The sequence below is a fragment of the Thermomonas sp. genome (genome assembly GCF_029945965.1).
In the GTDB taxonomy this organism is placed as follows: Bacteria; Pseudomonadota; Gammaproteobacteria; order Xanthomonadales; family Xanthomonadaceae; genus Thermomonas.
This window is the reverse complement of record NZ_JAQSDO010000012.1, coordinates 56,729-99,252: the sequence shown is the minus strand read 5'-3', so window position 1 is coordinate 99,252 and position 42,524 is coordinate 56,729. Positions and strand designations below refer to the sequence as shown.

37 protein-coding genes and 1 tRNA gene (1 of these 38 cut by a window edge) are annotated in these 42,524 nt (G+C 63.6%); 17 read left to right on the top strand and 21 right to left on the bottom strand.

Going from position 1 to position 42,524, the window contains the following annotated elements:
- The first annotated feature begins 127 nt into the window (after window positions 1-127).
- Window positions 128-1,297: an efflux RND transporter periplasmic adaptor subunit gene (locus tag PSV05_RS05535; protein WP_300062699.1), complete on the top strand. Its 1,170-nt coding sequence runs from the start codon at window positions 128-130 to the stop codon at window positions 1,295-1,297.
- A 3-nt stretch (window positions 1,298-1,300) separates the two neighbouring features.
- Window positions 1,301-4,435 (top strand): multidrug efflux RND transporter permease subunit, encoded by a 3,135-nt coding sequence (locus PSV05_RS05530; RefSeq protein ID WP_300062696.1) that lies wholly within the window; start codon window positions 1,301-1,303, stop codon window positions 4,433-4,435.
- A gap of 163 nt (window positions 4,436-4,598) precedes the next feature.
- Here PSV05_RS05530 and PSV05_RS05525 read toward each other — a convergent pair whose 3' ends face one another.
- Both PSV05_RS05525 and PSV05_RS05520 read right to left on the bottom strand, forming a co-directional pair.
- Entirely contained in the window at window positions 4,599-4,994 is a 396-nt protein-coding gene (locus PSV05_RS05525; protein WP_300062693.1) for a phasin family protein, read from the bottom strand.
- 155 nt (window positions 4,995-5,149) lie between these two features.
- Window positions 5,150-5,710: an RNA pyrophosphohydrolase gene (locus tag PSV05_RS05520; protein ID WP_345782239.1), complete on the bottom strand. Its 561-nt coding sequence runs from the start codon at window positions 5,708-5,710 to the stop codon at window positions 5,150-5,152.
- A gap of 135 nt (window positions 5,711-5,845) precedes the next feature.
- Between PSV05_RS05520 and PSV05_RS05515 the strand changes: the two genes are divergently transcribed.
- Together PSV05_RS05515 and queD are read left to right on the top strand one after the other, a co-directional pair.
- A tRNA-Met gene (locus tag PSV05_RS05515) sits at window positions 5,846-5,922 on the top strand.
- Between the two features lie 80 nt (window positions 5,923-6,002).
- Window positions 6,003-6,356: a 6-carboxytetrahydropterin synthase QueD gene (gene queD / locus PSV05_RS05510; RefSeq protein ID WP_300062690.1), complete on the top strand. Its 354-nt coding sequence runs from the start codon at window positions 6,003-6,005 to the stop codon at window positions 6,354-6,356.
- A gap of 35 nt (window positions 6,357-6,391) precedes the next feature.
- Here the strand turns inward: queD and PSV05_RS05505 are convergent, their stop codons facing one another.
- The 4 genes from PSV05_RS05505 to PSV05_RS05490 all read right to left on the bottom strand — a co-directional run bounded on the left by PSV05_RS05505 (window position 6,392) and on the right by PSV05_RS05490 (window position 11,373).
- Window positions 6,392-8,668: an ATP-binding protein gene (locus PSV05_RS05505; RefSeq protein ID WP_300062687.1), complete on the bottom strand. Its 2,277-nt coding sequence runs from the start codon at window positions 8,666-8,668 to the stop codon at window positions 6,392-6,394.
- On the bottom strand, window positions 8,665-10,362 hold the full coding sequence (locus PSV05_RS05500) for an EAL domain-containing response regulator (protein WP_300062684.1): 1,698 nt from the start codon (window positions 10,360-10,362) through the stop codon (window positions 8,665-8,667). The genes PSV05_RS05505 and PSV05_RS05500 overlap by 4 nt, the downstream gene beginning before the upstream one ends.
- A gap of 50 nt (window positions 10,363-10,412) precedes the next feature.
- Complete coding sequence (locus PSV05_RS05495) at window positions 10,413-10,709, bottom strand: hypothetical protein (RefSeq protein ID WP_300062681.1); 297 nt, start codon at window positions 10,707-10,709, stop codon at window positions 10,413-10,415.
- Window positions 10,710-10,791: 82 nt separating this feature from the next.
- The gene (locus tag PSV05_RS05490) at window positions 10,792-11,373 is read right to left on the bottom strand and encodes a DUF4126 domain-containing protein (RefSeq protein ID WP_300062679.1); all 582 of its coding nucleotides are present in this window, start codon (window positions 11,371-11,373) and stop codon (window positions 10,792-10,794) included.
- Between the two features lie 96 nt (window positions 11,374-11,469).
- Between PSV05_RS05490 and PSV05_RS05485 the strand changes: the two genes are divergently transcribed.
- The 4 genes from PSV05_RS05485 (at window position 11,470) to PSV05_RS05470 (ending at window position 14,569) form a co-directional block, all read left to right on the top strand.
- A complete protein-coding gene (locus tag PSV05_RS05485) occupies window positions 11,470-12,201 on the top strand; it encodes a DUF6776 family protein (RefSeq protein ID WP_300062676.1) in 732 nt (243 codons plus the stop codon).
- Window positions 12,202-12,270: 69 nt separating this feature from the next.
- Window positions 12,271-12,660, top strand: a complete 390-nt coding sequence (gene erpA, locus PSV05_RS05480) for an iron-sulfur cluster insertion protein ErpA (protein WP_300062673.1) — start codon at window positions 12,271-12,273, stop codon at window positions 12,658-12,660.
- 16 nt (window positions 12,661-12,676) lie between these two features.
- Window positions 12,677-13,651: an NAD(+) diphosphatase gene (gene nudC, locus PSV05_RS05475; RefSeq protein ID WP_300062670.1), complete on the top strand. Its 975-nt coding sequence runs from the start codon at window positions 12,677-12,679 to the stop codon at window positions 13,649-13,651.
- A 9-nt stretch (window positions 13,652-13,660) separates the two neighbouring features.
- Window positions 13,661-14,569 carry a hypothetical protein gene (locus tag PSV05_RS05470; protein WP_300062667.1) on the top strand — a complete coding sequence of 303 codons (909 nt, stop codon included), beginning with the start codon at window positions 13,661-13,663 and terminating at the stop codon, window positions 14,567-14,569.
- Between the two features lie 23 nt (window positions 14,570-14,592).
- On the opposite strand, the gene PSV05_RS05465 is transcribed toward PSV05_RS05470, so the two are convergent.
- On the bottom strand, window positions 14,593-16,497 hold the full coding sequence (locus PSV05_RS05465) for an MFS transporter (protein ID WP_300062664.1): 1,905 nt from the start codon (window positions 16,495-16,497) through the stop codon (window positions 14,593-14,595).
- Between the two features lie 100 nt (window positions 16,498-16,597).
- Between PSV05_RS05465 and PSV05_RS05460 the strand changes: the two genes are divergently transcribed.
- Window positions 16,598-17,479, top strand: coding sequence for a pseudouridine synthase (locus tag PSV05_RS05460; protein ID WP_300062661.1), 882 nt, complete (start codon window positions 16,598-16,600; stop codon window positions 17,477-17,479).
- A gap of 120 nt (window positions 17,480-17,599) precedes the next feature.
- Here the strand turns inward: PSV05_RS05460 and PSV05_RS05455 are convergent, their stop codons facing one another.
- From PSV05_RS05455 to PSV05_RS05445, 3 genes are read right to left on the bottom strand one after another with little or no spacing between them, the layout of a single operon-like run.
- Window positions 17,600-18,985 carry a M28 family metallopeptidase gene (locus PSV05_RS05455; protein ID WP_300062658.1) on the bottom strand — a complete coding sequence of 462 codons (1,386 nt, stop codon included), beginning with the start codon at window positions 18,983-18,985 and terminating at the stop codon, window positions 17,600-17,602.
- 51 nt (window positions 18,986-19,036) lie between these two features.
- On the bottom strand, window positions 19,037-19,465 hold the full coding sequence (locus PSV05_RS05450; RefSeq protein ID WP_300062655.1) for a type II toxin-antitoxin system death-on-curing family toxin: 429 nt from the start codon (window positions 19,463-19,465) through the stop codon (window positions 19,037-19,039).
- A 7-nt stretch (window positions 19,466-19,472) separates the two neighbouring features.
- Entirely contained in the window at window positions 19,473-19,694 is a 222-nt protein-coding gene (locus PSV05_RS05445; RefSeq protein WP_300062652.1) for an AbrB/MazE/SpoVT family DNA-binding domain-containing protein, read from the bottom strand.
- A gap of 173 nt (window positions 19,695-19,867) precedes the next feature.
- Here PSV05_RS05445 and ygiD point away from each other — a divergent pair, with 173 nt between their 5' ends.
- The 3 genes from ygiD (at window position 19,868) to PSV05_RS05430 (ending at window position 23,022) form a co-directional block, all read left to right on the top strand.
- Window positions 19,868-20,734, top strand: a complete 867-nt coding sequence (gene ygiD / locus PSV05_RS05440) for a 4,5-DOPA dioxygenase extradiol (RefSeq protein WP_300062649.1) — start codon at window positions 19,868-19,870, stop codon at window positions 20,732-20,734.
- A gap of 37 nt (window positions 20,735-20,771) precedes the next feature.
- Window positions 20,772-21,890 carry an NADH:flavin oxidoreductase/NADH oxidase gene (locus tag PSV05_RS05435; protein ID WP_300062646.1) on the top strand — a complete coding sequence of 373 codons (1,119 nt, stop codon included), beginning with the start codon at window positions 20,772-20,774 and terminating at the stop codon, window positions 21,888-21,890.
- A gap of 79 nt (window positions 21,891-21,969) precedes the next feature.
- A complete protein-coding gene (locus PSV05_RS05430; protein WP_300062643.1) occupies window positions 21,970-23,022 on the top strand; it encodes an NAD(P)-dependent alcohol dehydrogenase in 1,053 nt (350 codons plus the stop codon).
- 23 nt (window positions 23,023-23,045) lie between these two features.
- Here PSV05_RS05430 and purD read toward each other — a convergent pair whose 3' ends face one another.
- The 11 genes from purD to PSV05_RS05375 form a co-directional block, all read right to left on the bottom strand.
- A complete protein-coding gene (purD, locus tag PSV05_RS05425) occupies window positions 23,046-24,356 on the bottom strand; it encodes a phosphoribosylamine--glycine ligase (protein WP_300062640.1) in 1,311 nt (436 codons plus the stop codon).
- Between the two features lie 5 nt (window positions 24,357-24,361).
- On the bottom strand, window positions 24,362-25,948 hold the full coding sequence (purH, locus tag PSV05_RS05420) for a bifunctional phosphoribosylaminoimidazolecarboxamide formyltransferase/IMP cyclohydrolase (RefSeq protein ID WP_300062637.1): 1,587 nt from the start codon (window positions 25,946-25,948) through the stop codon (window positions 24,362-24,364).
- A gap of 49 nt (window positions 25,949-25,997) precedes the next feature.
- A complete protein-coding gene (gene fis, locus PSV05_RS05415; RefSeq protein WP_300062634.1) occupies window positions 25,998-26,258 on the bottom strand; it encodes a DNA-binding transcriptional regulator Fis in 261 nt (86 codons plus the stop codon).
- Between the two features lie 194 nt (window positions 26,259-26,452).
- A complete protein-coding gene (locus tag PSV05_RS05410; RefSeq protein WP_300062631.1) occupies window positions 26,453-26,959 on the bottom strand; it encodes a DUF3426 domain-containing protein in 507 nt (168 codons plus the stop codon).
- Window positions 26,956-27,870, bottom strand: coding sequence for a 50S ribosomal protein L11 methyltransferase (prmA, locus tag PSV05_RS05405; RefSeq protein ID WP_300062628.1), 915 nt, complete (start codon window positions 27,868-27,870; stop codon window positions 26,956-26,958). The genes PSV05_RS05410 and prmA overlap by 4 nt, the downstream gene beginning before the upstream one ends.
- 79 nt (window positions 27,871-27,949) lie before the next feature.
- Window positions 27,950-29,269, bottom strand: a complete 1,320-nt coding sequence (locus PSV05_RS05400) for a hypothetical protein (RefSeq protein ID WP_300062626.1) — start codon at window positions 29,267-29,269, stop codon at window positions 27,950-27,952.
- A 72-nt stretch (window positions 29,270-29,341) separates the two neighbouring features.
- Window positions 29,342-30,709, bottom strand: coding sequence for an acetyl-CoA carboxylase biotin carboxylase subunit (accC, locus tag PSV05_RS05395; RefSeq protein WP_300062623.1), 1,368 nt, complete (start codon window positions 30,707-30,709; stop codon window positions 29,342-29,344).
- Window positions 30,710-30,715: 6 nt separating this feature from the next.
- On the bottom strand, window positions 30,716-31,216 hold the full coding sequence (accB, locus tag PSV05_RS05390) for an acetyl-CoA carboxylase biotin carboxyl carrier protein (RefSeq protein ID WP_300062620.1): 501 nt from the start codon (window positions 31,214-31,216) through the stop codon (window positions 30,716-30,718).
- 16 nt (window positions 31,217-31,232) lie between these two features.
- Window positions 31,233-31,673, bottom strand: a complete 441-nt coding sequence (aroQ, locus tag PSV05_RS05385) for a type II 3-dehydroquinate dehydratase (protein ID WP_300062617.1) — start codon at window positions 31,671-31,673, stop codon at window positions 31,233-31,235.
- A gap of 125 nt (window positions 31,674-31,798) precedes the next feature.
- Window positions 31,799-32,443, bottom strand: coding sequence for a TlpA disulfide reductase family protein (locus PSV05_RS05380; RefSeq protein WP_300062614.1), 645 nt, complete (start codon window positions 32,441-32,443; stop codon window positions 31,799-31,801).
- A complete protein-coding gene (locus PSV05_RS05375; protein ID WP_300062611.1) occupies window positions 32,440-34,797 on the bottom strand; it encodes a protein-disulfide reductase DsbD in 2,358 nt (785 codons plus the stop codon). Before PSV05_RS05375 ends, PSV05_RS05380 begins: the two co-directional genes overlap by 4 nt.
- Before the next feature lie 265 nt (window positions 34,798-35,062).
- On the opposite strand from PSV05_RS05375, the gene groES reads away from it, so the two are divergent.
- The 5 genes from groES to PSV05_RS05350 all read left to right on the top strand — a co-directional run.
- The gene (gene groES, locus PSV05_RS05370; protein WP_300062608.1) at window positions 35,063-35,350 is read left to right on the top strand and encodes a co-chaperone GroES; all 288 of its coding nucleotides are present in this window, start codon (window positions 35,063-35,065) and stop codon (window positions 35,348-35,350) included.
- A 113-nt stretch (window positions 35,351-35,463) separates the two neighbouring features.
- Window positions 35,464-37,107 carry a chaperonin GroEL gene (gene groL, locus PSV05_RS05365; RefSeq protein WP_300062606.1) on the top strand — a complete coding sequence of 548 codons (1,644 nt, stop codon included), beginning with the start codon at window positions 35,464-35,466 and terminating at the stop codon, window positions 37,105-37,107.
- A 250-nt stretch (window positions 37,108-37,357) separates the two neighbouring features.
- Window positions 37,358-40,801 (top strand): EAL domain-containing protein, encoded by a 3,444-nt coding sequence (locus tag PSV05_RS05360; protein WP_300062603.1) that lies wholly within the window; start codon window positions 37,358-37,360, stop codon window positions 40,799-40,801.
- A 301-nt stretch (window positions 40,802-41,102) separates the two neighbouring features.
- Entirely contained in the window at window positions 41,103-41,801 is a 699-nt protein-coding gene (locus PSV05_RS05355) for an EAL domain-containing protein (protein WP_300063147.1), read from the top strand.
- A 413-nt stretch (window positions 41,802-42,214) separates the two neighbouring features.
- Window positions 42,215-42,524, top strand: partial view of an NAD(P)/FAD-dependent oxidoreductase gene (locus tag PSV05_RS05350; protein ID WP_300062600.1) — the start only. 1,319 nt of this gene lie beyond the right edge of the window; the window shows 310 of its 1,629 coding nt (coding positions 1-310); the start codon lies at window positions 42,215-42,217; its stop codon lies beyond the right edge, outside the window.

Here is a 42,524-nt window from a genome sequence, read left to right as displayed (position 1 = left end):
GGAAAGGCGACTCTGACCCCACTTTTTGGAAGCACTGTTTCATGCCGCACACGACTTCCGGCACACAAGTTATGGGCGGCAATTAAGCTAAACTCGCCAGTCCAGAAATTGCCCTGAAGATATCGCCATGAACAGATTGCGCATGCGCGTGTCACTCGCATTTGTCGTTGTCGCAGCCGCCAGCCTGGCGGTGTCCGGGTGCCAAAAAGAGACCGGACAGGCCGGCGCCAACACGCCCACGCCCGAAGTTGGCGTGGTCACCCTGCAGCCCGCCACCATTACGCTGCAGCAGGAACTGTCCGGGCGGCTGTCGCCGTTCCGCAGCGCCGACGTGCGTGCCCGCGTGGCCGGCATCGTGCAGCGCCGGCTGTATGAAGAGGGTAGCGACGTCGGCCAGGGCCAAGCCTTGTTCCAGATCGATCCGGCGCAGCTGCAGGCCTCGCTCAGCGCCGCCCAGGCTGGCCTGGCGAGTGCCCAGGCCAATGCCGCCAATGCCCATTCCAGCGCGGCGCGCGCGCGCCAGCTGGCGCCGGCAAAGTTCATCTCCGCGACCGACCTGGACAATGCGTTGGCCACCGAGCGCACCGCCACCGCAGCGGTGCAGCAGGCGCTAGCCGCGGTGCAGGCTGCCCGCATCAACCTGGGTTACGCCACCGTGCGCGCGCCGATCGCCGGCCGCGCAGGCCAGCAGCAGGTCACCGAGGGTGCGCTGGTCGGCGAGGGTGGTGCCACCTTGCTGACCACGGTCGACCAGATCGATCCGCTGTACGTGGAATTCTCGATTGGCGTTGACGACCTTGCCAAACTGCGTGCGCTGGCCGAAGGCAGTGGTGCGCGCGAGGTCAAGGTCAAACTGGCCGATGGCAGCTTCTATCCGCAGCCGGGCAGCCTGGATTTCGCAGGCGATGTGGTTGATCCGACGACCGGTGCAGTCGCCATGCGTGCGCGCCTGCCAAACCCCAACCACCGGCTGCTGCCGGGTACATTTGTCACCGTGCAAGCCTCGCTGGGCGAGCAACACGATGCATTCCGGGTGCCGCAGGTTGCGGTGCAACGCGATGGACAAGGTGCCTATGTGCTGGTGATCGGCCAGGATGGAAAAGTCGCGCGCAAGGGCATCACCGCCAACTTGATGCAGGGCAGTGACTGGATCGTCAGTGGCGGCGTCGCGCCCGGCGACCAGGTGATCGTCTCCGGCCTGCAGCGCGTGCAGCCCGGGCAGGCCGCGAAGATCGCGGCATCGCCTGATGCGTCGCAGCCTGCGCCGGCGGCGCCCAGCAATGCGCCGAAGGGCTGAGCCGTGTCGAAATATTTCATCGAACATCCGGTCTTCGCCTGGGTCATCGCAATCTTGATCGTGATCGCCGGCACACTGGCGATCGGCGGTCTTGGCGTCGAGTCGTATCCGAACATCGCGCCGACCCAGGTCAACGTCAACGCGACCTATCCGGGCGCCAGCGCGCAGACCACCGAGAGCGCGGTCACCCAGATCATCGAGCAGCAGCTGACCGGCATCGACAACCTGGACTACTTCAGTTCCTCGTCGAGTTCCAATGGCGGTTCGTCGATCAACCTGACCTTCAAGCCAGGCACCAGTCCCGACATCGCCCAGATGCAGGTGCAGAACAAGGTCGGCCAGGCGACGCCGCGCCTGCCTGGCGACGTGGTCCAGCAGGGCGTGACCGTGTCCAAGGCCAATGCCGGCTTCCTGCTGGTGGTGGCGCTCAAGTCCAGCAATCCATCGATCGGCAAGGACGAGCTGGCCGACCTGAACGCCTCACGCGTGCTCGACCAGGTCTCGCGTGTGCCCGGCGTCGGCAGCACCCAGCTGTTCGGCGGCCAGTATTCGATGAATATCTGGTTGAACCCTGACAAGTTGCGCGCGTATGGCCTGTCGGCCTCGCAGGTGCTGGCCGCGGTGCGTGGACAAAACGTGCAGTTCTCCGCAGGTTCGGTCGGTGGCGAGCCCTCGCCGGATTCGCAGATGTTCACCGCATCGGTCGCTGCCGAGGGCCGCTTCAGCGAACCGCAACAGTTCGAATCGATACTGCTGCGCACCGACGCCAGTGGCGCCGCGGTGCGGCTGAAGGATGTGGCGCGAGTGGAATTGTCTGGCTCCGCGCATGCCTTCGACCTGCGCTGGAACGGCCAGCCGGCTTCGGGTTTTGCCGTGCAATTGGCGCCCGGTGCCAATGCGCTGGAGGTGGCCGCGGCAGTGAAGGCCAAGATGGCCGACCTGCAGTCCAGTTTCCCGAGCGGAGTAACCTGGTTCACGCCGTACGACAGCTCCGATTTCGTCCGGGTCTCGGTGCAGGAAGTGGTCAAGACTTTGGCGGAAGCCATGGTGCTGGTATTCCTGGTGATCCTGCTGTTCCTGCAGAACCTGCGCGCCACCCTGATTCCGACCCTGGTGATCCCGGTGGCGTTGCTCGGTACGTTCCTGGGCATGTACCTGATCGGCTTCACCATCAACCAGCTCAGCCTGTTCGGCATGGTGCTTGCGATCGGAATCGTGGTCGATGATGCGATCGTGGTGATCGAGAACGTCGAACGCATCATGACCGAGGAAGGCCTGTCGCCGTACGAGGCCACCCGCAAGGCGATGGGCCAGATCAGCGGCGCGGTGATTGCGATCACCATTGTGCTGGCGGCAGTGTTCATTCCCAGCGCATTGCAGGCCGGCAGCGCCGGCGCGGTCTATAAGCAGTTCGCGTTGACCATCGCGATGGCGATGGTGTTCTCCGCGTTCCTCGCGCTCGGCTTCACGCCTGCGCTGTGCGCCAGCCTGCTCAAGCCCAGCGTTCACCACGAAAGCCGCAATCCGATTTTCCGTGGCTTCAACCGCGCATACGAGCGGGTATCGAAGACGTACGTTGGCCACATCGGAGGCGCGATTCGGCATGCACCACGCTGGATGGCCGTCTTCGCCGGGCTGGTGGTGCTGCTCGGCTTCCTGTTCTGGCGCATGCCCGGCAGCTTCCTGCCCGAGGAAGACCAGGGCAATGCGCTGGTGATCGTGCAACTGCCGCCAGGCGCCACCTTGCGCCGTACCAACGAGGTGTTCGAGCAAGTGCGCGCGGTGGTCGACAAGCAGGAAGGCGTCACCGGCATGATGCAGGTGGCCGGCTTCAGCTTCGTTGGCCAGGGCGAGAATGTCGGAATGGCCTTCATCAAGCTGAAACCCTGGAACGAACGCAAGATCACCGCCACCGAGTTCATCCAGAACACCAACAAGGCGGTGTCGGGCATCCGCGACGCACAGATTTTCGCGCTCAACCTGCCGACGGTGAATGGCCTTGGCCAGTTCGGTGGCTTCGACATGTACCTGCAGGACCGCAGCGGGCAGGGCCGCGAAGCACTCGGTGCCGCGTTGGGCACGTTGATGGCCAAGGCCAGCCAGGACAAGACCTTGGTCGGCGTGCGCCCGAACAGCCTGGCTGATGCGCCACAGCTCAAGCTAGACGTGGACCGTGTGCAGGCGCAGGCGATGGGCTTGTCGGTCGGCGATATCTACAGCGCGATCCAGCTGATGCTGGCGCCGGTGTACGTCAATGACTTCATCCAGGCCGGCCGGGTGAAACGGGTCACCATGCAGGCCGACGGGCCATTCCGCACCGGTGCCGAATCACTGTCGCATTTCTACACACCGTCGAAAATGCTGGACGCGCAGGGCGTACCGGCGATGATTCCGTTGTCAAACGTGGTGCACTCGAAATGGCAGGTCGCCTCGCCCTCGTTGACCCGCTACAACGGCTTCGCCGCGGTCGAAATCGTCGGCTCGCAGGCGCCCGGCAAGAGTTCGGGGCAGGCGATGGACGCGATGCAGAAAATCGTGGATCAGGACCTGCCGCAAGGCTTCGGCTACGACTGGGCCGGGCAGTCGCACCAGGAAATCCTGTCCGGCAGCCAAACCACGATGCTGATGATCCTGTCGATTATTGTCGTGTTTTTGTGCCTGGCCGCGCTATACGAAAGCTGGTCGGTGCCGGTGGCGGTATTGCTGGTGGTGCCGGTGGGGATTCTCGGTGCGGTGACGTTTTCGATGCTGCGCGGTCTGCCCAACGACATCTATTTCAAGATCGGCATGATCACGGTGATTGGTTTGGCTGCGAAGAACGCGATCCTGATCGTCGAGTTCGCGATCCAGGAACGTGCAACCGGCAAACCTCTCGGTGCCGCGATCATCGAAGCGGCCAAGTTGCGCCTGCGACCGATCCTGATGACATCGCTCGCCTTCATCATGGGCGTGCTGCCGCTGGCGATCTCCACCGGCGCCGGCGCGAACGCACGCCATGCGATCGGCACAGGTGTGATCGGCGGCATGTTGTTCGCTACCTTCCTCGGTCTGTTGTTCATCCCGGTGTTCTACACAGTGGTCAGGCGCGTGCTGGGCGACAAGATGGACGAGGCGCCGAAGCTTGAAAAGCGCAGCTGACCATTACCCGATGTGGCCTTCGGGCGCCGTCATCGGTCGGTATTGATCGGTCGTTTCTAATCGATGCTGGCCAAGCAAGCGGACAACAAAAACCCCGGCAGCTTGCGCTGCCGGGGTTTGTCTTGCGAACCGCGTCTGGCTGACCGACGCGATGAACTGTTTCTTACTTGGCAGCCTTGGAAGCAGCCTTGGTCACATTCTCAACCTGGGCCTTGGCCTGGGCGGTAGCGGACTCGAACTGGCCCTTGGCCAGCGAGCCGATGGCTTCGTTGGTCTTGACCGTGTTGGCGATCACTTCTTGCATCGTGCCCATGCTGCGCTCGGTGCTGGCGCGGGCGATCTGCGCACCCTTCGGCATCACTTCCTTCAGGCCGTCGAGATCACGCACGTTGGTCAGCTCGCCCCAGAAGGCGAACGCAGCGGTGGTGTTCTCTTCGATAGCGGCCAGCTGCAGGCCAAAAGCCTTCTGGGCGTTCTCGAGGGCCAGACGGTTGACGTTGGCGGCAACATCGGCGAACTGGGCAGTGGTCTTGGTGAATTGGTCGTTGAACTGGTTCATGGCGGGTCTCCTGCGACTTCCGGCAGGGAATGCCGGTATTTGTGCGATGCAGCATAACCCCAAAAATGTTGCGATGCAACATCGAACAGACAAGCGACTTCTATTCGTTCAGGTTCAATGGAATCAGGAGCTTAGGGTTTCGTCGGCACGGAATGTCAGCCGCGGCGCCCGGTCTCGCGATAAGCCGGATGCCTCACCAGCACAAGCTCATCTGCAGGCGCTGGTACCGCCATGATGCCTGCCACCGCACGCGCGAACGGCGCCAGATGTCCCAATGCGCTGGCATAGACGCTGCGCTTGAAGGTCACCACGTGCTGCATCGGATACCAGAAATCGACCCAGCGCCAGCCGTCGAATTCGGGTTTGTCGGTCAGGTCCAGGCGCAGATCGGCGTCCTGGCCGCGGAAGCGCAGCAGGAACCACACCTGTTTCTGGCCGACGCAAAGCAAGCGCTCGTGGCGGCGGATCGCGCGTGGTGGCAGCCGGTAGCGCAGCCAGCCCGGGGTGGTGCCGAGCACGTCCACGTGGTCCGGCAGCAGGCCGGTTTCCTCGCGCAGCTCACGGTACATCGCCTCCAGTGGGGTCTCGTCGGTATTCATCCCGCCTTGCGGGAACTGCCAACCATCCCGATGCACACGACGTGCCCAGAACACCCGGCCATCCTCGTGCATCAGCACGATGCCCACGTTGGGGCGGAAGCCGTCCGGATCAATCACGATGCGGACTCCAGCATATTCACTGGTTCCGACTCTGCCACGTGGTGCGCACGTGGGGCAAGCGGCCGAGGCGAGCAATCCGGTCAAGGATTGACGCCTTCGCGTCATCCGTGAATAATTCGCGGTTATTCGCGTGGCTATGTAGCTCAGCTGGTTAGAGCGTGGCACTCATAATGCCGAGGTCGGTGGTTCGAGTCCACCTATAGCCACCATTCGCGGATTTGCCGATCAACCCGCCTGCCGGCGGGTTTTTCGTTTCCGCCCCTCACTAAGTTCACGGCAGACGAATCGCATGGACATCTTCAAGACCTTCACCCTGGAAGCCGCGCACCGGTTGCCGAACGTGCCGGCGGGCCACAAGTGCGCTCGGCTGCATGGCCATTCGTTCCGGATCGAGCTGCATGTTTCCGGCGAGCCGGGTGCCGATACCGGCTGGGTGATGGATTTCGCCGACATCAAGGCCGCATTCAAGTCGCTTTACGACCAGTTGGACCATCATTATCTCAATGATATCAACGGTCTGGAAAACCCCACCAGCGAGCGCTTGGCGATGTGGATCTGGGATCGTCTCAAGCCGGCGCTGCCATTGCTGAGCGAGGTGGTGGTACATGAAACGTGTACGTCGGGCTGCCGCTACCGCGGTTGATGCGGCGGGATGGCTGACGGCCGTCAGTGTGACCCTTAGTGTGGACCCATGGGGAGTTTCGACTGTAGTGCGCTGCGCACCTGGGCAAATTCGGTGACGATGCGCGCCACCATCGTTTCAGGTTTCTTCATGGTGCCGTCGCGTGCGCCCTCTTCCAGATCACGGGCAGCTTCCGATAGCGTAGTCGCGCCCACGTTCGCGCTGGAGGATTTCAAGGTGTGCGCAGCGACCCGCAAGGCGATCGGATCGCCGCCGACTGCGGCGCGCTCAAGTTGCGCGATCAACCGCGGCGCATCTTCCAGATAGACCGCGATGATCTTGTCGACCTCGCTGCCCAGCACGTCGCGCAGCTCGTCGAGGATGCTGGCATTCAGCACGGGCGGTGAGCGCACGGCGATTTCCTCCGGCGCCGGCAGGGTTTCCGGCACCTGCATCCTGACTCCGTTCCAGCGGGTGATGCAGCGTTCCAGGTCGCTGCGCGTTACTGGTTTGGCCAGGTAGTCGTCCATGCCGGCGTCCAGGCACTTCTGGCGATCGCCAGCCATCGCGTTCGCGGTCATCGCCACGATCGGCAAGCGCTCCTCGGGCTTGCGCTCCTGCTCTAGTTCGCGCCAGCGGCGGGTGGCCGAATAACCATCAAGAACCGGCATCTGGCAGTCCATCAGCACCAGGTCGTAATGCTCGGCCTCCATCCTTTCCAGCGCGACCTGGCCGTTGCCGGCGGTCTCGCACTCATAGCCCAATACCTGCAGCAGGCGTTGCGCCACCATCAGGTTCACCGGGTTGTCTTCGACCAGCAGGATCCGGGTCTTGTCAGGGGATTTGTCGGTGCTTTGAATTGCAGGTGCCGCCGGTTGGAGGTCGTGGCTGGCCCAGGACACGCCAGATGCGGACAACACTGAACGCAGGTCGGCATCCGGCGCGTTGCGCGGGATCACGATGGCTGCTGGTGGCAATTCAACCGAGGTGGTGTCATCACCACGCAGGTAGACCAGCCTTGCCGCGCCGTATTGCGCCTTGCGCTGCAGGTTGCGGGAGAGTGCAACAGCTGTGCTGCGGATCGAGGACAGGTCTGCAAGCACGACCGAATATGACCAGGGCTCTCCCTGCACGGTCGCTTGCCTGAGTCGTTCAAGTGCGTCCTGGGTATTTTCCACCGTGGTGACCCGCATACCCCAGTTCGGCAGCAGCATGGTCAGACGCATGCGCAGGCGCTGGTCGGTGGTCAGCAGGAGCACCCGCCCGCCATGCACGTCGGCTTGCTGCGCAGGCATGTCGCCCTGGACCTTGAGTAATGGAATCTCGAACCAGAAGGTCGACCCGCGGCCCTGCTCGGATTCAACGCCGATGCGTCCGCCCATCAGGGTGACGATGCGCCGGCAGATCACCAGCCCCAGGCCGGTGCCGCCGTACAGGCGCGTGGTCGATGCATCGGCCTGGCTGAAGGCCTGGAACAGGCGCTCCTGCGCATCCGCATCGATGCCGATGCCGGTATCACTGACTTCAAAGCGCAACTGATGCTGCGCCGCGGTTTCGCGCTGGCGCTTCACGGTCAAGGTCACGCCGCCGTGCTCGGTGAACTTTACCGCGTTGCTGATCAGGTTGCTGAGGATCTGGCGCAGGCGGACCGGATCCCCGCGCACCGGAAGCCGCACGCCCTGCTCCAGATTCAGGGTGAGGTGCAGGCCCTTGGCCTCTGCTGGCCGCTCCATCAGCGTGATCACGCTCTCCAGCAATTCGCGCAGGTTGAACGTGGTGGTCTCCAGGTCGAGTTTGTCCGCCTCGAGCTTGGAGTAGTCGAGGATGTCATCGACGATCCGCAACAGCTGGTGCGACGATGAAAACGCGGTGCGCACCAGTTCCAGCTGGTCCGCCGGCAGGCGCGAATGCATCAACAGGTCGAGCATCGGCACGATGCCATTGAGCGGCGTGCGGATCTCATGGCTCATGGTGGCGAGGAACTCGCCCTTGGCCATCACCGCTGATTCGGCGGCCTGCTTGGCGATCGTCAACTCCTGCTCAAGCATGGTATGCCGGCTGATCTCCTGTTGCAGCGCGGTGACCTCGGCCTCGCCGAGGCGGCTACGTTCGTTTTGATCGCGCAGCACGCGCTCACGCCGGTTCACCGCGATGGTGACCGCGATCGACGCAAACAGGGCCAGCAGCGCCATCACCAGTGCCGCGCCCTGCATTTGGCCGGTGTAAACGCCAAACCGATCCAGCGCGAGCAACAAGGCCGCGCCCGCAGCCGCGCCAAGCGCCAGCCAGCGTGCAGTCAGCAGGTTGAAGACTTTGGTATCGTCGTCGCTCACAGGGTTGCGGACTTGAAGTCGAAATCGAGGGCGTGTTCGGCACGTTTTACCAGATTGCCCTGGATGAAATCGATTCCCCCCATCCATAGCGCGGCGGCAGCCTGCGGATCCTCGACCGCCTGTCCGATCACTTGCAGGCCAAGCCGATGCGCGCGTTCGATGATCTCGCGCATCTCGTCGCGCAATTCGTCCGGCAGCGGGTTCTTCGCGAAATCCGCGGACAACCGTACGTAGCCCAGTGGCAATTGCTGCAGAAGCGCGTTGGCGTCGGTACCGTGACGGTACTGGCTGAGGCAGAACTGCACGCTCGCGGGCACCATTTGCTCGCAGAACTGGCGCAACATCATTGAATGCACCAGCGCCTCTTCAAGCCGCAAGTCGATGACCAGTGACGGACCGTCGACGCCCGCGCTTTCCAGCGCCGCTGTCAGCCATTCGGCGTGGTTGTCCTGACCAAGTGTGCGCGGGGACTGCGACACGAACAGGCGCACCGGCCGGCCTTCAGCGCGCCGCCGCTGCATCACTGCAAGCGACTGCTCCATGGACCAGCGATCCAGTTGCGGCATCATTCCGGCCGAATTGGCAGCAGGGATGAATTCGCCGGCAAGGTGTTCTGCCCCATCGCTGCCCTGCAATCGCAGCAACACCTGGAACTGGGCATCGTCGCCACCGGCCACCGCCACTACCGGCTGGAAGGCGAGTTGCAGGCCCTCGCCATCAAGCGCGGCTCGGAGCTCGCCCAGTAAGCCATCGTCGCCGTTGTCAGGCTTGTCGGGTGGCGCGTAAGCGGCCACGCTGATCGGCAATGCGCGGGCATCGCGTGCCGCTTCCTCGACGGCCGCCAGCACGCTGCCGGCATCGGCGAAACCATGCGAAAGATGGGCATGGCCAATGGTGCTGCGCAGGCGCAAGGATTCGTTGCCTGCGCTGAAATCGTGGTAGCCGAGCCCGTCGCGCAGGGTGCGCGCGTAGGCGTCCATCTGGCCGGGATCTTGCTGCGCCAGTACGACCAGAAAGGCGTTGTCGCTGAGCCGCGCGACCGCATGGGTGCTGGCGATCTCTCCCAGGTGGCGGCCGGCGTCATTCATCAGTTTCTCGAAACCGGCGTAGCCAAAGCGATTGCGCAGGGCGGCGGAATTGCCGACTTCGACCAGTAGCACGCCGCCCGCGCCGGTCGGCAGTTGCGCGGATAGTTTCTGCATCAGCACGGGACGCGTGTACAGCCCGGTGACTGGATGGTGCTCGGGTTCGGCGGCAACCACCTGCCTGCGCTGCGCAGCACGCGAGCGAAGAACCCGGCTCCGCACCGCCGCGATCAGGTGGCGTGGCCGAACCGGTTTGAGGATGTAATCGTCGGCGCCATTTTCCAGCACGTCCATCTTCTGCTCGGGATCCTGGTCGCCGGTCAGGAACACCACCGGTACATCCGAAAACCGCGGGTGCTCGCGGATCTGGACAGTCAGCGAGGTACCGCTGGTACCGGGCATGTGCAGGTCCATCAGCACCAGGTCCGGGTCGAAATCCTCCAGCATCGCCATCATCTGCTCGGGCACGGCGACCACCTTCGGCGCCATGCCGGCGCCACGCAAAATGGCTTCGGCGAACATCGCCTGGCTGCGGTCGTCCTCGACGATCATGATCCGGAACGGATCGGCCGGTGCACTGGTCGTGGTCTCGTCATCTCCGGTTTGCATATTGATCGATTCTGCCTCGTCAAGGTTTGAAAGGTTTTCGGGTAGTGCGGTCAGCGCATCCCCGCCTGTAACAGCATCTGCATGGTTTGTACGGAAGACGGCATGTTGGCTGCGGCAGTGGCGGTATGCAGCGATTGCATCAGCGGTTCGATCATCCGTGCCAGTGCAGGTTGCATGCTGTTGGCGGCGGAATGCAACTGGCCTACGTCTTCATTGATCACGCGCAACGCGTCTGGGCGCCAACCGAGGTTGCGGTGGCTGCGCAGCTGGTTCTCGGTCTCGACCAGCCGATGGCGCAAGCGCTGGAGCAATTCCGGTGCGCGCAGATCCGTGGCTGAAAGCGTCATGAAGCCCCCTGCGGGCATTCGAACAGGTTGGTCCCCGTCCCAAGTGTGACGCAAAACAGGCTGTGCGGCGGCCATGTGCAGGCTAGCCGGGCTGGACCCTGGACGTGCGCCGGAACAGTTTGCGCCAGAGCCACCATACCGATGCCGCGAACAGCAGGCTGATCCCGACCACGCTGACCAACGCCAGCCATGGATGGCTGAACGCCAGTGCCAGGCCGCCAATCACCGCGACATCCTCGGTGACCGAGGCGGTCCAGTTGCTGATCGGTTCGGGCGATGTGTTGAGCAATGCGCGCGATCCCGACTTCAATAGATGGCTGGTCAGTGCCACACCGGCGCCGGTCGCCAGCATGCCGGCGCCCAGATGGCCATCGGGCGACATCGCGGCCGCGGCCAGGAATGCTCCCGCCGGCACCCGCAGCAGGGTGTGCAGCAGGTCCCAGACCGAATCCACGCCCGGTATCTTGTCGGCGAAGAATTCCGCCACCGCCAACGTGCCGGACACGCCAAGCACCCAAGGCGACTGCGCGGCCTGCATGGCCTCGGGCAATTGCAGCCAGCCGAAGAATCCCGCAAGACCAAGTCCGAATACGGTCAGGTACACGCGCATGCCGGCCAGCCAGGCCAGCAGCACGCCAATGGCGAACAGGTGTTCGGGCTGCATCCGGCGACTCCCCGGCGCCCGGCATTGGCGCCACCGGGCCAGTCTATACGGCAGTGCGGCTTGACGCGGGATGAAAACCCGGGCGTCATCCAGCGTATGCAACCTGATCAAACCGCCTGTTTCGATGGGCCGCGCCGCGCGCGTGGCAGCGGTCATCCGCGTCTGGGATTCGTGCTGGTCCTGCTGGCCGCGCTCGCACTGGGCGGCTGGGGGGCGTGGCGCACGTTCGCGCCGCAGCCGGCCAATGCCGGCGAACAGCTCAAGGCACAGGCCCGCCGTGTCGACCAGTTGGAGCAGCAGGTTGCGACCCTGACCCGTTCCGACCAGATCAGCCGCCAGGCCAACAGCGAACTGCAGGGCACGCTGGCCGAACGTGACGAGGAAATCGCCAGCCTGCGCGCCGATATCGCCTTCTACGAGCGTTTCGTCGGCGCCACCGGGCAACGCCGCGGGTTGAGCGTGCATGAGCTGAAACTGGTGCCGCAACGCGACCCGCAGCTGTGGCACGTGGTTGCCACCCTGACCCAGAACATGAATCGCGGTGCAGTCAGCCGTGGCCGCCTGGAATTGGTGGTGGAGGCCAGCGAGGCCGGGCGCATGCACAAACTTGATTGGGCCGAACTGCGCCAGCAGAAGGACGCGCCGGGGCTGGATTATTCATTCAAATATTTCGAACAGGTCGAAGGCGACATCGTGTTGCCCGTGGGTGTGAAACCGGTGCGGGTGATCGCGCGGCTGATGCCGGACAATGGCGCGGCGGTGGAGCAGAGCTTCACCTGGGGCGAAGCGGTTTCCACATTGCCCGGCGCTCGCGCAGAAGCGCGCTAAGCGCGCTTGGTACCCGGGGAAGCACGCGCGCTGGTTGAATCGGGGCAGCCGGCCCCCCATGCTGATGGCATGGAAACCACTCGCATCGACCTGCCCACTATTGGTCAAGCTGGCCAGGCACCACCACCACCGCCGCCGCTGGAGTTCACCACAGCCGCTGCGGCCAAGGTGCGCCAGCTGATCGCCGAAGAAGGCAATGCCGCGATCAAGCTGCGTGTCTTCATCCAGGGGGGCGGTTGTTCCGGGTTCCAGTACGGGTTTGAATTCGATGAAGGCCAGAACGAGGACGACTTCGCCATCGTTACCGACGGCGTCACCCTGCTGGTCGATCCGCTCAGCCTGCAATACCTGGCGGGTGCGATCGTCGACTACAGCGAATCGCTGAGCGGCGCGCAGTTCGTGATCCGCAACCCGAATGCCAAGACCACCTGTGGCTGCGGCTCCTCGTTCACCATGTGAGATCGTGTGAGGCCGTGTGAGCAGTCCTGTGAGTAATGGCGACGCCAGCCCGTTTGCTTTCGTCGATGGCGCGCTGGACCGCGCCGACCTGCTGCGTGCCGATGCCGATGCATTGCATGCGCTATGGCAAAAGTCGTGCGTGATCGTGCTGGATGCGGATGGCCGCGCACATGCCGATGTCGACGGCAGCTTGCGCGTATTGCCAGGCGCTGAAGTCGCTGGCGGACCTGGCATCACCACCTTCCTGGGCTTGCGTGATGGCCAGGGCTGGTTTGCTGCCGACGCCGACACCCTTGCAATCCAGTCGCCGCAACGCATCGACCTGCGCACAGCCGCCGCACGTTGGCCGGCGTGGCAGGCCAGCACGTTCGCGCAGGCGCGCGCACTCCAGCATTGGCACCAGCGCCATCGTCATTGCAGTGCCTGCGGCGGCGCGATGCAGTACGTGCGTGCCGGCTGGCTGGGTCTGTGCGATGGCTGCGGCAGCGAGCATTACCCGCGCACCGATCAGGCGGTGATCGTCGCGGTTGGCGATGGTGAGCGCCTGCTGCTCGGCCGCCAGGCCAGCTGGCCGCCTAGGCGCTGGTCGGTCGTGGCCGGGTTCGTTGAGCCTGGCGAAACCCTGGAGATGGCAGTCGCCCGCGAAGTCATGGAAGAAACCGGCGTGAGCGTGCGCACATCGCGCTATCTCGCCTCGCAGCCGTGGCCATTCCCGGGTTCGCTGATGCTGGGCTTCATCGCCGATGCCGACCCTGATGAACCGGTCATTGGCGACGAACTGGAAGACGCGCGCTGGTTCACTGCTGATGAAGTGCGCGCCGGCCTGGTCGGCGATTGGGCGCATGCCGATGACGGGGGTATAGGTGAGGACGACGGCATCGTCCTTTCATCGCCGATATCAATCGCCCGCCACGTGATTCGTGCGTGGCTGGAGCATCACGATGCGACGTGCCTGGCAGATGGCGCGGCAGATGCGGGCCTCGCAACGTAGAATCGGGGCATGGCTGCCACCCTGATCGCCGTCGTCGTCGCACTCGCCATTGGCCACCTGCTGCCGGACCTGGCCGCGGGCATACGCCAACATGGGTGGTACGACAACTGGCTGCGCTGGCTCAACGCGCAATTCCCGGAAGACAGTTTCTGGCGTGGTCGCTTCGGCATCACGCTCGCGCTGGTGGTGCCGTTGCTCGCGGTCGGCCTGATGCAACTGGCGCTCGACAAGTCGCTGTGGGGCTTCGTCGGCCTGCTGTTCGATATCATCGTGTTGTTCTATTGCTGGGGCCCGCGCGACCTCGACCTGGACGTCGCCGCGGTCCTGGATGCGCCCGACGCCGCCACTCGCCATGCCGCCGCCGCGCACCTGTGGCCGCCAAATGGCACGGTCCGGTTGGATGGCGGTGCCTTGATCGAAGCCGTGTTCCGAAATGCCCTGCGGCGCTGGTTCGGCGTGCTGTTCTGGTTCTGGGTGCTGGGTCCGTTCGGTGCCTTGCTGTACCGGCTGAGCGTGCTCGCTGCGGAACGCGATGAAGACATGCTGCCGTCCGACACCTCTGAGGGCGCACGCACATGGCTCGCCATCCTGGAATGGCCGGTCAGCCAGTTGATGACCCTGTCGCTGGCACTGGTCGGCAATTTCGATGCCGTGGTCGGTGCCTGGCGCGACTTGGGCAAGCCCAGCCTGCTGCTCAACAACGGACTGCTGGAAGCCGCCGCGCGCGCCAGCGTGCGCAGCGAGATCGCCGAAGAAGTGGGTGACTATTCGGAATCTGGCATCCCGACGGCAACCGCGTTGGTCGAAGTGTTCGGCGAGCTACCAGAACTGCGCGATGCCATCAGCCTGGTGTGGCGGATCCTGATCTTGTGGCTGGCGATCATCGCGTTGTTCGTGATTGCGGGCTGGGTCGCCTGACGCCGCTTGCGCGGCACTCGAAACTAAGCCGCATTCCCACGCAATCCGCGCACCTTGGTTTCCAGCACTTCGGCCGTCGCATCGATGCCGTTGACCGCCGCGCCCGCCACCACTTCTACATGCGCGCGGAACCGGCGTGGCACGCGCATCTGCCCAAGCCTTGAGTCGCGCTTGCTCCACAGGCTGCCCCACATGTTGCGTAGCGCCATCGGGATAACCAGCACCGGGCGACCGGCGGCATTCGCGCTCTCAAGTATTTTCTCGACGCCGGATTTGAACGCCGCGATCTCGCCGTCCTTGGTCAACGCACCTTCCGGGAAAATGCACACCAGCTCGCCTTCGGCCAATGCAGCGTCCACTGCATCGAACGCACGTTGCATCAGCGCCGGATCCTCGCGCGCACCTGCAATCGGGATGGCCTTGGCGGTGCGGAAGATCCAGCGCATCACCGGGATGTTGAAGATCTTGTAATACATCACGAAGCGCGCCGGTCGCGGGATGCTGGCCGACAGGATCAGCGCATCCATGTAGCTGACGTGGTTGCACACCACCAGCGCCGCGCCTTCATCGGGGATGTGCTCGTCAATTCCTTGCACGCGCAGCTTGTACAACGTGCGCACCAGCACCCAGCTCAGCAGCCGCATCAGGAACTCGGGTACCAATGTGAAGATGTAAATCGCGACCACTGTATTGGCGATTGCCAGCGCCAGGAAGAATTGCGGGATGCTCCAGTGCAGCAAGGAGCCCGCCGCCAGTCCGCTGACCGCCGCAGTGACGATGAAGCCAGCGTTGATGATGTTGTTGCCGGCAATCACCCGTGAAAGTTCCGAACGCGGCGTGCGGTTCTGCACCAGCGCGAACAGAGGCACCAGGAAGAAGCCACCGAACATGCCGATCCCCAGCAAATCGCCAAGCACGCGCAGGCTGCCCGGTGCATGCAGGAAACCAGCCACGTCCAGGCCATGCAGCAGCGCATCGCCCGGCCGCGCGAAATACAGGTCAAGCAGGAATGCGCTGACCCCGAATGCGCCCAGCGGCACCAAGCCAATTTCCACCGTGCGCCCGGACAGTTTTTCGCACAGCAATGAGCCTATCCCGGTGCCAATCGAGAACACACCCAGCGACAGCAGGAACAGCGCACTGCCACCGCCAAGATTCGTCTCGGCATACACCGGCAACTGCGCGGTGAGTGCAGTGCCAAGGAACCAAAACCATGAGATGCCGAGGATGGAATTGAACACCGCGCGTTGCTTCGTGCACAGCTTCAACAGGCGTAGCGTTTCCGTTGCGATGTTCCAGTTGATCTTCAGGTCGGGCGCCGTTGCGGGTGCCGGCGGGATCGCGCGGCTGGCCACATAACCGACCAACGCAATGAGCAATACCGCGATCGATGCCAATGCCGGCCCGCGATCAGGCACCAGCATCAGGCTGCCGCCCAGCATCATCCCGAACAGGATCGATAGCGCGGTGCCGGTTTCGACCAGGCCATTGCCGCCCACCAGTTCGCGCGGCTCCAGCGCCTGCGGCAGGATCGAATACTTGATTGGCCCGAACATCGTGGAGTGCATGCCCATCAGGAACAGCACCACCAACAGCAGCGTCGCGTGGTGCGCATAGAAACCCCACGCCGCGACCGCCATCGCCACGATCTCGAAGATTTTGACGAAGCGGATCAGCCGGGTCTTCTCGTATTTCTCGGCGAACTGTCCAGCCAGCGCCGAGAACAGGAAGAACGGCAGGATGAACAATGCTGGCGCCAGGTTGGTGTACAGCCCCTGCTGCGCCAGGTTGAGTCCCAACTGCGAGGTGATCAGCACGATGGTGGCGTTGCGGAACACGTTGTCGTTGAACGCGCCCAGGCACTGCACCACGAAGAACGGCAGGAAGCGGCGCTGGTGCAGCAATCCGAATTGGCTATGCCCTGACATGGATCCCCCGATGTTTGGGCGGAGTCTAGCGGAGGCTGGGATACTTCCGCATTGATCGCTTTCGCGCTCGAGGCGGGTGCGATCACAGCAATGGAATCTCATGCACTCAACTGGTCTTGAAGCTCCGAGTCGCCTGCAACTGCCTGCTGGTCAATGGCTGACCTTGCTCGACGGGCTATGCGCGCGGTTTCCGCGGATTGCCCGGGAGGTCTGGCTGGACCGCTTCGCGCGCGGGCTTGTGCAGGGCGCGAACGGGTGTGCGCTGTCGGTCGATACGCCGTATCGGGTCGGCATGGAGGTGCGTTACTTCCGCGAAGTAGTCGATGAGCCGCGCATTCCGTTCGAGGCGCAGATCCTGTTTGCCGATGCGGACCTGGTGGTGGCGGACAAACCGTATTTCCTGCCGGTGATGCCGGCGGGGCGGTTCGTGGTGGAGACCTTATTGTCACGGCTGCAGAGGCAACTGAAGAACCCGGAGCTGGTGCCGTTGCACCGTATCGACCGCGAGACCGCGGGGCTGGTTCTGTTCTCTGCACGAGCTGAAACACGCGCGATGTATCAGTCACTATTCCCGCAGCGCGCTGTCGAGAAAACCTACGAGGCGATTGCGCCGCCATTGCCGTTGTTGTCGATGCCGCACGTGCATAGCTCGCACCTGCAGGCAGGTGAGCCGTTCTTCCGGATGTGCGAAGCAGACGGTGTGATCAATAGCCACACCCGCATCGACGTGATCGAACGTGGTGAGCATGCATGGCGTTACGCCTTGCAACCGATCACTGGCCGCAAACATCAATTGCGCGTACACATGGCCGCGCTGGATGCGCCCATCGTCAATGACAGCCTGTACCCGGTGCTGTGTTCGCGCGCGCCGGATGATTTCAGCCGGCCGTTGCAGTTGCTGGCCAAATCGTTGCGCTTCGTCGACCCAGTTGATGGCAGGGTGCGTGCGTTTGAGAGCGGGCAAGCGCTGTCGATCGATTAGTGGAAATGGGGTCTGGAAACGGGGTCAGAGTGGATTTCCTGCCGGCGGCAATCTGTCGTGCCGAAATCGTGATCAGGAAACTTCACTCTGACCCCATTTCCGGGGTTGCCCGCTCTCCGATCAGTAGCCGCCGAAACTTCCCGCCGGTCCCGGAAACACTACCGGGCTTTCGGTGCCGTCCTTGGCGACTGCGGCAACGCCGAAGAAGTAGTTGTCGATGACGATGTCGTGCAAGGTCGCGGTGCCGACATCGCCAACCCAGCGGCTATGCGTCCACTGCGGTTCGGTGGTGAGCCGCCAATAGATCTTGTAGCCGGCCAGGTTGGGCGCCTGTTTCGGATCCGGGTGCGTCCAGGTCAGCGTGGTATCGGCACTGACCGCGCCCTTGATGTCGACATTCGCCGGTGGTGGCGGCGCCCACGCCATGCCCGCAAGGGCGACCGCGTTGAGCGCGGTGAGCTTGGCTGCGTAGGCGAAGTCCACGCCATCGATGGTGTCGCCGTAAACACGCCCGTCCACGGTGCGCAGATCCTGATGCTGACGGTCGTAGTGTTCGTGGGTTTCCATGACGCGGACGGCCGGATAACCCAGGTCGTTGAACGGGCGTTGGTGGCCGCCGCGCCCGAAACGGTCCAGACGGTAGACCATCATCACGTCGAGGTTGGGCACGTGTTCGGCCATGCGTTCGATGTAGCGGGCCAGGTTGCGCGTGGGGGAGTCGACCTCGCCGCCGGTGAAGCGGCGCTGGCGGGCTTCTTCCACGGTTTCGTTGGCGCGAGTGCCTTCTGCGAACACGCGGGCGGTGTGGTTGTCAGTGACGCCGTCGATGCCTTTGATGTTTCCGATCATGTCGTTGTTGAGCATGGCTTCGATGCGCCAGCCGTTCTTGTGTGCTTCATCGGCCAGGATTTTGCCGCCGAACAGGCCCTGTTCTTCGCCCGACAGCGCGGCATACACAATCGTGCCGGGGAAGCGATGCCGGCTGAGCACGCGCGCGGCTTCCAGCGTTCCGGCCAGGCCCGATGCATTGTCATTGGCGCCGGGCGCATCCGACGTCGCATCCATGACATCGCTGCCCCGTGAATCGATGTCGCCGCTCATGATCACGTAGCGGCTTGGGTCGGTGGTCCCGCGCTGGATGGCGATCACGCTGACCACTTCAACCGGCCCCGGGATGCGTGGTTCGCCCTGCACGGTGCCGCTGACGTAGCGCACCTCCAGGCAGCCGCCGCAGTCGCGAGAGATGCGCTCGAACTCGGCAAACACCCAGCGCCGCGCGGCACCAATCCCGCGTGTCTCCGACGTGGTGTCGGACAAGGTATGCCGTGTGCCGAAGCCGACCAAGGTGCGCACATCGCGTTCGATGTGGGCGGCCGATGGTGCGCTGCCGATGATATCCAGCTCCGGTTTCGAAGCCGGTGGTGGCGTATCCAGCGCGAAGGCAGTGCCGGCCATCAGCGCAGGCAGGACAGCCACGCTGGCCAACATGTGGACGATGCGACGCATGCTGCGGCTCCCTTGTGGTCGAGTTGCCCAGCCTAGCCGATGGCGCGGGTATCAGGCGGGATAGGCCACGCGCGGTTCGTGCAGGGACTTGCCGGCATCGTGCAGCAAGCGAGGTCGCAACCATGCTGCGAATTCGGCTTCGGAGAGGCTGCCTTCGGCGATGCCCAAATAGACCGGGTACAGCGTCAGGTCGTCGGCGTCGAGCTGGGCGCCGTTGAGCCGGACGAAGGTTTCACAGGCGACTGCGGCGGTGCGCTTGTTGCCGTCCAGGAACGGGTGGTTGCGTGCAATACCGCAGGCCAGGCTTGCGGCAGGATCGGCAAGATCCGGTGGCGGGTCGCCATAAGCATGCAACTGTTGCGGTCGGGCGAGCGCGGAGTCGAGCAGGCTGGCATCACGGACACCCGGAATACCGCCGTGTTCGGCCAGCTGTCGGTCATGGATGGCCAGCGCCAGCGACTTGTTGATCCAGATGATCATGGCGCGCTCACTGGGCCAGCTTGTGCAGCAGCGTGCGGCGGTCGCGCATTACCTGTTCGGCGACTTCCATCTGCGCCGCCAGCTCCGGGTCGTAGGTAGTCAGGCGGATGCCGTCCGGGGTTTCCAGCGCGTAGAGCTCGTCACCTTTTTCCAGGCGCAGGCGGGCCAGCAGCTCCTTGGGCAGAATGATGCCGGTGGAATTACCGATGCTGGTGAGCTTGAGTTTCATGACGGGTGTCTGCCTGTCGGGATACGTTATAACGAATGTTATACGACGATATGGCGACCCGCAACCCCACTGCGAACCGGCATGTATCCGCATCAGTCCATTCCATGCGTCCGCCCCATGCGGAGCACGCCCGTTGCTAGAGTCGGGCTCCCGTTTTCTACGCAGCCGCAACCATGTCCACCACGCTGATGCCTGCTGCTTTCCTGGGCCATGGCAGTCCGATGAACGCGCTGGAGCACAACCGCTATACCGAGGCGTGGCGCACGTTCGGCGTGTCCGTGCCACGGCCGCGCGCGATCCTGGCGTTGTCCGCGCACTGGCACATCAACGCACTGGCAGTGACCGCGATGCCGCAGCCGCGCACGATCCACGATTTCTACGGCTTCCCGCAGGCGCTGTTCGATGTGCAGTACCCGGCGCCAGGCCTGCCCGAACTTGCCGAAGAAGTGGCCGATCTGGTAAAGCCGGATCATGTCGGCTTCGACATCGATGGCTGGGGCCTCGACCATGGCACGTGGTCGGTGCTGGTGCATGCCTTCCCCGATGCGGACACCCCGGTGGTGCAACTGTCGCTGGATGCGCGCCAACCGTTCGAGTGGCACCTGGCCATGGGTACGAAGTTGGCAGCATTGCGCGAACGTGGCGTGCTGATCGTCGGCAGCGGCAACGTGGTGCATAACCTGCGCGCGATCGACAGGCAGCAACCGGATGGCGCGTTCGACTGGGCCGAACGTTTCAACACCGATGCACGCGTGCTCATGACCGAACGCCCGCATGATGTGCCATCGCTGGCCTCGCATCGCGACTATCGACTGGCAGTGCCTACCGACGAACATTTCCTGCCGTTGCTTTACCTCGCCGGGCTTGCCTCGGCGGCAGGCAAGCCCGCGCAGGTGCTGGTTGATGGGTATGCCTATGGCTCCCTGTCGATGGCGTCGTACACGTTGGACGCACACCGTCCCCGCGAGAATGGCGACATCGATGGCGACGGCGCAGCGCCGCTGGACACGACGTTGCCACCCGAAGACGCCAACATCTGATCGCCGCGCACCCCCAAGCATTGGAGTCACCCATTCCGTGAGTCATCTGTTTTCCCCGCTTGAGATCGGGCCGCTGCGCCTGTTCAATCGCATCGTGATCGCGCCGATGTGCCAGTACTCATCGATCGACGGGTGCGCCAGTGACTGGCATGTCCAGCATTGGACCAGCCTGGCCTTGTCCGGTGCTGGCCTGCTGATCACCGAGGCCACCGCGGTCGAAGCGCGCGGTCGAATCAGCTGGGGCGATCTCGGTCTGTACGACGACGCCACGGAAGCTGCATTCGCTGATGCACTGGCGACGGTGCGGCGTTGGTCGCCGATGCCGGTGGGCGTGCAGCTGGCGCATGCCGGGCGCAAGGCGTCGACGAAAAAACCCTGGGAGGACGGCGGCGGTGCCATCGCGCCCGATGCCGAGCACGGTTGGCAGGTGATGGCGCCCTCGGCGGTCCCGTATGCGGATGGAGATCCCGTGCCCGAGGCGCTGGACGAGGCCGGCCTCGCAGGCATCGTGCGTGCCTTCGCCGACAGCGCGCAGCGCGCGGTGCGACTGGGCCTTGACCTGATCGAACTGCATGCGGCGCATGGTTACCTGCTGCATGAGTTCCTCTCCCCACTCAGCAACCTGCGCACGGACCGTTATGGCGGTTCGCTGGAAAACCGCATGCGGCTGGTGCTTGAGGTCTTCGATGCGGTGAAGGCGGGGGTGCCGGCGTCGATGGCGCTGGGCATCCGCATCTCCGCGACCGACTGGGTCGAGGCTGGTTGGGATCTCGCGCAGAGTATTGCGCTGGCCAGGGCACTTGATGCGCGCGGTTGTCACTACATCCATGTGTCCAGCGCTGGCCTGCATCCGGCGCAGGAGATCGCGATCGGCCCGGGCTACCAGCTGCCGTTCGCCGAGGCGATCAAGCGCGAGGTGGCGATGCCGGTGGTGGCGGTCGGCATGATCACCGAGCCCCTGCAGGCCGAGGCCGTGCTGGCCGATGGCCAGGCGGATGCAGTGGCGCTGGCACGCGCGATGCTCTTTGATCCGCGCTGGCCCTGGCATGCCGCAGCCGCGCTCGGCGCGCAGGTCGCTGCACCCCCGCAATACGTGCGAAGTGCGCCGCATGGGCAGTCAGCGCTATTCAAGCCAGCGACCGGAAGTGCGGGCTGATCCACTACCCCCGAGCGCTTTCGTTTGCCACATTCGGAAGCGCATGATGACCAATTACCCCACCAAGGAGCTCCTGCGAATGACAACCCAAGCCTATGGCGCACATGCCGCCGACAAACCCATCGAAGCCATCGCCATCGAGCGCCGTGCGCCTGGGGCGCAGGACGTGCAGATCGAGATCGCCTATTGCGGCATTTGCCACTCGGACTTGCACACGGTGCGTGGGGAATGGCCTGGCACGCTGTACCCATGCGTGCCGGGGCATGAGATCGTCGGTCATGTCAGCGCGGTCGGTGGCGATGTCAGCAAGTTCAAGGTCGGCGACACCGTCGGCGTCGGTTGCCTCGTCAACAGTTGCCAGCATTGTGCGTCATGCGGCGAGGGACTGGAGCAGTACTGCACCAATGGCTTCGTCGGCACCTATAACGGGCCGACGGCGGATGCGCCTGGCCACACGCTGGGCGGCTATTCGCAGCGGATCGTGGTCGATGAAAAATTCGTGCTGAAGGTCACCCACCCGGAAGACCAGTTGGCCGCCGTTGCGCCGCTGCTGTGCGCGGGCATCACCACGTATTCACCGCTGCGCCACTGGAAGGCGGGTCCAGGCAAGAAGGTTGGCATCGTCGGCATCGGCGGACTGGGTCACATGGGCGTCAAGCTGGCGCATGCGATGGGTGCGCACACGGTGGCGTTCACCACCAGCGAAAGCAAGCGCCAGGATGCGCATGCGTTGGGTGCTGACGAAGTGGTGATCTCGCGTGACGACGCGCAGATGCAGCAGCACGCGGGGACGTTCGACTTCATCCTCAATACCGTGGCTGCGCCGCACAACCTGGACGCGTTCACGAACCTGCTCAAGCGCGACGGCACGATGTGCCTGGTCGGGGTGCCTGCCAGCCCGCATCCGAGCCCGAGCGTGGCCGGGCTGATCTTCGGTCGCAAGGCGATCGCCGGTTCGCTGATCGGCGGCATTGCGGAAACCCAGGAGATGCTGGATTTCTGCGCCGAGCACGGCATCGTCTCGGAAATCGAGATGGTCACTGCGCAGCAGATCGACGAGGCCTACGAGCGCATGCTCAAGAGCGACGTGAAGTACCGCTTCGTGATCGATAACGCGACGATGTCGGCCTGATCCCGCCGACTGGATGCGCCGGCTCAGTTGCCGGCGCGTTCGCGTTGTATCGCGCGCCAACCGATGTCGCTGCGATGGAATTCGCCGTCCCATTGGATGGCCGAAATCGCATCGTAGGCACGATGTTGTGCATCGCTGACGTCATCGCCCAACGCGCACACGCACAACACGCGACCGCCACTGGTGACCACGTTGCCATCGGCATCCAGCGTGGTGCCGGCATGGAACACCTTGCTGCCCGCAGGTAGTGGTGCGTCCAGCCCATGGATCACATCGCCACTGAGCGGCGTGTCCGGGTAGTTGGCCGCCGCCATCACCACGCCGAGCGAAGGCTGCGGCAGCCAGCGTGCGTCGGTTTCATGCAAGCGGCCATCGATGGCCGCTTCGATAAGTTCCACCAGATCCGAGTCCAGCCGCAGCATCACCGGCTGGGTTTCCGGATCGCCAAAACGTACGTTGAATTCGATCACCTTGGGCGCGCCCTTGGCGTCGATCATCAGACCTGCGTAAAGGAAGCCGGTGAACGGGATGCCATCAGTAATCATGCCCTGCACGGTCGGGTTGACGACCTCGCGCATCACGCGCGCGTGCACCTCGGGCGTGACCACTGGCGCGGGCGAATACGCGCCCATGCCGCCGGTGTTGGGGCCGGTATCGCCGTCGCCGACGCGCTTGTGGTCTTGCGATGTGGCCATCGGTAGCGCGGTCGTGCCATCCACCATCGATATGAAACTGGCTTCCTCGCCATCGAGGAATTCCTCGATCACCACGCGCGCGCCGGCATCGCCGAACGCATTGCCTTCCAGCATGTCGCGCACCGCGGTTTCAGCTTCGATCAGGGTCATCGCCACGATCACGCCCTTGCCGGCGGCCAGGCCATCGGCCTTGATCACGATCGGCGCGCCACCGCTCTCATCAGAGCGTGCGCGCACATAGGCGAGGGCTTCATCGGCATTCGTGTGCACTGCGTAATACGCAGTCGGGATGTTATGCCGGTGCAGGAAATCCTTGGCGTAGGCCTTGCTGCCTTCCAGCTGCGCGGCAGCGGCGGTTGGTCCAAAGATGCGCAGGCCTGCTTCGCGAAACCGGTCCACTACGCCCGCGACCAGTGGTGCTTCCGGGCCGACCACGGTCAGCGCGATGCTTTCGTCGCGAACCAATGCGAGCAGGCCCTCGATGTCGGTGGGCCTGATCGCGACGTTGCGACACTTGGGTTCGCGTGCGGTGCCGGCGTTGCCAGGCGCGACGATGACCTCATCGACACGCGGCGATTGTGCGAGCTTCCAGGCCAGTGCGTGTTCGCGACCGCCACCGCCGATGACCAGGAGTTTCATGCGCGTCAATGCCGGAAGTGGCGGATGCCGGTGAACACCATCGCCAAGCCATGTTCATCGGCTGCGGCGATCACCTCGGCATCGCGCATCGAGCCGCCCGGCTGGATCACCGCCTTGATCCCGGCCTCGGCAGCGGCGTCGATGCCGTCGCGGAACGGGAAGAATGCATCGCTGGCCATCACGGATCCTTCGACCTGCAGGCCGGCGTCGGTCGCCTTGATTCCGGCAATACGCGCCGAATACACGCGGCTCATCTGGCCGGCGCCGACGCCAATCGTGTGCTGATTTCGCGCATAGACAATTGCGTTGGACTTCACGTACTTGGCTACGCGCCATGCGAACAGCAGGTCGTTGAATTGTTCCTCGGTCGGGGCGAGCTTGGTTACCACTTTCAATTCATCGCGGCCGACCTCGCGGATGTCGCTGGTCTGCATCAGCAGGCCGGAGCCGACGCGCTTGACGTCGATGTTGTTCTTGCCGTCGCCGTGCGGAATCCTGAGCACGCGCACGTTGGCCTTCTTCTTCGCATAGGCCAGAGCATCATCGTCATAGTCCGGCGCGATCAGCACCTCGACGAACTGGCGATCAAGAATCACTTTCGTCGTCGCTGCGTCGAGTTTGGTGTTGAACGCGATGATCCCGCCGAACGCCGAGGTCGGGTCGGTGGCGTAGGCCGCTTCGTAGGTATCTGCACAACCGATGCCCTGTGCGACGCCGCAAGGATTGGCATGCTTGACGATCACGCAGGCCGGCAGTTCGAACTGGCGCACGCATTCCCATGCTGCATCGGCATCGCCCATGTTGTTGAAGCTCAGTTCCTTGCCCTGCAACTGGGTGAAAGTCGCCAGCGTGCCCGGCACCGGCCACAGGTCGCGGTAAAACGCGCCGTGCTGGTGCGGGTTCTCGCCGTAGCGCAGATCCATCACCTTGACGAAATTGCTGTTGTTCTGCGCGGGGAACAGCGCTTGCGCGCCATCGGCCTGGATTGCGGAGAGGTGGTTGCTGATGCAGGCATCGTAGAAGGCGACATTGTTGAATGCAGCCACAGCAAGGTCGAAGCGGATCTTGCTTGACAGCGCGCCATCGTTCGCATTCATCTCATCGATGATGCCGGCGTACTGCGATGGATCAGTGGCAACGGCAACACGGGCGAAGTTCTTCGCCGCGCTGCGCAGCATCGCCGGGCCGCCGATGTCGATGTTCTCGATCACGTCCATGAAGCTGCTGTCTGGGTTGGCCGAAACCGCTGCGAACGGATACAGGTTCAACACCAGCAGGTCGATCTTCTCGATGCCGTATTGCGCCATCACCGCGTCGTCGGTCCCGGCACGCCCTAGAAGCCCGCCATGCACCATCGGATGCAGGGTCTTGACCCGGCCATCCATCATTTCGGGAAAGCCGGTTGCTTCGCTGACATCCTTCACTGCAAGGCCGGCATCGCGCAGCGCCTTGGCAGTGCCACCGGTGGACAGCAGTTCCACGCCATGCGCGGCAAGCACGCGGGCAAGGTCGAGCAGGCCGGTCTTGTCGGACACGGACAACAGGGCGCGACGCACGGTCACGGAAGGGCCGGACAGGTGTTGGATAGTCATCGGGGAGTTGTTACTGCGGGGAAGCGCGAATTATAGCGGCGGCTTGCTTTCAGCCCATGTTGTAGTCGCGCAACTTCTTCCGCAGCGTCGCGCGATGGATGCCGAGCATGGCTGCCGCGCGGCTCTGGTTGCCATCGCAATGCTGCAGCACTTCGATGAATAACGGGATCTCGAGTTCGCGCAGCGCGATGTTGTACAGGTCGTCGGTGCCGCAACCGTTGAGGTCGCGCAAGTAACGGCGCACGGAGGTTGCAACATGGTCGCGCAATGGCGCGCGGTTGGCGTCCGGACGGTCGGCGGTGACGTTCAAGCGGGGCCCTCGTTGCGATGCTGCATCGAGTTCAACCATCGATGCGCGGTGGCCAGTTTAACGCGATGCGCTTTCGAATGTCGCTGGCTTGCCGCATTCATCGGCAAATATTTGTGATCGTCTGCAGGTTGTGCAGGATGAGCGCACCAGCCGGCTGGCCGACATGAGCTAACTCAGGTGGATGACCGGTCGAACTACTCGAAACGGAAATCGAAGGCGACCACGCCGGGTGCCGGTTCGATGATGTCGAACGCCAGTTGCGCCGCCTGCCCGGCCTTCAGCAACGCGGTGTCAGGCGTGCGGCCCAGGTAGTCGCCCGGCATGAAGCGGCGGCTGCCGAGCAGGCGGCCGTTCGCATCGGAGAGGCTGAGCACCAGCACCGGCCAAGGCTGCGACCAGCGCGCATCATTGCGGATGCTGGCTTGCACGCGCAGCACGCCGGAACGGCCGGGTACTGCGATCACGTCGCGCGAGAGCATCGCGAACGCATCGGGTTCATGCCAGGCCGACACGTTGCAACCCGTGACATCGCATACAGCCGTTACCACTGGCCGCCATTGCGCATTGGCCGCCAGCCGCGCGCGTTCGCTGAAGAACAGTTGCCCCGCGAGCAGCAAGGCCAGCACGACCAGGGCGCTCCACTCGCCGACGCGGCGGCGCGGTGGCGCCGGGGCTTCGACGAAACTCGGGGCGCGGCTCATGCGCGACGCACGCCGTCGATGCGGACCCAGTCTTCCTGGCGGGTCACGCGCAGCTCGTCGAACCAGGCGCCGTAGCGCTGCAGCAATTCGTCTTCTTGCCCGGACAGGATGCCCGACATCGCGATGCGGCCCGCGGGTGCGACCCGTGCGGCAAGTGTGTCGGCAAGCATGTCCAGCGCCGAGGCCAGGATGTTCGCAATCACTATCGGATAGGTCGCGACGGGTTCGTCCTGCGGCAGATACGTGTCGATGGCCAGGCCATTGCGCGCAACGTTGTCGGCGGTGGCGATCAAGGCTTGCGGATCGTTGTCGACGCCGACCGCGCGCGCCGCACCCAGCCGCAATGCGGCGAGCGCGAGGATGCCGCTGCCGCAGCCGAAGTCGAGCACTTCGCGACCCTGTAGCTCGCCGCGCCCCGCGAGTTCATCCAGCCATTGCAGGCAGAGTGCAGTGGTCGCATGTGTTCCGGAACCGAAGGCGAGGCCGGGATCGAGGCGTACGACTGCAGCGTCCGGATTGTCGGCGTCAGCGGGCAAGTCGTGGTTCCACGGCACGATCCAGGTGCGCGCTCCGAACTGCATCGGATGGAACTGGTCCAGCCAGGCACGTTCCCAATCCTGATCCTCGATCTTCTCGAAGCGTAGTTGGGTCCAGTCGAGTTCGGGGTCGAAGGCTTCCAGCGCGGCCAGAAGCAGCAAGCCGTCAGCATCTGCCTCGAACAGGGCGGTCAGCTGCATCTCGTGCCAGAGCGGCAATTCGCCGACGCCGGGTTCGAAGATCGCCTGTTCGTCGGCGGCGTCCAGATGCGCATCCTGCAGGGTGACTGCGAGTGCGCCCACGTCTTCAAGCGCACGCTCGTAGCGCGGCTGTTGTGCTTCGGTGCAAGGCAGGCTGAGTTGCAGAAAAGGCATATGGATGCAGATAGAGGGCTGCATCCATGGTTACCGGCTTGCCGGGTCAGGGCAAGCCCCACGCATGCGAAGCAGTGTCTCAGCCGCCGAGGATGCCCTTCAGCAGACCCTTCATCGACGGTCGTTTCTGTGGCTGTTGCTGTTGCTCGCCGTCCTCGCCTTCGTTACCCGGCTGCATGTTGCCCAGGTCCAGGCCAAGGATCGCGGTGGCGGTGGATTTCGCGCGCAGGCGCACGCTCCATTCCGGGTTCCACGGTTTTTTCACGTCGGCCGGCTTGGGCGGATAGGTAATCCAGCTTTCCGGGCCGTAGGCAGTCATCATCAACATGCCCGGCATAGCGCCTTGACTGCCTGGAGCACCGGCGAAGATGCCCTTGGGAATGGTGCAACTGGTGGCGCTCGAAGGAAGCAGCACTTTCTGCTTCAGCCATTTGTCGATGTAACTGCCGGTCAGGAAGGCGTGCAGGTCGCTGCCGGCGCCGGCCACATCGGCACTGCTCCAGATGACCATGTTGTAGGAGTTCTGGCCGGTCACTTCCATGTGCATGCCGGTGATGAAGTACGCGCGTGCGCGATCCACCGTGGGCCAACTCAGGTTGACCGCGTCGGACATTTCACCTTGCGAGCGCAGGGCGAGCTTCGGCATGAAGTCCGAAGCCTGCTGGACCTGGAACTGCATCGAGTCCGGAATGCCGTCGCCGACCATCTTGTGGTCACCGGCCAACCGTGCGCCGCTGGGGACTTGCTTGCCATCCTTGCGGTTCGGCCAGTAGACATAGCCCGGCTTGAGGTCGATGTCGCGATCCGGCGCGAACAGGCCCTTGGACATGCTGCCAGTGGTCTTGAAATCCATGCCCCGCATGCCGCCCTTGCCGTCGAGCGTGCCGCCCTTGACCTTGATCGTGGTGATTTTTGGTTGGCCCGGCCGGACGGTAGCACCGCAACCCCAGTATTCGGAAATCTTCATTTCGACATCCGGGATCTTGCCCGGCGAACTATTGCCCTGGCTCGGCGCGGAAGTCGTCGGTTCAATGGGGATCAGGGTCAGCGCATTGCCGAGGTTCAACCCGGCCGGCACCTGGTCCTGCGCTTCGACACCAGGCTTGAGCGCGTTGTGCAGGGCGATGTCGAGGTATTGCCCAGACAGCCCACCGATGCCGTGCGTGGTCGGGTAGGTCGGCTTGCTGGCGTCCGCGCCGCCCATCCTGCGGGCCATGAAGCCGCCCAGACCGCCCATCATGCCGCCGATGTCCGGCATCCCGGCCATGTTGTGGGTTGAAACATCGATGTAGAGGTTGGTTGGCGGGGTCTTGCCCTGCTGGCTGGCGGCGGGCAGGGCCGCGAGCACGGTGGTGAGCGCCGTGGAAACTGCAATGGCGACGATCTTGCGGCGTTGCATGGGACGCTCCGGGCAGGGGTTGTTCGGTATCCGGTATTAGCGGAAAAACGCCTCGAAACCGGACACCGTTTGTCAGAGGATCGAGAGCGTCTTTTCCTTGCGTTCGGCCAGGCGCTTTTCCAGGTAATGGATGTTCTGGCCACCAGCCTCGAAACCCTTGTCGGTCAGGATGCGCTGCTGCAGCGGCACATTGGTCTTGATGCCGTCCACCACCATTTCGCTGAGCGCCACGCGCATGCGCGCAATCGCCTGTGCACGGTCGGCGCCATGCACGATGAGCTTGCCAATCATCGAGTCGTAGTTCGGCGGCACCCGGTAGCCTTCGTAGATGTGCGAATCCACCCGCACGCCCGGGCCGCCCGGCGAATGGAAGTGAGTGACCAGGCCGGGTGAAGGCATGAAGTTGTCCGGGTCCTCGGCATTGATCCGGCACTCGATTGCATGGCCGCGCATGACCACGTCGGATTGCCTGATCGAAAGCTTCTGGCCGGAGGCGATCAGCAATTGTTCGCGGACCAGATCAATCCCGGTGACCATCTCGGTGACCGGATGTTCGACCTGGATGCGGGTGTTCATTTCGATGAAATAGAAGCGGCCGTCCTCGTAAAGGAACTCGAAGGTGCCGGCGCCGCGGTAACCAATCCGGATGCAGGCTTCCACGCACACCTTGCCGATCTCCGCGCGTTGTTGCTCACTGATGCCGGGTGCGGGCGCTTCTTCGACCACCTTCTGGTGTCGGCGTTGCATCGAACAATCGCGCTCGCCCAAGTGGATCGCGTTGCCCTGGCCATCGGCGAGCACCTGGATCTCCACATGGCGCGGGTTCTCCAGGAATTTCTCCATGTAGACCATGTCGTTGCCGAACGCTGCCTTGGCCTCGGACTTGGTGGTGGCGACCGCCGTGGCCAGCGCGGCCTCGGTCTGCACCACGCGCATGCCGCGGCCACCACCACCGCCGGCCGCCTTGACGATCACCGGGTAGCCGATCTCGCCGCCAATCTGGATGTTGGTCGCGGCATCGTCGCCAAGCGGGCCACCGCTGCCGGGCACGCAGGGCACGCCGGCGGCCTTCATTGCGCGGATCGCCTCGACCTTGTCGCCCATCAAACGGATGGTTTCGGGCCTGGGGCCGATGAAGATGAAGCCGGATTGCTCGACCCGTTCGGCGAAATTGGCGTTCTCCGACAAGAAGCCGTAGCCGGGATGGATGGCCTGGGCGTCGGTGACCTCGGCGGCGGCAATGATCGAGGCCATGTTGAGGTAGCTGTCCGACGAGGGCGCCGGGCCGATGCAGACCGATTCATCCGCCATCGCCACGTGCTTGAGGTTGCGGTCGACCGTGGAATGCACGGCCACCGTGCGGATGCCAAGCGCGTGGCAGGCGCGCAGGATGCGCAGCGCGATCTCGCCGCGGTTGGCGATGACGACTTTATCCAGCATCGCCGATCAGCCGATGACGAACAGAGGCTGGTCGAACTCGACCGGCTGCCCGCTCTCGCACTGGATTGCCAGCACGGTGCCGGACACATCGGCTTCGATCGGGTTGAACATCTTCATCGCCTCAATAATTCCCAGCGTCTCGCCGGCCTGGACTGCCTGGCCAATGCTGACGAATACGGGTTTCTCCGGCGACGGGCTGGCATAGAAGGTGCCGACCATTGGTGCGCGCACCACGTGGCCAGCCGGCAGTTCGCTGCCGTGCGGCTTGTGGCTGCCGCCAGTGGCGGCATCGACCGGAGACTGCATTGGCATCGCCGACGCGTTTGGCATCTGCGCAGCCGGAGCCGCGTAATGAACCGGCGTGGGCTGCACCATCCCGCCGGCATTCATTGGCTGTGAGGGCATGCGGGCCAGACGAACAGATTCCTCACCTTCCTTTATCTCGATTTCGGACAGGTTGGATTCTTCCAGCAGGTCGATCAGCTTCTTGATCTTGCGCAGGTCCATCAGGGATACCTCTTGGTCAGGCCTCGAGCCGCGCCAGCGCGGCGTCAAGGGCGTAGCGGTAGGAGTCGGCGCCGAAGCCGCAGATCACGCCGACCGCCAAGTCGCTGAAATAGCTCTGGCGGCGAAACGCTTCGCGGGCGTGCGGGTTCGACAAATGGATTTCGATAAATGGAATCGCGACCGCAGCCAGAGCGTCGCGCAACGCCACCGAGGTATGCGTGAACGCGGCCGGGTTGATCAGGATGAAAACGGTGCCGTCGGTGCGGGTGGCATGCACGCGTTCAATCAGCACGTGTTCGGCATTGGACTGCAGGTCCAGCAGGTCGTGGCCGGCGGCTTGTGCGCGGCTGCGCAGCTCGTCGTTGATTTGCTCAAGCGTGGTTCGGCCATAGACCTCCGGCTCGCGGGTGCCGAGCAGATCGAGGTTGGGGCCATGCAGGACGAGCAGTTGCGCCATCGACGACGGAGGATCCGGAAGCGGGCCGGCAGTGTCCCGCAATGCGGCAATGCTGTCCAGTTCGGCGAAGTTTCGCCGAATTACGAAACTTTAAACGCGCGTTTGAGTCGCAACTCTAATCCACATCACGGCTTTGCCCATTCCTCTATGTCCCGTTTGTCGTCGAATGGCCCGATTTTCGTTTTCAACAGCCGGCCCTCGGCAGATACCAGGATTGTGTAGGGCAGCACGCCGGCCGGATTGCCAAGGCGCACGCCCGCGTCGGCCGGACCTGGGGCATCGACCAAGGTGGGATAGGAGATTCGATGCTGCTGCAGAAAGTCGCGCACGTTAGTTGCATCATCCAGCGCGATACCGATGACTTGGATGCCATTGGCACCTTGCTCGCCGGCGAAGGCCTTTTTGGCATTGGCCGACTGTTCGTCGGCGAAGGCCTGCAGTTCCGGCATTTCCTTGAGGCAGGGAGCACACCATGTCGCCCACAGGTTCACCAGCGTCGGCTTGCCCGCCCATGCCTTCGGGATGCGGGTGGAGGCGCCACTGGCATCGGCAAGGGTCATGGCCGGCACGATGTCGCCACGTTCTGCGACGATCACGCCTTCCGGTGGCGTTGGTGCCCGCGATTTCAGCACGGCGCCCAGCACCCGCTGGCCGGGCTCGGTGCTGGCCAGGCGGGTGGCGATGGTGGGGTCGAAGTACACGCTTGCGCCCGCACCGGCAAGGGCGGCGACCACGGCTACAAGCACGATGCGCAGATTGGATTTGTTCATGGCGGCCCGGTGGTGGCCCACTTGAGTGCATCTTCGACGATGCCGGAGGTGACGATGACCGGCAGGATCCGGCCCTCGCCGCCGCCGCGCGGATATACCACGTACAGCGGCACGCCGACTGCTTTGTGCGCCTGCAGGTAGGCGGTGATCGCCGGATCGACATTAGTGTAGTCACCGGTCATGTAGACCGCACCAGCGGCCTGCATCGCACTGCGGAAACTGTCGCGGGCGAACACCGCTTTTTCGTTGGCCTTGCAGCTCACGCACCAGTCGGCGGTCATGTTGACGAACACCACGCGCCCTTCCTTGCGCAATGTTTCCAATCGTTGCTCGGAATAGGCGACATGTTCGATGCCGTCGCTGCTGGTGGCGGCCACTCGATCCGTCGGCTTCGCCAGCTGATGCAACATGGCCAGTGGCCAGGCCGTGCCGAGTGCGGCGAGCAAGGCCAGCGCCAGCCAGCCGCGGCTGCGTCCGCTGCGCGCTTGCGTCCAGGCCCATGCGGCCAACGCCAGCGCGATGGCCGCCGCCAGCCACAGCCCGACCGCATCGGCGCCGCGCTGCTTGGCCAGCACCCAGACCAGCCAGGCCGCGGTCGCATACAGCGGGAACGCCAGCAGCTGCTTGAAGGTGTCCATCCACGCGCCGGGTTTCGGCAAGCGTTGCGCCAACGCCGGGATGAAACCAATTAACAGGAACGGCAAGGCAAGCCCGAGTCCCAGCATCGCGAATACAAGCAGGCCGCCCAGCGCCGGGCCGGTGAACGCATACGCCAGCGCCGCACCCATGAACGGCGCGGTGCACGGGGTGGCCAACACCACCGCCAACACGCCGGTGAAGAAATCGCCGCTGGCGCCGCTGCGCTGCATCAAGGCGCCGCCACGCTGGCTGATGCCGACATTGGCGTACCACAGGCCGGACAGGCTCAGGCCGAGGGCGAATACCACCAGCGCGAGTCCCGCGACGACCAGCGGTTGCTGCAACTGGAAGCCCCAGCCCAGCGCCAATCCCGCCTTGCGCAATGCCAGCGCGAGCGCACCCAGCGCGATGAAACTGAGCAGCACGCCGGCCGTGTACCAGAGTGCATGCCGGCGCGCGCGCTGCTTGCTTTCGCCGCTTTGCGCCAGCGCCAGTACCTTCAGCGACAGAACCGGCAATACGCAGGGCATCAGGTTGAGGATCAGGCCGCCGAGCAGGGCCAACAGCAGCGAGGCCAGCAGGCCTGGCGTGGATTGCGTCAGGTTGGCGCTGGTCGGCGGCAGCGTGCGGGCGACATCGCCATCGGTTGGCGCTGCACTTGCGTCAGATGTGGCGGAATCCGCAACGTCTTGCGGTGCAGATGATGTCGAAACCGGCTCTGTCGATGCTTGCGAAGTTTGATCAGCGGTTGCTGCCGCCTGAATCTCGGCAACTGGCGTCAGCACACCCGCCGGCAATGCGATCGGCAGCCGCCGGGTCATCGGTGGATAGCAGATGCCGCCGGTCTGGCAGCCCTGCAGGCCCACGATCAGCATGCCCTTGGCGGCAGCTGTTTGCGAGCGGGCGACAGGCACGGTGATTTCGACTTGGTCGAAGTACACCGCCACGTCGCCGAAGTGCTCGTCGCGATGCGCGGTGGCCTTGGGCAGTTTCGATGCTGGCGGCAGCGTGGCCGACAGACCGGCACCGGCGTCGAGCTTGACCGACAGCTTGTCGCGATACAGGTAATAACCAGTTGCCGGAGTCAGTCGCAGCAGGATGCTGTTGCCGTCGCCCGCAATCGCTTCCACGGTGAAGGCGCGCTCTTCCGGTAGCGGCGCGGCATCCACAGCGCCTGTGCTGGCGGCATTTCCGAACCCGAACAGTCCGCCGCCACTGGGTTGTGGCAAGCCAAGACCGGTATTGCTGCCGCTGGCAGACGGCAGTGCGACTTTCAGCGTGCGGGTCTGCGGCGGATAGCAGACCCCGGCATCGGCGCAGCCCTGGTACTTGATGGTCAGCGTGGTACTGGTCGCGCCGTCGGTGGCGATGCCGGTCAGGACGCCGGTCAGCGATCCGCGATAGGTTTCGACATCGCCGAAGAATTCGTCATGATGCTTGTTGCCGTTCGGCAGGCTGAGGCTGGCGCCCGTGAATGCCGCATCGGCCTTGACCGAGGTGCGATGCCGATACAGGTAGAAACCGTCGGCGATTTTCCAGCTGACCTCGATGCGGTCGCGGGCAGTCGCCTTGGCCGACGGCACGAACACCTGGTCGACCGGCGGCAGGTCGATGTCGGCGGCAAAGGCCGACATGCTCGCGGGCAAGCAGATCGCCAGAATCAGGGCGGCCAGCGCGACTTTGGTGAGACGATGGCGGAGATGGACAAACGACATCGGCGATCAATCCTTGCTGCGGGTCTGGTCAGGGCGGGTCTGGGCTGCAACCCAGAGCAAATGAGTCCGCTCACCTGCATAGGGTACGGCAGCGGGGGATTTGCGTTACATCAGCGCAGCGCCCCTTGAAAGGATCGCCAGCTCCCCCATCTCGGAAGCAGTCCGGGTTCGCCCGGTTTTATTGCCCGCGCATTGGCACTCGGCATGGCCGACTGCTAAAATGAGCGGGTTTACCCACTTTAATCAAGCACTTGTCGAGGTTGTCATGTCCAATATCAAGCCGCTGTTCGACCGCGTGGTCATCAAGCGCATGGAAGAAGAGAAGTTGTCCGCCGGCGGGATCGTGATCCCGGATTCGGCCACCGAAAAGCCGATCAAGGGCGAAGTGATCGCAGTAGGCACCGGCAAGGTGCTCGAAAACGGCCAACTGCGCGCGCCGCAGGTCAAGGTCGGCGACAAGGTCCTGTTCGGCAAGTACAGCGGCACGGAAGTGAAGCTGGACGGCACCGACCTGCTGGTGGTCAAGGAAGACGACATCTTCGCGATCCTCTGATCGCGAGTGATTGCGCGTCGTTTTCGATAGGGCGGGTCCAGACCCGCCACTGATACATCCACATTCAATGAGGCGGGCCTAGGCCCGCCCTACCTATTTCGAGGAAATTACCAATGGCTGCCAAGGACATTCGTTTCGGCGAAGACGCGCGCTCCAAGATGGTGCGCGGCGTCAACGTGCTCGCCAATGCCGTCAAGGCAACACTCGGCCCGAAGGGCCGCAACGTCGTGCTGCAGAAGAGCTACGGCGCTCCGACCATCACCAAGGACGGCGTCTCCGTCGCCAAGGAAATCGAGCTGGCCGACGCGTTCGAGAACATGGGCGCGCAGATGGTCAAGGAAGTCGCTTCCAAGACCTCCGACATCGCCGGTGACGGCACCACCACTGCCACCGTGCTGGCGCAGGCGTTCATCCGCGAGGGCATGAAGGCGGTCGCCGCCGGCATGAACCCGATGGACCTCAAGCGCGGCATCGACCATGCGGTCAAGGCTGCCGTGGTTGAGCTGAAGGCGATGAGCAAGCCGTCATCGACCAGCAAGGAAATCGCCCAGGTCGGCGCGATCTCCGCCAACTCCGACGCCAACATCGGCGACCTGATCGCGCAGGCGATGGACAAGGTCGGCAAGGAAGGCGTGATCACCGTTGAAGAAGGTTCCGGCCTGGACAATGAACTCGACGTGGTCGAGGGCATGCAGTTCGACCGCGGCTACCTGAGCCCGTACTTCGTCAACAACCAGCAGTCGATGTCGGCCGAGATGGACGACCCGTACATCCTGTTGTACGACAAGAAGATCTCCAACGTGCGCGACCTGCTGCCCGTGCTGGAAGGCGTGGCCAAGTCCGGCAAGCCGCTGCTGATCGTCGCCGAGGAAGTCGAAGGCGAAGCGCTGGCGACCCTGGTGGTCAACACCATCCGCGGCATCGTCAAGGTGGTTGCAGTCAAGGCACCGGGTTTCGGCGATCGTCGCAAGGCGATGCTGGAAGACATGGCCACCCTGACCGGCGGCACCGTGATTTCCGAGGAAGTGGGCCTGTCGCTTGAGAAGGCCACGATCAAGGATCTGGGCCGTGCCAAGAAGATCCAGGTCACCAAGGAAAACACCACGATCATTGATGGTGCCGGTGAAGCCGAAGGCATCCAGGCCCGGATCAAGCAGATCAAGGCGCAGATCGAGGATACCTCCTCCGATTACGATCGCGAGAAGCTGCAGGAGCGCGTGGCCAAGCTGGCCGGCGGCGTTGCGGTGATCAAGGTCGGTGCGGCTACCGAAGTCGAGATGAAGGAAAAGAAGGCCCGCGTCGAAGACGCCTTGCATGCGACGCGTGCTGCGGTGGAAGAAGGCGTGGTCCCGGGCGGTGGCGTCGCGCTGATCCGCGCACTGCAGGCACTGGGTGAGCTGAAGGGCGACAACGTTGACCAGAACCATGGCATCAACATCACCAAGCGTGCGATGGAAGCGCCGTTGCGCGAGATCGTCGCCAACTGCGGTGAAGAGCCGTCGGTCGTGCTGAATCGCGTCAGCGAAGGCAAGGGCAACTTCGGCTACAACGCCCAGACTGGCGAATACGGCGACATGATCGAGTTCGGCATCCTGGACCCGACCAAGGTCACCCGTACCGCGCTGCAGAACGCGGCGTCGATCGCCGGCTTGATGATCACCACCGAAGCAATGGTGGCCGAGGCTCCGAAGAAAGACGAGCCGGCAATGGGCGGCGGCGGTGGTGGCATGGGCGGCATGGGCGGCATGGATTTCTGATCCAGTCCCAACTGCACTAAACGCTACACACGAAACCCCCGCCGCGAGGCGGGGGTTTTGTTTACGTGCCGGACGCCGCCATCCTATGTTGGCGTCAATGCCAGACGCATGCGGTTCCGCAGGTGCTTATGGGGTAGCGGGCGCTGTGACTGGAAGTCCGCAGCACAGATTCAACGCAGCCACATGGTAACGTTGGCACAGTTCCAATTGCGGGCTGCAGGGCACCTTGGTAGTTACCACGGAGTACCAGATGGCGCTTGGTGAAACCCGTTTCCGCATGATGTTCGAGCATACCGCCGCCGCGCTGACGGTGTTGGACGTGGGGACAGGCCAGTTCACCGACTGTAACCAGGCGGCGGTGGACATGCTGGGTTGCGCGGACAAGAGCGAGATGCTGGCACAACACCCGGCGCGATTTTCGCCGCAATTCCAGCCCGATGGCAGGCTCTCGTCGGACAAAGCCGACGAGATGATTGCCACTGCCATGCGCGATGGCAGCCACCGCTTCGAATGGATCCAATGCAGCGAGCACCGCGCGGACTTTCCGGTCGAGGTCCTGCTCACCCCGATCGTGATGGGCGAACGGCAACTGGTCATTTGCACCTTGCGCGACATCACCCAGCAAAAGCAGGACCAGAAGACCCAAGCCGCGTTGCACCAGATTTCCGAGGCCGCCCATTCCACCACGACGCTGGTCGAAATGTTCGGCCGCGTCCACCAGGTCATCGGCGAGTTGTTGCCGGCCCGGAATTTCTTCGTTGCCCTGTACGACCAAGCCCGGGATGAGCTGAGCTTCCCTTACTTCGTGGATGAGCATGACGTCGCCCCGGAACCGCGCAAGCTCGAGGACGGCACCCTTTCGGGGCGGGTGATCATGACCGGGGAGGCGTTGCTGTTCACCCCGGAAACGGTGCGAGAAGGCGTCCACGAGCAATTTAAGCTGGTGGGCACCGACTCGATGGATTGGCTCGGTGTACCGCTGAAGTCGCAATCACACACGATCGGCGCGTTGGTCGTGCAGAGTTACACCGGCGATGTCCGTTATGTGGAACAGGACAAGGCCCTGCTCGAGTTCGTGTCCAGCCAGGTGGCCGCGGCGATCGAACGCAAGCAGGCGGCCGACGCCCTGCTCGCGTCGGAGAAACGTTTCCGGCTGCTGTTCGAGCACAACCTGGCCGGGGTGTTCCGCAGCCTGCCCGATGGCCGGCTGCTGGAGTGCAACGACGCATTCGCGCGGATGCTCGGCTACGAATCCAGGGATGAGGTCATCGGCGTCAATACCAAGACCTTATATTTCGAAGAGGGGGACCGCGAACGCTATCTGGCGCACCTGCGCAAGTATGGCTCGCTGGACAATTCGGTGGTCCGCCTGCGCCGCGCGGATGGCGCGGAACTGTGGGGGATGGTGACGGTCAACCTGATCCTGGATGACCCGGGCCAGCCCGAGGTGATACAGGGAACCCTGATCGATTTCACCGAGCGCAAGCATGCGGAGCAGGCGCTTCAGCTGAGCGAATCGAGGCTGGAGGAAGCGCAGCGCCGCGCTCACCTGGGTAGCTGGACCTGGAATTTGGCCACTGGGATATTGAGCTGGTCCGACGAGTTGTGCCGCATTTGTGGCGTGTCGCCGGCATATCACCAGCCCACCTACGAGGACTTCCTGAGCCGGCTCGTGCCCGAAGATCGCCCTGCAGTGGAAGCGCTGATGGCGCAGGCCCTGCGGGACCGCAAACCCTTCAGCCACGAAACCCGGTTCGTCCGTGAAGATGGCGAGGTTCGCACCATTTTCGACCAGATCGAAGTCCTGGTGGACGACCAGGGCCGGGTGACCGGCTTGGCAGGTGCCTCCCTGGACATCACCGCCCGCAAGCAGGAGGAACAGCTGGAGCAAGATCGCAGCCTGATCCTGGAGCAGGTGGTGCAGAACCAGCCCCTGCCGGACATCCTCTTGCGCATCTCGGGCATGCTGGAGGTACAGATTCCCGGATCCCGCAGCTCAGTGCTTTTGTTGAAGGACGGCCGGCTGTGGACGGGAGCCGCGCGGCACTTGCCGCAGGCCTATTCGGAGAAGCTGGATGGCCTGCCGATTGGACCGGCGGTAGGATCTTGCGGCACCGCGATATATCGGGGCGAGGTGGTCATCGTCGAGGATATCGCCACCGATCCCCTCTGGGATGAGTATCGTGAACTGGCGTTGCCGCACGGACTGCGCGCTTGCTGGTCGGTGCCCATTCCACCATCCAACCGTGGCGATGTGCTGGGCTCGGTCGCGGTCTACCGCGACCAGCCATCCCGGCCCAGTGCGCGTGATCTGGAGTTCATGGGCATGGCGACCCGGCTGGCCGCCGTGGCGATCGAGCACCGGACGCTCACCGATCAGCTGTCGCATCAGGCCCAGCACGATGCATTGACCGGGTTGCCGAACCGGCTGTTGTTCCAGGATCGCCTGAACCAGGCGCTGGCCCAGGCCGAGCGCAAGAAGCTGCAGGTGGCGGTGCTGTACATGGACCTGGATCGCTTCAAGAGCATCAACGACATGCTGGGCCATTCGTCGGGCGATGCACTGCTCTGTCTGGCTGCAAGCCGACTACAAGCCTGCATTCGCAAGACTGACACCCTGGCGCGGCTGGGGGGCGACGAGTTCACGGTGGTGTTGAGCGAACTGAACGATCCGCAGGACGCCATGCGCGTGGCGACCAAGCTCATCGAGGCAATGCGTGCCCCGTTTCATGTGGATCAGCATGAGCTGTTCGTCACCCTCTCTCTTGGCATCAGTATTTATCCCGATGACGGGCTCGAAAGCGACACCCTGATAGCCAATGCCGACGCGGCGATGTATCGCGCCAAGGAAACAGGTCGGGACAATTTTCAGTGGTTCTCCGCAGAGATGAATACCTTGGCGAAGGAACGCATGAGCATGGACGGCCAACTCCGCCACGCCTTGCGATTGGGACAGCTGAGCCTGTATTACCAGCCGCAATGCGGTGCGGACGGTGAGATCCAGGGCTTCGAGGCGCTGATGCGCTGGCAGCATCCGACCCTTGGCACGGTGTCGCCGGCCCGGTTCATCCCGCTGGCTGAAGCCAGCGGGATGATCGTCCAGCTTGGCGAATGGGCGCTGCGCACGGCCTGCGCCCAGATGGTCGCCTGGCGTCAAGCCGGGCATCCGACGCTTCGCGTCGCGGTGAATGTGTCGGCGATCCAGTTCAAGCGCGCCGATTGGGTCGACACCGTGCGCCGCGCCTTGCACGACACCCAGCTGGCACCTGAGGCGCTTGAGCTGGAGATCACCGAGAGCTTGCTGCTTCACAGTCTCAGCGAAACTTCTGCCAACCTGTTCGAGCTACGCGATCTGGGCGTTGGCATCGCAATTGATGATTTCGGCACTGGCTACTCGAGCTTGAGCTACTTGCACAAGCTTCCGGTCACCACGCTCAAGATCGATCAGGCATTCGTCCGCGAGATCGGGCTCCAGTCGTCGCTGCCTGGGCGGGAAGACGCAGCGATCATCCGCACCATCATCGCGCTGGCCCGTAACCTCGGCATGGGCGTGGTAGCCGAGGGCGTGGAAACGAACGCCCAGCGCGATCTGCTGCTGTCGCTGGGTTGTGAAAGCCTCCAGGGCTACCTGTTGCACCGCCCGATGCCGGTCGAACAGGTCAATCTTCTGCTCGATAAGCTGGGCTATAAGTAAAGCTCCCACACTCGCAAGTCCATCACGGACAGGCTCAAGCCAGGCCCCCAGGCTAACGCTGAACAGATTGCGGCGACCACAGGCCGGCGCATCAAGACCGACAAGGCATAAACCGGTCACTGAAAGACTGTCCGGCGATATTGTTGCAACGACAGATTGGCAATTTGAATCTGTGCTACAAAAACCGCTAGCCGCAAGTGAGGCTCGACGCATGTTCCTGAAACAGTTTTTTGGCGAAGTGAACAACCCCCACCCTTGCGGGAACTGCGCTGGGGACAAGCTGCTGGACTTCGAGGTCCGCATGGCGTTCCAGCCTATCGTGGACGCCAGTACGCGCACCGTGTACGCCTACGAGGCGCTGGTGCGAGGCAGCAATGGCGAAGGCGCAGGCGCGGTCATCGCGCGAGTGCGACCGGAGCAGTTGTACCGTTTCGACCAGACCTGCCGGGTAAAAGCCATCTCCACTGCAGCCGCCCTGGGCATGCAGGCACGGCTGTCGATCAACTTCGCGCCGAACGCCGTGTACGAGCCCGCGACCTGCATCCGCCTCACCCTGGCAGCGGCGGAACGCTGCAATTTCGATGCACGCATGCTGATCTTCGAAGTGACCGAGTCCGAGCGCATCACCGATATTCCCAGGGTCGTGCGCATCATCAAAGATTATCAGGGTCGCGGTTTCCTCACCGCGATCGACGATTTTGGTGCCGGCTATGCAGGCCTCAACCTGCTTGCCGAATTCCAGCCGGACATTGTCAAGCTCGACATGGCCTTGATCCGCAATATCGACCAGGATCCGGTGCGCCGCGCGATCACCAGTGGCATCGTGGCGACCTGCCACCAGCTGGGGTGCGAGGTGCTGGGCGAAGGCGTGGAGACCGCAGCGGAGTATCGGGTGCTGCGCGACATGGGGGTCAACCTGTTCCAGGGCTATCTGTTTGCGAAGCCGGGGCTGGAGACGTTGCCTGCCGTTTCCACGGAAGTGTGGGACTTGCTGGAATAGGCGAGGCTAGGCGTCCGCGAAATCGCTCCCATGTAGTCTAGGCATCAACCAGCTGGGCTGGCATCCCGCATGTTCATGTGCGCCGAAACGCAGTGCCGGAATGTGCTTCGAATGGCCGCCGTGTATCTGGTCGCGCGGGTGTCGAGCATGCTTCTGCCGATGTTCGACGCGCCGGTGGGTTCCGCGAGCGGACGTCATTGGGCTGGCGCTGAGGTTCCTTCGGGTATCGGCCTTGTTCGGGAATTCGAAGTTCCGTGCGAGGGGCTGAAGTGCGACACCAGCCGATTACATCGCCGACATCGGCTTGGCCATGGCGTACCACAGCCTTGGCGAGCACGATAAATCCGATGCCCGCCGCTTCCGTTTTGCCGGCAACGCATGGATCATCGGGGTTTGCCTTCGCGACCCCGACAATGTCCCAGCACGACGACGTCCTGATTATTGGCGGTGGCCACAACGGCCTGGTCTGCGCAGCTTACCTGGCTGGCGCGGGCCTGAAGGTGCGGGTGCTGGAACGGCGCCACATCGTCGGTGGCGCGGCGGTGACCGAGGAGTTCCATCCCGGTTTCAGAAACTCATTGGCCAGCTACACGGTCAGCCTGCTCAACCCGAAGGTGATCGCTGACCTGCGCCTGGCTGAGCACGGCCTGCGCGTGGTCGAGCGATCGTATGCCAACTTCCTGCCGCTGCCGGACGGGCGTAGCTTCCGTCTCGGCGGTGAAC

Bases quoted from the DNA above. Each gene is read 5' to 3' on its own strand.
- PSV05_RS05445 (WP_300062652.1), bottom strand. From the start codon at position 19,694: ATGAAACTCAAGCTCACCAGCATCGGTAATTCCACCGGCATCATTCTG.
- PSV05_RS05410 (WP_300062631.1), bottom strand. From the start codon at position 26,959: ATGAGCCGCGCCCCGAGTTTCGTCGAAGCCCCGGCGCCACCGCGCCGC.
- purD (WP_300062640.1), bottom strand. From the start codon at position 24,356: ATGAAACTCCTGGTCATCGGCGGTGGCGGTCGCGAACACGCACTGGCC.
- erpA (WP_300062673.1), top strand. From the start codon at position 12,271: ATGGAAACCACTCGCATCGACCTGCCCACTATTGGTCAAGCTGGCCAG.
- PSV05_RS05535 (WP_300062699.1), top strand. From the start codon at position 128: ATGAACAGATTGCGCATGCGCGTGTCACTCGCATTTGTCGTTGTCGCA.
- PSV05_RS05460 (WP_300062661.1), top strand. From the start codon at position 16,598: ATGCACTCAACTGGTCTTGAAGCTCCGAGTCGCCTGCAACTGCCTGCT.
- PSV05_RS05485 (WP_300062676.1), top strand. From the start codon at position 11,470: ATGCAACCTGATCAAACCGCCTGTTTCGATGGGCCGCGCCGCGCGCGT.
- PSV05_RS05490 (WP_300062679.1), bottom strand. From the start codon at position 11,373: ATGCAGCCCGAACACCTGTTCGCCATTGGCGTGCTGCTGGCCTGGCTG.
- ygiD (WP_300062649.1), top strand. From the start codon at position 19,868: ATGTCCACCACGCTGATGCCTGCTGCTTTCCTGGGCCATGGCAGTCCG.
- PSV05_RS05400 (WP_300062626.1), bottom strand. From the start codon at position 29,269: ATGCAACGCCGCAAGATCGTCGCCATTGCAGTTTCCACGGCGCTCACC.
- groES (WP_300062608.1), top strand. From the start codon at position 35,063: ATGTCCAATATCAAGCCGCTGTTCGACCGCGTGGTCATCAAGCGCATG.
- PSV05_RS05360 (WP_300062603.1), top strand. From the start codon at position 37,358: ATGGCGCTTGGTGAAACCCGTTTCCGCATGATGTTCGAGCATACCGCC.
- PSV05_RS05450 (WP_300062655.1), bottom strand. From the start codon at position 19,465: ATGATCATCTGGATCAACAAGTCGCTGGCGCTGGCCATCCATGACCGA.
- PSV05_RS05375 (WP_300062611.1), bottom strand. From the start codon at position 34,797: ATGTCGTTTGTCCATCTCCGCCATCGTCTCACCAAAGTCGCGCTGGCC.
- PSV05_RS05500 (WP_300062684.1), bottom strand. From the start codon at position 10,362: ATGCAAACCGGAGATGACGAGACCACGACCAGTGCACCGGCCGATCCG.
- PSV05_RS05430 (WP_300062643.1), top strand. From the start codon at position 21,970: ATGACAACCCAAGCCTATGGCGCACATGCCGCCGACAAACCCATCGAA.
- prmA (WP_300062628.1), bottom strand. From the start codon at position 27,870: ATGCCTTTTCTGCAACTCAGCCTGCCTTGCACCGAAGCACAACAGCCG.
- PSV05_RS05455 (WP_300062658.1), bottom strand. From the start codon at position 18,985: ATGCGTCGCATCGTCCACATGTTGGCCAGCGTGGCTGTCCTGCCTGCG.
- groL (WP_300062606.1), top strand. From the start codon at position 35,464: ATGGCTGCCAAGGACATTCGTTTCGGCGAAGACGCGCGCTCCAAGATG.
- PSV05_RS05470 (WP_300062667.1), top strand. From the start codon at position 13,661: ATGGCTGCCACCCTGATCGCCGTCGTCGTCGCACTCGCCATTGGCCAC.
- aroQ (WP_300062617.1), bottom strand. From the start codon at position 31,673: ATGGCGCAACTGCTCGTCCTGCATGGCCCCAACCTCGATCTGCTCGGC.
- PSV05_RS05525 (WP_300062693.1), bottom strand. From the start codon at position 4,994: ATGAACCAGTTCAACGACCAATTCACCAAGACCACTGCCCAGTTCGCC.
- accB (WP_300062620.1), bottom strand. From the start codon at position 31,216: ATGGACCTGCGCAAGATCAAGAAGCTGATCGACCTGCTGGAAGAATCC.
- purH (WP_300062637.1), bottom strand. From the start codon at position 25,948: ATGACTATCCAACACCTGTCCGGCCCTTCCGTGACCGTGCGTCGCGCC.
- accC (WP_300062623.1), bottom strand. From the start codon at position 30,709: ATGCTGGATAAAGTCGTCATCGCCAACCGCGGCGAGATCGCGCTGCGC.
- PSV05_RS05465 (WP_300062664.1), bottom strand. From the start codon at position 16,497: ATGTCAGGGCATAGCCAATTCGGATTGCTGCACCAGCGCCGCTTCCTG.
- PSV05_RS05495 (WP_300062681.1), bottom strand. From the start codon at position 10,709: ATGACGCTTTCAGCCACGGATCTGCGCGCACCGGAATTGCTCCAGCGC.
- PSV05_RS05380 (WP_300062614.1), bottom strand. From the start codon at position 32,443: ATGAACAAATCCAATCTGCGCATCGTGCTTGTAGCCGTGGTCGCCGCC.
- queD (WP_300062690.1), top strand. From the start codon at position 6,003: ATGGACATCTTCAAGACCTTCACCCTGGAAGCCGCGCACCGGTTGCCG.
- PSV05_RS05355 (WP_300063147.1), top strand. From the start codon at position 41,103: ATGGCGTTCCAGCCTATCGTGGACGCCAGTACGCGCACCGTGTACGCC.